Genomic DNA, 44,136 nt, shown 5'->3' on the forward strand with positions numbered 1-44,136 from the left:
AGAGAAACGCAAGCCAATCATTTAAAAACATCGCTTCAAAAAATCACTCTTTTTTTTTCATTGTTATTTGCAAACAAAATTGTTTTTTTAACAGAACAGTTTGCCAGGCAGGTACAAACCATGCTGCCATGGGTGTTTAAAACGTCAAAAATCTCAGTAATACCCAATGGTATAGATCTTGAACTATATCAACCGGCACCTCCCCCCAATAATAATTGTGTTTTTATAGGTATGCAAAGCCGCCTGATAAAAATAAAAGATCATTTAACACTGTTAAAAGCTTTTTCAATGTTGAAGAATAGGGGAGACCAATTTAATGATTTGAAATTGGTAATTGTCGGCGATGGCGATTTTAAATCCATACTTATTAATAAAGCTATTGCACTTGATATTGATAAGGATGTTAATTTTGCAGGTATGTTGCGAGAGCCGGAATTAATTGACTTTTTACATTCATTAGATCTATATATACACGCCTCATTGGGCGAAACCATGAGTACAGCAATTATGCAGGCAATGGCTTGTAAATTACCCGTGATTGCATCTGATGTTGATGGAATTAATAACATGATAACCAATAATACTACAGGCTTGCTTGTACCCGTTACGGATGCGAAGGCTCTTTGCGATGCAATGTATTTATGCATTACACAAGCCGAGGTGCGTACAAAAATTGCAAATAGCAGCTATGAATTTGCATTAAACAATTTTTCAAATACTGCAATGTTTCAAAAGTACAAGAGTGTTTTTAATTAATTAAGCCAGTTATGCTAAAATCATTTTTTAAAAAACATGTAGAGAATTTTCAAAGATTTACCGGTCTTTATGAACTTATAAAAGTGCAAGCCATCGTTCAGGAAAATGAGTATCAAAAACTAAAAAATGAATGCAGGCAAAATTTTGAGGGTAGCTTAGCTTTATTTGGTAAAAAAGTGTATTCTCAAACCGATGAGGATGGAATTATTGAAGAAATATTTAAACGGATACCTAACAATAAAACATTTATTGAAATTGGTATACAAACCGGAGTTGAATGTAATAGCCTGAATTTATTATTAAATGGTTGGAAAGGAGCATGGGTGGAAGGAAATGATAAATATTGTAATGTAATAGCAAATGATTTAGGCGGTTTATCATTTAAAGATAAGCTTACTGTTATCAATTCATTTATTGATAAAGACAATATTTCGGACGTATTTAGGCAGGCATATCAATTTTTTGCGATTAAAGAATTGGATTTATTTTCACTGGATATTGATGGCAATGATTATTATATAATGGAGGTTTTACTTCAAAATGAATTTTTACCTAAAGTAGTATGTGTTGAGTATAATGCTAAGTTTGAGCCTCCTGTCAATATAAAAATTAAGTATAATAAAGATCATATTTGGGATACAAGTGATTATATGGGCTGTTCTTTACAGGCTTATGTAGATTTATTTAAACAATATGGCTATACGTTGGTGTGCTGCAATCTTACAGGTATAAATGCATTTTTTGTAAGAAATGAGTTCGTCCATTTGTTTGAAATTTACGAAATCGCTGAAATATATCAACCATACAGATACTATTTAAGCCCTATTAAATTAGCCCAGTTTCCGACATTAAGATATTTACGAGATCAAATTAATGACTCCTTATCAAATATATGAAGGGGAAAAAACGTATATTAATTGATGCATCTTCCGTAGGTTTAAACACGGATGGGGTAACAACATATATAGTAAACTTGATAAAACACCTGCCACAAAAAAGCTTCGATGATTTTGAATATTGGATATTAATAAACCCCGGCGTTGTAAATCAGGATATTAATAAAATTAAGCAATCAGGCAGATTTAAATTTATTGAATATCGTATACCTCCAATTGGTCCCAAAAGAGATTGGGCCATGTTTCTTTTTTTCCGTAAGTACAAATCAAAATTTGATTTGGTTCACATGACCACGAATATATATCCGCTTTTTTTCAAAGGTGGCATTTGCACTATACATGATCTTATATTCAGAAGCTATTTTGATGGTTCATTTTTTTACGCAAAACTAGCGCAGTTTTATATTGATAAAGTAGTTAAACGGTGTTTAACCAAAGCAAAATATATTATAGCGGTTTCAAATTTCACAAAAAATGATATCATAAAACAATACAACCTTGATGATGACCAAAAGAAAATTGAAGTTATTCATGAAGGTTGGGAACATATAATTGCTGATGATGGCGAATCGGTTTCCCTGGAAGAAAAAATGGACTACACGTATTTTTTTTATCTGGGTACATTACGTAAGCATAAAAACATACATAACCTATTGGCTGCTTTCAATATCGCTTGTAAAAAAATTCCTGCAAATGTTAAGTTAGCTATCAGCGGCAATACCAAACACATGAATATTGAAAACTTGAAGATAGTTAATGAAATAAACAACAACGGGCAAAGGGTTATATTTACCGGTTACCTTTCAGACACAGAATTGCGTGATTATTATAAAAACGCCATCGCATTGATATACCCATCGTTGGCTGAAGGATTTGGGCTCCCGGTTTTGGAAGCTTTTTACAACAACTGCCCCTTACTGTGTTCCAATACCTCTTCATTACCCGAGATAGCCGGTGATGCTGCCCTATACTTTGAGCCGCTTGATCAGCAGGATATGGCATCGGCAATGGTTAAATTTTATGATTCACCAAAGTTAGCAGCGGGGATGAAGGAAAAAGGTAAGGAACGGTTGAAAATGTTTTCATGGATTGATGCGGCTGAGCAAACAGTGGCACTATATTATAAATACTTCAATACAAAGCCACATAGCTAATTTGTAATTGATGATTTTTCTTCTTTTTTAACAATATTTTTTTTTATCTTTTTCCTGTCGCAATAACCGTTAATTATAAATAAGGAGAATAGGAAAAAGGGCATACATGGTATTTTAAACCTTGAAAGGGTACCAAAGTTTGAGGTTGTTAACCCCACAACATAAGCGAAAATTAAGCTAAAAAGCAAAAAAGTGAATAAATTTTGATCGGTAAATATGTATCTGAATATAGCCAGCCTAGCCTTTAAAATAACATATAAAAAAAACAAAAACAGTGTCAATGACTCTAAAGCGGATAGCTTTGTTATTAATTTATCTGTTTCCCATACGTAAGGTCTGAAAAAAGTTACATTAATTGCCGGGACTATTTTTTTTACAAAGCCATTTACTGTGCCGTCTATCTCACCAAGACTATAACCTGAACCATTTTCCTCTGCAGAGATCTCGAAGGTTGCGTTACTAAAACCTGTAACTATACCTGTAAAATCTTCTAATATCATTTTAGACAGATTACCTGTTATATTTTGTTTAAGAGTATTTAAACTGAATGCGCCTACCAAAATGAGCATCGTCAAGCCTAATGTTTTTTTGAATAGCGTCTTTTTTGACCCTATTATCGCTGTAATTAACCTTAGCAATAGCGCGGGTAATAAAGCAATAAGAATGTATGGTTTGACGGCGAGTATAAGTAAACCGGCAATAATAAAAAAAATAGTGCTGCTTATTTTTTTTTCTGTTCTAATCAATCTAAAAAAGAAAAAAATGAGCCATCCTAAAGCAAACATGCAAATTGTGTCTTTAAAAAGTGCGGACCCCCATAAGGCCGTATCTGGTAAAAACAATACCGCTATTGCGCTTTGTTTTAGCAGCCGTGGATACATTTTTATAAAACATATAAATAATGCCCATATACCGGTATAGGCTATTGAAGCAATAATAATAGCGATACCTATTAACCGGGTAAAGCATAATTTGCCAATGAGCGCACCCAAAACACATACTATATAACCGGACGTATTATTATAATAATATAATTTGGATATTAAGTAACCCTCATTTAAATTATCCGGATCAGCGGTATGTGTAATTAGCCTTAGCCAGGTTAAGGGGCTTTCGCCGAACGAATCGTTTATTGTTTTTGCTGAATCATAATAACTCAACGTATCACCTGATTGAAAATAAAAAATATAAATAATGCAAATTGCAACAGCTCCAATAATTTTTACAGTTAAACCGGGTATAAAATACGGGCGTAATCTATGGCCGTCAGTATAATACTTATCTCTAAATTTAAAGGCTATTACGTAAATAATAACCAGGTAAAAAGGAATTAAAAAAAAATCGGCAATAGAAATATAAGTCACGAAATTTATTTAAATAATTATAATATTGCAGCTATAATATTGCTAAACTACACAATGTTTATATATTTCCATGAAGCGGTTTTTTTTAAGTGTTCCTTATTGTTTATCCTGTTTTTTGTATGTGTAGAATAGTAGGAATATTTTCTTCAAATACGCCCGTTTCAAAGCTATTGGATATTGGCGATGTTATGCGTGATGAATTAGCATACGGCGGGCCGGATGACAAAGGTAATTATACCGATGATGGTTTATACCTGGGCCATCGGCGACTATCAATTATCGATGTGAGCAAAGGCGGCCACCAACCGATGCAATTTAACGAATGGGTAATAACTTTTAATGGTGAAATATATAATTATAAAGAAATTGCCGCCCAACTGGAAGAACGTGGGTATACGTTTGTCTCAAATTCTGATACCGAGGTCATATTAAAAGCATTTGATTGTTGGTCCTATGCGTGCATTGAGAAGTTTAGGGGGATGTTTGCTTTTGCACTATGGAACAAGCACGCTAAAAAAATGCTTTTGTGTCGCGATAGGGTAGGTGTTAAGCCATTGTTTTGGTATAAGGATGATGATGTATTTCTGTTCTCATCCGAATTAAAGGCGATGCGTAAATATCCGTCGTTTAATACGGAGATTGACGACGAGGCCGTGTCATTGTTTTTACAAACAGGTTATATACCGCAAACCCATTGCATTTATAAATATGCCCGAAAGTTACAACCCGGTAGTTTCTTAGAGATTGATGAGACCGGTAATTTTAAAACCTGGAAATATTGGGATGTGAACGATATTACTGTCGATAACTACACAAATTTTTCAGAAGAAGAACTGATACAAAAAACTGAAGAACTGGTAACTGAAAGCTGCCGTTTACGCATGGTTGCAGATGTACCTGTAGGCGTTTTTCTAAGCGGCGGTATTGATTCATCATTAATAACTACTGTATTACAAAAAGCAAATTCCTCGCAAATTAAAACCTATACGATCGGCTTTGAAGATGCCATTTATGACGAGTCAGTTCAGGCAAAAAAAGTTGCGGACTACCTGGGTACGGATCACTATGAATATAAGTGCACAGAAGCGGATTTCTTGGATGTCATTGAGGAATTGCCCTATATGTACGATGAACCTTTTGGTGATAGTTCGGCCATACCCACTCATTTAGTTTCGAAAATGGCGAGGCAACAGGTTACTGTAGCCTTGTCAGCGGATGGAGGCGACGAAGTGTTTGGCGGCTATGATAGGTATTTACTTACCTATAAAGTTTACAGTAAACTTCGATTTTTGCCGGCATATTTGAAAAAAGGCATTGCCGCTACAATTCAAAAATTGGACGCTGAAAAAATTGCTAAACTATCAGGATCTCTTTTGTTTAACCAATTAAGAGGACTGGAGTGGCGTTTGCCGAAATTTGCCAATGTCCTGCAGGCTACCGGCCTTTTTGATTTCTATAGTAAAAGCAGCAGTAATATTCCCCTTTCCTTATTGGCCCAATTGCATAGCGCCAGTCAGGTACCATTATTTGTTGGTGGCGAGAAATATGCTGACAACGGATTTTATTCCTTATTAGGAAAAGCTGATATCGCAACCTATTTGGAAGGAGATATATTAACTAAAGTAGACAGAGCAACCATGCAAGTTGCTTTAGAAGGGCGCGAACCGCTTTTGGATCATAAGATTATAGAGTTTGGTTTATCGTTACCGGACCATTACAAGATCAGAGCTAATAAAGGCAAATGGATCCTTCGCCAGGTATTGTATAAACATTTGCCGGCTGAATTTATTGACCGGCCAAAACAAGGATTTGCAATACCCGTTAAAAAGTGGCTACACCAAAACTTAAAGAGTTATATAGACGGGATGATACATGACCAAGCGTTTCTGAAATTATTTAAATTTGATCAAATAGTGCTTCAGCAAATAGTACGATCCTTTAATGAAAAGAAAAATAACACTGTAAATCCATACTTTATATGGAGTATGTATTCGTTATACTGCTGGTATCTAACATGGATGAAAAACTCTTAAATTATACGATCAATGCCCAAAATATTGACTATCCTTAATCGCAATAATATTGGCGGTATTGCTTTTAATGTGGCATACTTAGCTAAATATATGGATCCGGCATATAAAGTAGAAATTTTAACCGGGTATAAAGAACCATACGAAGGCAGTTCAGCGTATATATTTAACGAGCTGGGATTGCATTATACTTTTGTACCTGAAATGTACCGGTCAGTTAATGTAAAAAAAGACTTTGGCGCTTACCAATTTATAAAAACTAAAATTGGCGAATATCAACCTGACATTGTTCATACGCACGCCGCCAAACCCGGGGTGTTGGGCCGTTTAGCCGCTTATTATAGCATTAATAAACCCAAAGCAATTATACACACCTATCACGGAAATGTGTTTGATGGCTATTTCCCGCCTTTAAAAACAAAACTGTTTTTGGCTATTGAACGTTATCTCGCAGGTAAAAGCGATGCAATTATTGCCATTAGCGAACAACAAAAGGACGACCTGGTAAATAAATACCGCATCGCGCCGGCCAATAAAGTTCATGTAATCAGGCTGGGTTTTGACCTGGATAAGTTTGCGCACGATAATGAGCAAAAGCGAGTAAACTTCCGGAAGTTTTATCATATATCCGAAGAGGCAATCGTAATAACAATTACGGGGCGGCTTACCGCAATAAAAAATCATTTTTTATTTATTGATGCGCTTAACATATTAAAACACCAATACCCCGCACTTGAAATCAAAGTGTTTATTGTGGGCGATGGCGAACTATTGGAGCCGATAATGGATAAGCTAAGTGCTATAGGGTTTAGTTTTTGCAGACCCGGTGAGGATAATCATAGTGCAGATATTATTTTTACATCATGGCGAAAGGATATTGATGTGATAAATGCGGGCTCGGATATAATAGCGCTAAGTTCATTAAATGAAGGTACACCTGTAAGTATAATTGAGGCGCTGGCTTCGCAGAAAGCGGTAGTATGTACTAACGTTGGCGGTGTAAAAGACGTGGTAAAAGATGGTTATAGTGGGCTTTTAACTGGGCAAACAGCTGATGAATTTGCTAATAAGTTACAGGAGCTTTGCGTAAATAAACAATTTAGAGATGTTTTGGCCGCAAATGGTAAAGCCTTTGTAATGCAAAATTATTCTTATTCCCGGTTAGTAAAAGAAACAGAGGATTTATATAAGTTTTTATTGGATTAAAACTTAAATTGGCAGTTAAAATTACTTTAAGTGAAAAATGATTAAAATTTTAGTGACTGGCGGTGCCGGAAATATTGGGGGGGCGCTTGCACGCTGCCTCGTAAAAAAAGCAAAATACCATGTGGTAGTTGCCGATAATTTAGTTACCGGCTCAATAAATAACCTGCCACAAGGATATGATAATTTTACTTTCGTTAAATGCGATGTAAATAATTATAATGACCTGTCTGCAGTGATGCTGGCATTTAAGTTTGATTATGTGTTTCATTATGCCGCTTTAGTGGGTGTAAACCGTACATTAAAAAACCCGATTGCTGTTTTAGAAGATATTGAAGGCATAAAACATATCCTCAACTTATCTAAGAATACCGGGGTTAAGCGCATATTTTATTCTTCGTCGTCTGAGGTGTATGGCGAGCCTGTTGAATTTCCTCAAAATGAACATACTACACCTTTAAATTCAAGGTTACCTTACGCTATCGTAAAAAATGTTGGAGAAGCATTTTTTAAATCATATCAAAAAGAGTACGGCCTTGACTTTACCATATTCAGGTTTTTTAATACCTATGGGCCTAACCAAAGTATCGATTTCGTGGTATCAAAGTTTGTAGAGGCGGCCTTAAATAACAGGGATATCATAATTTATGGCGATGGCAGCCAAACACGTACGTTTTGTTATATTGATGATAATATTGAAGTTACTACCCGGGTTTTTGAAGAATCTCTATATTTAAATGAAGTGATTAATATTGGCAATGCTGAAGAAACAAGTGTGCTTGACCTGGCTAAAATAATTATTAAGCTTACTGGTTCCATATCAGAAATTAAACACGTTGCGCCATTAAAAGAGGGCGACATGACACGCAGGAAACCCGATAATGGTAAAATGTTAAAGATATTAAACAGAGATTTATTAACTATTGAACAAGGGGTAGCTCATATATTACAACTAAAGTATAATTTAACTCAATAATGCATTTTTTATTACACCCTGTTGAAGCGGGAGTTGTTGCTTTTCTAAGCTGTTTATTAATAATTCCGCTAATAATAAAATTATCTTATAAGCAAGGCTGGGTGGTACTTCCAAGGGATAACCGTTGGCATAATAAACCAACGGCTTTAATGGGGGGTATAGGTATTTTTATCGCCTTTAATATTGGTTTTTTTGCTGTAAATAAACAATTTAACTGGCAGCTGTATGCCGCGTTTTGTTTAATGTTTACCATTGGTTTGGTTGACGACATTAAAGAGGTTAAGCCTGTAATAAAAATGGTTAGCCAGATCATATGTTCATTTATTTTAATATTTAGCGGTTTAAATTTCGGAGGCGGCCTGTTAGGATGGGCGGGTATACCGCTAACATTTATTTGGGTTATAGGTATTACAAATGCCATAAACCTATTAGATAATATGGACGGCCTTGCAGGTGGTATAGCTGGCATAGTGGCAATTATAACCGGTGTTTTAGCCATGCTTAAAGGCGCTGATCATTTAGCCATTACCGCATTTGCAGTAGCCGGTGCGGCTATAGGTTTTTTGTTTTATAATTTTAAACCTGCCAAAATTTTCATGGGCGACTCTGGAAGTTTATTTCTGGGCTTTGTATTAGCTTATTTAAGTATATCAATCCAGGGTAAACTCGGCTCATCATCTGCTATTTTAGTATTGCTTATACCTATAAGCTTAATGGCTATACCTATAATGGATACTACATTAGTAACTATTAAACGCCTTGGCGCAGGCCGGCGCATTGATCAAGGCGGTAAAGACCATACCTCGCACCGCCTGGTGGCACTGGGCTTAAGCGAAAAAAAAGCGGTATTAATTCTGTATTTGATTAGTGCTGTTTGGGGAGCCTTATGTATAATAATGTTTAAAACACAAATAAACAACCTGTTTTTATGTATTTTACTATTGGCCATATTTTCGGTGGTATTTTCCCTGATTCTTTCTAAAGTAAAAGTATATAACGAGTCGGAACAAAAGCTCTCCTACCTGCGGGTCAAGGGTAAGGAAATGGGCAATACACTGATGTATCATTTCTTTTTGATGCATAAAAAATTGTTAATAGGTATTTGTACGGATATCCTGATCATTTATAGCGCGTTTTTGGTAGCTACCAAAGCAATGCATATATCTACCGATAATCAGGAAGTTATACTGGCCACATTTATTTGCGTTAAAATTTCGGTATTTTATATCACCAACCTGTATTACCGCATGTGGCGGTATATGGAGATTGTAGAGGTTGCCGGGTATTTTATGACCATTTGCATGGCAACAATTATACTTGCGGTCATCTTGTTTATAAAAGGTAAAGGTGAGGTATATACCTCCTATTTTTACCTGATAGACTTTTTATTAACCTTTATAGGGATAGTATTTTCAAGATTGTTTTATCGCTGGATGAGCGAATTGATCAATCGTAACCGGTTTTCTGAAAAGAAAGTTATCATTTACGGCGCGGGCGATAGCGGGTATTTATTAATTAAGGAATTGCTACAAAATCACCGGCATGAGTTAAGACCAATAGGCTGGATAGATGACGATATTAGTAAACATAATATGTTTCTTTACGGGTATAAAATTTTTGGCGGTATAGGTCAGCTATCAGAAATATGTGCAAAAAGCAAACCCGATATGATTTTGATCTCGACAAATGCCATCAATAAAGAAAATGAAGACACCATTAAAACGGTATTAGCTGCTCAAAGTATTAGTCTTGGTCGTTTTAGCCTATCGCTCAATTATGATTTAACCTAATTTAAACCATAAGCGTATGCAATTACCTTTTCTTTACATGGGTCTTTCCCGGAGATGGGGCTGGTCCTATTGCATACGCTGTATCTCAAATAGCCTATCCTGGTTTACGCAGGCAAAGATCCTTAAGATGAGCTTGTTTCTTACCGCATTGAGGACGGCCATTTTTGGTTTGCCTTCGGTAAGGGTCTTCCGGTCATAATAGGCCCGCAGTTGATCCGGCCCTTTAGCTCTTATCGCGGTCATGGCACAGAGGTGCAGTATGCCCTTTATCCGCTTGTTGGCAATCGAGGAAACCCTTCCTTTGCCCTTAAACATGCCTGATTCTTTAACGAAAGGAGCTACACCGGCATAACAGGCAAACTTTTTCGGGTCGCTGATGTCGCGGAACTCATTGGTCGAGATAATCAGCTGGATGGCGGTGACGCGGCCTACGGCGGGTACCGATGTTATAATTTGCATCAACCGTTTTGTTCGCTCATCGCTGCTCAGCAGTACATCTATCGTCTGGTCAATGACCGATATATCCGCCGCGATCGCCTGGATGGTTTTTGCACAAAGTTGGTCGCTTTGTTTAGCCAGCCCTTTTTTGACGAATGCAGCTTGTTCCTTTAACGGTGTTCTTAAAGCCATTTGCGTGCTCAGTAACCTGTTTCTTAAGGCAAATAAACTCTTCAGTTCCACGATTACCGGTCTCTTGTCCACCCATAAACGCAAGGTATCTTTATTTTTAAACGCAAATTGCGCGATCCTGATGGCATCGATTTTATCATATTTACCCCTGATCAAACCCGTGGAGTTTTTAATGACCAACGCGTTTTCCACCACGGTGTTGGCTTTTAACTTTTTTAAACAGGCAATCAGCGGATTCGTGTATATCCCGGTATGCTCCATGCAAAATAGGGCCTTAGACAGGGCAAACTTGGGTAATGTTTTTAGCCCGGTAACAAAGGGTATAATCTCCTCCGGCTCATTGGCTGTTTCTTGATGAAAAAGTAGTTTTCCGGCCTCCACGACAGCAAAATCCAGCTTGTCTTTGGAGACATCGATGCCAATAAAGTAAGTATACCGTTTGGTTTTAACTCGTGCGCTTTCCATCGTAAAATGGCAAATGACAGGTTTAATACTTGTGTTAAGTCTTTCTTAATAGGATTTATAAATCATCCTGTCATTTACCCTTAGTGAATTAACAGCAGCGATCCCTAAATTGTTTGCTACGAAGAATGCCCTGTTATTCAAAGGAGAACCGGAGATAGTTAATGTTTTTATGATGCGCTAAATATTTTTTCTCGTAATACGTTTTGATAGACAACACTTCATCCGCATAGTCCGAATGATAAAGATCAGCGGTTTTCCGATGCAATTTCAGTTTCAGCTTATCCACCTGCTCCGCACTATACGCATAAAAGCCATCGTTATCTGTTTTGAGGTTGACCGCGCCGCCCGGTTTTAAAACGAGCTGGTACATCGTTAAAAATCGGAGCGATGTCAAACGTTTCTTCTCGCGGCCCAACTGTGGCTGCGGATCAGGGAAGGTTATCCAGATCTCGTCTACTTCACCGGGGGCAAAAAACCCGGTCAGTGTTTCGATCTGCATCCGTATAAAAGCGACGTTGGGTACCCCTTCTTCCAGGGCGGTTTTAGCACCGCGCCAAATGCGGTTGCCTTTATAATCAATACCAATAAAATTTTTATCCGGAAACATTTGCGCCACGTTAACGTTGCTAAAAGTTTCTATTTCTGCAAAGCGCCTTAACTTATCTTTCCCAAATCTTTACAAATCGTTTTTCGGTAGGCATCACCATCTATTATTTCCACCTTAACGTTAACCGCTTCTAATTTGGTTTTAACGGAGTTGGCTATGGTGGTTTTACCGGCTCCCGAAAGACCGGTGAGTTGAATAAAGATCATGATACTATGGCCTTGCTGGCCGCCCCTAAAGATCGATAATTTTTCTTTATTTCCGCTTATCACAATGGTTGAACTCATCGAACTGCGGTTTGACCAGTTCCTTGCCCCAGATCACCTTGCCGGCTTGCTGGGGGTGGGCGAGGTAATGGGCATTGCGTTCGGCGAAATGCCGGTCGATGGCGGTCATGCAGTCTTCGGTGGTGGCGTAATTGCTGTTGTGGATGACGGACCGGGCGAGGCCGCTGAAGACGGATTCGATGACGTTGAGGAACTGGGCGGAGGTGGGGAGGGGGGCGAGGTGGACGTAGGGAGCGGCTCCGGCGTTAACTTCGGCGAGGTGGGTTTTGAGCTGGATGGAATTATGCCAGATCGCGCCGTCCCAGGATAAATAAAGATTTTTTTTGTCGTGATATTGAATACGAAGAATATTAATGAGCTTGATCATTTCCTCGGTATTTTTATTGCGGCTATAGAAATGCGTCACCTGGTTCGTCGCCAGTTCCAGCGCCGCGGTCACCAACAGGACGCCTTTGTTTTTTTGGACCTGGGGCACAACCTTCCGTTCATTTTTCGGCATAAATGACCGGCCTCCCTTGAGCTTGACGCCAAAATGGCCATACTCGTCGATCGAAAAAAAGGCTTCATCCGGCGCGAGGTTAGCGAGGATGTTTTTAATATGATCCAGTTTTTCCCGAAATTTAGGGTCCGTACTCGTCAAACTCTCTCTCGATTTCTTGAACCCATAATTCCGTGCGTGGAGGTAGCTCTTCACCGTCGTCTTACCGATCGCCTCGCCATAAACGCGCCCATAAACCTCGGTCAGATCCTGTAACCGCCAGCTGGTCCTATTAATACCATAATTCTTCGGCGGCTCATGCAACAGCTTCAGCAACTTATCCTGCTTAATTTTTATGTTTTCCGCATGCGAAGGGCCAAGCGCATATTTCTTCGGCTCCATCGCGGCGATACCCCCCGCCTTATACTGGTCGAACCATAACATCACCACCTCGATCTTTTTATCCATTAACCGGGCGATATCCGGCAGCGCCATCCCCTCGAACGAGGACAACAACGCGAACGCCCGTTTAAAATGGCCCGCCAAATGCCCCCGCTTCCGCCAGCGCCTTAATACCGCCAGGTCATTCGCCGGAATAACCTTGATCCGCAAATGATGATACCTACTGATCCCCATACGGTCCCGCCATTCCGCGAAATGCGCCGTAAACAGCTTCAGCGAATAAGGCTTCTTGCACCGTGCCAGGTAAAGTTTATACAACCCCTTCGGCCGCAACCCCGTATTCCCCGTAAACGCATCCACCAGCTCCGGCAACAAGCCCTCCAGCACCCGCGCCCGGTCCGGCGCATAATCCCCCGCCTTCATCCGCGCCACCCGCAAATTAAAATCCAGCCCCTGCTCCTCCATCACCCGGAACAACCGCCGGTAATTACCCACCGTACCCCGGTGCAGTCCTAGCTCATCCGCCAACTTTCTTACCTCCATCACCCGCCCCGCCACATGATCTGTCCGGATCCGCTCCAATTTTTCCGGTGCAATAAATCTGGCCATTTTTTGCTAAAAATTTTAGTATTTATTGATTTTTTGCTATATTTGATTATGGTAATTATCGCAGCTTTTGCCGGCCTGGCCGGCGCTTTATTAACACAATTACTGACCGGCTTGTTTGGCTACCTCGGCGACCGCCGCAAAGCCAAAACCGAACGCCAGCTCCTGTTCCGCAATAAACAAATCGAAGTCGCCGAACAATTCTATTTTATGACGGGCGAGACCATGACCGTCCTGCGCAAAAGCGTCGAACACTGGAAAAACAAAAACAAACAGCGTAGCCAGGCCAGCATCTCCTTTTTTAACCGCGAGATCAAAAAACTCGACACCTACCTCGAAAAACTCCGCACCGAACACTGGAAACATAACCTCGTCGGTCTCTACTTCGACGTCAAGCTCTCCCATGACCGCCTCATCGCCGCCAACAACCGCTCCCATGCCCTTTACCTCACCCTGCTCGACACCGCCGAACAAATCCAGCAAACCGGCAACGAAGACCTCCTCAAAAAATACCATACCAGCCTCTTTGACCTCTGTAGCCAATACGACACCATATACCAGCTCCTCGAAGAAGACCTCCAGCGCGTCAAAACCGCCCTAACCACCAGCTTCAGGTGATGCTCATATATTTAAAAATTCTTTTTTATACGCGGATGGCTTTTTAAGCATGATCTCTTTAAACAGTTTGTTAAAGTTTGATAGGGTTTTAAATCCGCATTTATCGGATATGGTGGAAATAGTTTGATCGGTTTCGGTCAGTAATTTACAGGCATGCTTCACCCTTAGCTCAGTGATAAACCTGGAGAAGCCCTTATTATGGGTAACCGAAAAATACCGGCTAAACGAGGTGGGGGTCATATGTAGCAGGTCGGCTAGCTCATTGAGATGAATTTTTTTGCGGTAATTCTTTAAAGCATATTCATATACCTTGTTCATGCGCGCGGTTTCGTCCTCTTTAAACGGGTTGGCATATTCGGTAGTGGATATATAATGGTATTCCTTGGTTTTGGCCAGCAGGTTAAGTATTTCAAGCAGATGTATTAAACTCTCCAACCCGCTTAGCTGTACCAGCTCTTTCAGCATTTTAATGACCTGCTGTTTACTTTCGCCATAAAACTCTAATCCACGGGCTGATTTTTTGAACAGCTTTTTTAGCTGCATCATTTCTTCTTTTTCCATTAAATGGTCGCCCAGCAAATTCTCCTGCATATAAACCACTATGCCGTTTATTTTCAGCGGGCTTTCCTTGTCAAAATAGCGCTCATCACTGCGCCACAGGTGTGGTAAGTTTGACCCGGTTAACACCAGCTCGTTATTTCCGAATGATTTAATGCTGTCGCCTATAAAACGGGTGCCCGTGCCCCTTATCGTGACAAACAGCTGGTACTCAGCGTGCGAGTGCCAGACGGGGTCAAAATGTTTGTCTGATAACTCCTTGGCAATAAATATTTTAGAATCTTCAATAGGTGATTTATGGAGGGCCGATCTCATGAGTTATTATTGCATTATTTAGGTAAATATAGTACAAGCGATGATAAAAAACAGTCATTTATTGATAAAAAACAAAAAGCAATAGCCAACATATTTGTATAGATCAACTAAGTATAAACCTGCTTAAATTTTTTTTTCATGAAAAAGTATTTGGCTATTGCTGTAATTTGTCTGGCTGCAATAATAAATTTTAAAGGTACCCTCCTTAAAAAAGACGGACCGCACCGTTTAGAGATTTTATTTCTCGGCCATACCGCCACGCATCACCTTTCTGATAAACTGGCAGATATTCTTTCGCAGGAATATTTTAAAGATGGGATAAACATCACCTACACGACCGATGTCAATGACCTGAATGAAGCTACGCTTTCCAAATACGACGGACTGGTCGTGTATGCCAATTACGATACCATATCAAAAGCCCATGCGGAGGCTTTACTGCAATTTGTAAAGAGCGGCAAAGGGTTTATTCCGCTGCATTGCGCTTCCTTCTGTTTCCGCAATAATGATGAAGTGGTCAAATTGATAGGCGGCCAATTCAAATCGCATAATACCGGTACGTTTGATATGACCATCGTAGATAAAAAGCACCAGATCACCAAAAACCTGGCACCTTTTAGTACCTGGGACGAAACTTACGTACATACCAAGATCAATCCTGCTATACATGTACTTACCGAGCGCGTGGAAGGCGACCATCATGAACCTTATACCTGGACAAACACCTATGGTAAGGGCCGCGTATTTTATACCGCCTATGGCCACGATGAGCGCACCTGGAAAAATCCGGGTTTTTTAAAACTGGTGGAGAATGGTATTATCTGGGCCGTTGGTAAAAAAGCCGAAAAGCAATTGAACAAATTACCTAAGCCGCAGGGTACGTATACCGAAGCTGATATCCCTAACTATGAAAAACGCGATCCCGCACCGAAATTACAGGCGCCGCTTAGTCCGGCCGAATCACAGTTGTTAACCCAGGTTCCTGTTGATTTTAAATTAGAGCTTTTTGCCCAGGAGCCGGATATTGAAAAACCTATTGCCATGGCATGGGACGAAAGAGGCCGTTTATGGATAGTAGAAACTATTGATTACCCCAACACGGTATTAGAAAATAAAGAGCAGGGATCTGACCGTATTAAAATATGTGAAGACACCAACGGCGATGGCAAAGCCGATAAGTTTACCGTTTTTGCCGATAAGCTGAATTTACCGACAAGTATAGTCTTTGCCCGCGGAGGGGTGATCGTTTCGCAAGCACCTTATTTTTTATTTTTAAAAGATACCAATGGAGATGATAAGGCCGATATCAGGGAAACGATCATTAACGGTTTTGGCTTTACGGATACGCACGCTGTGGCTTCAAACCTGCATTACGGATTTGATAACAAAATATGGGGTACCGTCGGTTACTCCGGCTTTAACGGTACGGTGGCCGGACAGGAACTTCGTTTTAGCCAGGAAGTATATCGCTTTTCGCCTGATGTAAAAACCTTTGAATTAATGGGCTCAACCAGTAACAATACCTGGGGACTTGGTTTTTCAGAGAACAATGATGTATTTGTGTCTACAGCCAATAACTCGCATAGCGATTATTTAGGCATACCACGTTCGTATCTTACCGGTATTGGTTTACCTTCGTCCACATCAGTTTTAAAGCTGGATGGCCACTATAATATGCACGTAGTAACCAAAAACCTGCGCCAGGTTGATGTACATGACGGCTTTACGGCAGCAGCGGGCCACAACTTATATACCGCACGTAATTTCCCGCAACAGTATTGGAACAGGATCGGCATGGTCAATGAGCCGACCGGCCGCGTTATACACCAGGCCATACTGGAGCCCTATGGTGCGGGTTTTAAAGAGCGTGATGGCTGGAATTTATTGGCCAGCGCCGATGAGTGGATGGCCCCGGTACAGTCGGAGGTTGGGCCTGACGGTGCGGTATGGGTGGCAGATTGGTATAACTTTATTATCCAGCACAACCCTATACCAAAGGGTTTTGTTAATGGCAAAGGTAATGCTTATGTAAATCCGCTGCGCGACCGTACCCATGGCCGCATATACCGGATAGTTTATAAAAACGCTAAACCTTCGCCCATAAAAAGCCTGGATAAAAACAACCCAGATGACCTGATAAAAGGCCTGCAAAGCGATAACCTGTTTTGGCGCTTAACCGCACAGCGTTTAATTGTGGAGTCGGGTAATAAAGCTATCGCTCCAAAGCTTTATGAACTGATAAGAAACAACACCGTTGATTTAATCAACACCAATGGCCCGGCAGTAAACGCCTTGTGGACCCTTCATGGATTGGGTTTGTTAGATGGATCAAACGCAGAGGCCCTTACGGTTGCAGAAGTAGCTTTAAGGCATTCTGCCCCCGGTGTTCGTAAAGCGGCTTTGCAAGTATTGCCGCCTACTGCCCGTACCTCGGCTACCATTGAAAGAACCAGCATACTGAACGATCTGAATTTAAATACACGCTTAGCTGCTATATTAGCCATTGCTGACCTCCCACAATCAGATGCTATGGGTACTGAACTGCTGGCGGCGCAAAAAAAGCCGGAAAATATGAACGATAAATGGTTAAGCCTGGCTTTTGACGTAGCTATAAGTAAACATGTTAAAGGTGCAGCTGAGGGTATTAAAGCAAAAAACCAGGAAACTACCGAAAAAGAAGGACTGGCCCGTGCAAGGGTTGCCCAGACTATTAAAGTGACTGTTGTTAAAAACGAGATGAAATTTGATGTGAAAACAATTACTGCCCGAGCCGGAACTGTTATTGAGATTGAATTTACTAATCCCGACTTTATGCAGCATAATTTGTTGATACTTCAAAAAGGAAGTTTAGAAAAAGTTGGTGCCGCCGCCGATAAATTGGCGCAGGACCCTAAAGGTATCGAGCAAAATTATATTCCTAAAATGCCCGAGGTTTTATTCTCCACTAAATTGATCAATCCGAACGAATCTGTAAAGGTTAGGTTTAGGGTACCGGCAGAGGCAGGCGACTATCCCTTTATATGCTCTTTCCCGGGACATTGGCGCATCATGAACGGCATCATGAAAGTAACCAAATAATCATTATGGCCTCACAAGATAAATCAGCAAAGCCCGATATGAAATTGTTTTATGCGTGTTTCATCGCTATAGTAACCACAGCTTTCGGCTTTATATTACGCGCTATAATTTTGCCGCAATGGGGGCACGATTTTAATTTGACCCAAACCCAAATGGGAGAACTATCCGGGGTGGGTTTGTGGCCGTTTGCTATAAGTATTGTTTTATTTAGTTTAATTGTTGATAAAATTGGCTATAAAACAGCTATGATATTTGGTGTGATATGCCATGTCACATCGGCTATAATTACCATTTTTGCTACCGGTTACTGGATGTTGTATTTGGGTACTTTTATAGTTGCCATAGGTAATGGCACGGTCGAGGCTGTAGCCAATCCGGTGGTGGCTACCATGTTTCCTAATGATAAGGTAAAATGGTTAAGCCGGTTACATGCCGGCTGGGCTGGCGGTTTGGTATTAGGTGGTATTATGGCCCTGCTACTTGGCGAAAGTACAGGCTGGGAATATAAAATAGCGCTGATATTTATACCGGCGGTAATTTACGGGGTTATGACTTTATCTTGCAAATTTCCGCTCAATGAGCGTGTACAGGCAGGGGTATCTTACAAGGAAATGTTACAGGAAGTTGGTGGCCTCGGTGCATTGATCATTACCGCTTTAATAGTATTCCAGTTAGGTGCCGTATTTGGGTGGTCAACCATAGTAAGCGTAGTAACAACGCTCGTAATTGCCGCCGGCTTTGGTTTCTACACACGCAGTTGGGGGCAGCCGCTTTTTGTTATCTTCCTATTAATTATGATACCGCTGGCTATTACCGAATTAGGTACTGATAGCTGGATAACCGATTTGATGACACCTGAAACCCAAAAGATAGGTTTGCAGGCAGGGTGGGTATTGGTGTATACCTCATTAATTATGTTCGTGCTGCGGTTTTTTGCGGGCCCAATATCGCATATGACCTCATCGCCGGGCTTATTGGCCTTATGTTCGGGCATAGCAATAGTTGGTTTATATCTTTTGTCCGTTTCTGCCGGTGTAATGATATTGGCTGCCGCTACTATTTACGGGTTGGGTAAATCTTTCTTTTGGCCCACGATGCTGGGCATGGTATCAGAGCGCTTTCCAAAGGGCGGCGCGTTGACGCTGAATATTACAGGTGGGTTAGGTATGATAGCGGCGGGTGTTATAGGTGCAGGTATTTTAGGCTTTATACAGGATAAATCAATAGATCAGAACATAGCTAAGTATGATGCTTCAAACAATACGGCTATTCATTCAACCTACGTAACCGAGAAAAAGACCAGTGTTTTTGGCGACTACGCGGGAATTGATCAAACCAAACTTTCCGTTGCCGGGGCCGATGAGCAGCAGGTAGTTAAAACGATACAGGATGGCGCTAAAAAAGAGGCATTAAAAAATGTGCTTGTTTTTCCTATCATGATGTTGGTAAGCTTTTTATTGCTGATATTGTATTTCCGTTCAAAAGGAGGATATAAGGCAATAAAGTTAAAAAGACAAGAAGAGGATATTATAAAAATTTAACATTACCTGCATGTCATTACAAATAAAATTTGGTGTAAGCACCTGGTTATGGACCTCGCCATTTCAAACAGCCGCTATTGATGAATTATTCTCGAAAATAGCAGGCATGGGCTATGATGTGGTAGAGATAGCGGTTGAAGATCCTGACATAATAGATGGAAAGGAAGTAAAAAAAGCATTAGCTACTTACGGGCTTCAGGCCGTGGTGTGCGGAGCCTTCGGCCCAACGCGCGACCTGACAAACGCCGATCCTTCCGTTCACGCCAATTGCTTTAAATACATTGAGGCCTGTATGGATCTTTGTGTTTTATGGGATACCCGTTTTTTTGCGGGCCCCATGTATTCGGCCGTGGGTAAGGCACGCATGCTGCCTGACGAATTGCGGAAAAATGAATGGAACCTGGCTGTAAAAAACCTAAAAATTGTATGCGAAATGGCCGCCGTGCGTGGATTGGATATTGCTTTAGAACCGCTTAATCGATTTGAGTCTGACCTGGTAAATACAGCTGCTGATGTGGTACGGTTAATACAGGACATTGATCATCCATCGGCAAGAATATTGCTGGATGGTTTCCACATGAATATTGAAGAACCCAGCATTGAAGCAGCTATTAAACTGGCCGGCGATAAACTAATCCACCTGCAGGTGGCCGATAATTACCGCGGCACACCCGGTACGGGCCAAACCAACTGGAACGCCTATAAAACAGCTTTACAAGAAATCAATTACCAAGGTACTATATCCATAGAAAGCTTTACCCCGCAAAATAAAGAACTGGCGCAGGCTGTATGTATTTGGCATCCGCTGGCCGAAAGCCAGGATAAGTTTGCTATAGATGGCCTGGCATTTTTAAAACAATGGGTAGCCGAGCCTGCCATAATTCAACAATATAGTTTATAAAATTTTATGCAAAACAAAACAATCAATATCGCTATAGTCGGTTTAGGTTTCGGAGCCGAATTTATCCCTATTTACCAGCGCCACAAACAGGCAAATATGTATGCCATTTGCCAGCGCGATCAAAAAAAACTGCACGAGGTTGGTGACGCATTTGGTATCGAAAACAGATACACCAATTTTGATGAGCTATTGCTTGACCCGGAGGTTGATGCAGTACATATCAATACGCCGATTCAAAATCATGCCGAACAATCCATCAAAGCGTTGAGGGCCGGCAAGCACGTGGCCTGTACCGTGCCCATGGCAACTACTGTTGAAGAATGCCGCCAGATCGTAGAGGCGGTTCATGAAACCGGGCTGACCTACATGATGATGGAAACCGTAGTATACAGCCGCGAGTTTTTATTTGTAAAAGAATTATATGAAAAAGGCGAATTAGGTAAGCTGCAATTTTTGCGCGCATCGCATCAACAGGAAATGGCCGGGTGGCCGGGCTATTGGGAAGGCTTGCCGCCCATGCATTATGCCACCCACTGCGTTGGGCCGGTAGTTGCGCTTGCAGGAGCTGATGCTGAATATGTATCCTGCTGTGGTTCTGGCACAATTGATGAGAACCTGATCAGCAAATATGGTTCGCCTTTTGCTATTGAAAGCTGCCATATCAAGTTTAAAAACTCTGACCTGGCTGCCGAGGTAACACGCTCATTATTTAATACCGCAAGGCAATACCGCGAGAGCTTTGATGTTTACGGATCAAAAAGATCATTTGAGTGGACATTAGTGGAGCATGAACCATCAGTAATCCATACCGGCGAAACACCTGAAAAAGTGACCATACCTGATTACGCGCATTTACTGCCTGCCGAAATACAATCATTTACAACCGGAGGGGTATATGATGCGGATAGCAACCAGCACCTTTCATTTATCCAAGGATCAGGACACGGCGGTTCGCACCCGCATTTGGTGAATGAATTTATTTCAGCCCTGGCACAACATCGCCAGCCGTTCCCTAATGCCAGGCAATCGGCCAATATTACCTGTGTGGGTATATTGGCACATGAGTCGGCCATGAAGGGCGGAGAAAAATTGACATTGCCAAGTTTTACCTGGTCGGATAGCTAAAATGAATAATTATATCATCATATTTGGTTAAAGAATTGTAATTTTAAAGTGAACTTCACCTTAAGTATGACTTGCAAAAGAAAATAATAATTTAATAGATACTATGGGTGCGTTTTCTGATTTTTTAGATAAGCAGCTTGTTGACTTAATTAAGCAAGATAATTTGGAGGCGTTTAATGAGATTTATAAGCGACATTGGAAAAAACTTTATGCCGCGGCCTTTAAACGACTTAAAAATAAAGAGCTTGCCGAAGAAGTTGTGCAGGAAATATTTGCCCGTCTATGGTTCAGACGGCATTCGTTAGTCATCACTACTGAACTTGGCGGTTATCTCCATTCCTCGGCAGCCCATATTGTCATAGATTATTACCGGAAAGAATTAATCAAAGAAAAATACCAGCATTCCCTACAGCATAATTACGGGTATGACAATTCCACGGAAGAAGAAATCGTATTGAAGGACCTGCAACATACGATTGATGAGGAGGTCAAACACCTGCCTGTCAAGTGCCGGCTGGTCTATGAATTAAGCCGCGTTGAGCACAAGACAAATAAAGAAATTGCCTATAGTTTGGGCATTTCCGAAAAAACAGTTGAAAATCATTTGACCAAAGCCCTGAAACGATTGCGGCTTGGTTTAACGGAATATTATCTGCTTATTTTAGTTTTACTGCTGAAATAAATATTTTTTTTTATTAGGAGTAGGGGATAACCCGCTACCAAACGTCATCCTTTTATAAGCCAATTTTTTTAATGAGAAAACCTATTTCCACGGATATCCTGAAAAGGTATTTGGACAATACCTGTACCCCAGCGGAGAAAAAAGCCGTATGGGATTGGTATGAATCTTTTGGTAACGATCAGGATTTTGCTTCGGGCCTGGATAAACGCGATGAATTGGAACTGGAAGAAAAAATATATGCCAATATATTAAATCGCATTCAACAGGTTGAAGAAACCCAAACTGTTTTTACAGTGCTCCCAAAACGTCATTACCGGTATGCCTTGGCAGCCATTGCCGCTATGCTGGTTATTGGCCTCTTTACGGTATTATATTATGATAGCGGCCATAAACCAGTACCGCCTATCGCAAATGCACCGGCGAAACTGAAAATGCTGTACGTTAAAAACACCACCCAGAGAATTTATAGAGCTGCATTACCGGACGGCAGTATTTTATGGCTTAGCCCCGGTGCTGCCATCAGGTATCCCGAAAAGTTCGCTGAAAAATTCAGAATGATCACCTTTTCGGGTGAATCTTTTTTCGAAATTACTAAAAACCCGAAAAGACCTTTTATTATTAACAGCCATACGATCGTCACCAAGGTTTGGGGCACCAGTTTCCGCATACGGGATTTACCGGGAAATAAGCCCGCGGAAGTTTCTGTAATTACCGGAAAAGTATCGGTCAGCCGCAAAGACCCGGCAAAGGCAATAAGCGCAGTACTTGAACAGCAGGATGTTATGCTCTATCCCAATCAAAATATCAAGCTTTTTAACGGGCGTAAACCGGCCCGGATAGAAAGAATTCAGGATAAATCATCCCTGAAGATCTGGAACAGGATCAGCCTCTCTTTTGATAATGTAAGTATACGGAATATTGTTCCCTTACTTAATGATAAATTTAACGTCCATATAGTCGTAACGAATGACAAACTGAACGATTATGTATTAAATGCCGACTTCACAGAATTTAATTTACCCGAAATACTCCAGGCCCTCCAGAAAACCCTTGGCATAGATTATGCGATCGGCAAAACCAATATTGAATTAAAATAATCCAATTTAACCTAAAACACCCATTCCATGAAAAAACAGCTACAAACTTAGAAACCCAGAACATCTGAAAAAAAGAAACTTAGAAGTGTTCTCACCACTCCTAAGTTCTAACCCCGAATTACACTATTAAGTGTGAACAGGATTACTATTGTCTCATTTTTAAAGAAACTATATCAAAGATATGAAATTAAAATCATGTATTAATATTCCCTGGTATCCAATTATGAAAATAACATTTATCCAGATTTTATTGGCCACAACGATAACCGGGATGTCGTATTCCAGTCCGCTAAATGCACAGGATATTCTCCAGGAAAAGATCAGTCTTTCACTACAAAACACCACCTTACAAGATGTAATCAGGCGCTTACAGAAAGACAACAATATTAAGTTTATATATAGCAAGGATGCCATCAATTTGAATCAGGTCGTTACCGTTGACTACAAGGATAAACCCCTAAAAGAGGTATTGAACCAGGTGCTGGTTGTTAACGGCATTGACTATGAAGTTTTAAAAAACAGGATCATTTTGGGCAGAGCTGATGTGAAGGTCAAAACCGCTTCGGCACCGATCATTAACAAAGCCGATGAAATACGCGTAAAAGGTACGGTTAAAGATGCCAAGGGCCAGCCGTTGACGGGCGTTTCTATTAAAATTAAAGGAACCAATACCGGCACACAAAGTTCATTGGAAGGAGATTTTTCCTTAATGGTCCCGCCCAACGCGACCTTGGTTTTTAGTTATGTTGGTTTTGACACGCAAGAAGTACCGGTAAGCGCCAATATGGCGGTTACCCTGGTAGAGAACAATCAATCCTTAAGCGAAGTAATCGTTGTCGGTTATGGTACCCAGAAAAAAGGGGACGTGACGACCGCGATTGCTACTGTAAAAGCGGCGGATTTTACGGCCGGCCCGGTAACGGATGCCGCATCCCTGTTAAAAGGAAAAGTTGCGGGATTAAGTATTTCAAACCCGTCGGGTAACCCCAATGACCAGGCACAGATCCAGCTTAGAGGAAATAATACCATCAACGGTGGAACCGGACTGCTGGTTATTGTTGATGGTGTACCCGGCGACCTGTTAACCGTAGCGCCAGAGGATATTGCCGAAATATCTGTGTTAAAAGATGGGTCTGCAGCGGCAATTTACGGCGTGCGCGGCACCAATGGCGTTATTTTAATAACTACTAAACGTGCCAGTGGTAATATAATAAATCAGATAGATTATAATGGAAGTTTAAGTACCGGGAAATTTACCAGGATACAGCCTGAACTAACTGCTCAGGACTATCGCGATCAGATTGCTGCCGGCACCAGAGATAAGTCTTATGATCTGGGAAGTTCAACTAACTGGGCAAAAGCCATACAAGATCAGTTTCCCTTAACAAATATCCATAATCTTACATTCAGGGGTGGGAATAATCAAACCAATTATCTGGCCTCATTAAGTTATCGTTATTTAGACGGGCCTATACAAACCACCTTCCATCAACAAATAACTGGCCGTGTAGATATTAATCACAGCGTTTTGAATGGCAAGTTAAAATTCAACCTGGGTATTACCCAAACCAATTTTAATGGCCAAAACATGAGTTATTACGATTATGAGCAGGTTTTAAAAATGAATCCTACTGCCCCGGTAAAATTGGCCAATGGCTCCTATTATCAGGAACCTAACAATTTTGAATATCAAAACCCATTATCAGATCTGTATAATACTGACCGACCACAAACCTCCTATAACAGCAAATACAATGCGACCATTACGGCCCTGCCGGTAGAAGGTTTACGTATTGTGGCCACCGGGTCCTATCAAAAAAATGGCTACCTCAACCGTTCTTTTGATAATTTTCAAAATATTTCCACCATCCGAGATCACTTGAACGGGGTGGCTAACATTGATCAGGGGCAATCTATTAACCGGTATTTACTCTTTACCGGCGAATATTCAAAATCATTTGGTGACCATCGTTTTTCATTATTGGCAGGTTATGAATACTCTGACAATAATAGCTGGAGCACGAATATGAACAACCGTAATTTCCCAACGGATCAATTCGGTTACAATAATATAGGGCAAGGCGCCGCCGCAAAAGCCGGTCTCTTATCAAATCCTGAAAGCAGCGGCCAAAGCGAAAGCAATTTGATCAGTTATTTTTCGCGTTTAACCTATAACTATAAAGAAAAATACTTTCTTACGGGCAGTATGCGTCTTGATGGTTCCAGTAAACTCTATGGAGCGGCCCAGCCATTCGGTCGTTTCCCGGCAATTTCTGCTGCATGGCGCATTAATAAAGAGTCATTTATGGAAAACCAGACCCTATTTGACGACTTAAAATTACGTGCAGGATACGGTATAACCGGTAATCCTCCGAATCAAAGCTTTTTGGGCGTAGGTATCCTGGGTTACAGTAACTATGTACTTTATAATGGGCAATGGATCCAGAGCTTGGTACCTACACAAAACCCCAATCCAAATTTACGATGGGAAGAAAAACGCGAAGCTAATCTAGGTTTGGATTTTACCATGTTCAAAGGTTTAATAAACGGTACTGTTGATGTGTATGATAGAAGAGTTGTTGGGTTATTATATAACTATACTGTTCCAAGTCCGCCAAATTTATATAACTCAACCTTGCTGAATGTGGGTACCATGGATAATAAGGGTGTGGAAGTGTTAATTAATGTAAACCCCATACGCAAGAAGGATTTTAGCTGGACAACTAGCTTTACCTTCTCCACCAATGCCAATAAATTAGTTTCATTATCTAACGACTCCTACAAGGTAACGGTGCCCTATTTTACTACTGGTTCAACCGCAGACCCTATCCAAACATCTACCAATATTGTACAGGTAGGTCATCGTATAGGCGACTTTTATGGCTTTAAAGTAGTAGGTCTATCATCTGATGGTTATTGGATATACCAGGAGCCCGATGGAAGCATTGTGCCTTATTCAAAATTTAATCATGCTTTTGGCGATAAACAGGTTTTGGGTAATGGTATACCACAATATTATGCTGGGTGGAACAATACATTTCGCTATAAAAACTGGGATTTGAGTATTGTACAACGTGGCGCTTTTGATTTCCAGGTACTCAATGCTTTTCAAATGAATTATTTGCCGACCTCGGTAGGCAATTATAATCGAGCACAAACCTCCACGCAAAAAGTATTTGGTACAGCAACCCTCAACAAACTGGTACCGCTTGAATTTAACAGTTACTTTATTGAAAACGGCGCGTTCTGGAAAATTGATAACATCACCCTGGGCTATACCTTTAAAGAGTTACGCTCCAAGTATATTCATAATCCCCGGGTGTATTTTTCAACGAATAACACCTTTATCATAACCGGCTATAAAGGGATAGACCCGGAAGTGGGAACGACAGGCCTTGCCCCGGGTATGGAAAGCAGGGATACTTATCCAACAACACGCACCTTTACGCTTGGTTTTTCGGCAAGTTTTTAATAGACACATTTATTTAACTAATAATAATTATTATTAAAATGAAAAAGAAACGAATTTTTATAACCGGATTAATCATCCTTATAATTGCAGGCATATATTCCTGTACCAAGCTGGATTCCAAAAACTATGGCCAGTTGGTAGCGAGTGATTTTACGCCAGGGGCCAATGATATAGCCGCTATAGTAGGGGCGAGCTATACCAACTGGCGAAATTTGGAACTGGGACGTAGTGCCAATGCCATTTGGAGAACTAACGAGATATCTGCAGATGAAGCGGTAATCCCTGCAAGGCCAAACGGATGGGTCGACGGTGGTATTTATCGACGTGTGCACTTGCATAAATGGACAGCAGATGAATCAAATAGCAGTACGATTTGGAACGGAGCCTATGCGGGTATTACCACTTGTAACCGCGTGCTTTACCAAATTGATGCCGGTCAAATATCTGTAGGGGCAAGTAAAGATCAAATAATTGCGGAATTAAAAGTGCTCAGAGCATCTTATTATTATGCACTGATTGATTTTTTTGGTAATGTTCCTATAGTTACAAAATTTGATGTGCCAACCGGATTTGTGCCTACCCAAAGTACCCGCAAAGAGGTTTATGATTTTATTATATCCGAGATTACCACCAACTTACCACAATTAAGTGTGTTAAATGATGGAACCACCTATGGTCGTTTTAATAAATGGGCAGCAGAAGCCTTATTAGCCAAAATGTATCTTAATGCAGGTGTTTACACAGGTACTCCAGATTGGGCAAATTGTATTACAGCGTGTAATGCAGTAATAGCATCTGGATTATATTCGCTGGAATCCAATCAGGCAAATGTGTTTTTGACTAACAATTCTGGGTCTAAAGAAATTATTTTTGCGATTCCATTTGATCAAACTTACACCAATGATGGATCTACAGCATTTACCATGCACATGGAAAGTTTGCAGCCGGAGAACCAGGCGACCTATAATTTTCAAAACTCACCCTGGGGAGGTATTTGCGGCATACCGCAATTTGTAAATACTTTTGATCCGCAAGATAGCCGCTTAGCCCAAAACTGGATACAAGGACAACAATATACCTCATCAGGGGTACCGTTAAACGGCAGTTTAGGAAAATTCAATGGTAAGCCGCTAATATATGTTAATGATTTACCAGGGGTAGATTCCTCAGAAGAGGTACACGGTTTCCGGATGGGGAAATTCCAAATTTCTCCGGGAGAATTAGTGGGTATGAGCAATGATTTTCCTTTATTAAGGTATGCCGATATTCTATTGATGAAAGCAGAAGCTTCACTTAGAAACGGTGACGGTAATACAGCTGCTGCATTAGTTACGCAAGTAAGGCAAAGAGCTTTTACGGCTAACCCCGGAAAAGCAACGGTAACAGCAGCAGATCTCTTAAAACCTACCGTTTATGATTATGGATTAAGAAATCACCTGCAAACCACTCATGAAACAGTCGCTGATATTCCATATGGGCGTATGCTTGATGAGTTAGGTTGGGAATTTGAGCAAGAAGGACGCCGAAGGCAGGATATGATACGTTTTGGGGTATTTACCACTAAATCCTGGTTATCTCACTCACCAAATGGTGATTACAGAGCATTACTGCCAATCCCAACAAGCGCCTTAAACACCAACGGAAATTTAAAACAAAACCCGGGGTATTAAAACCACCTGACTATAATTAATTAGTTGGCATAGGACAATGTAAATTGTCCTATGCCTTTTTTAAAATGACTCTACTGAAAAGATAATAAGAGAAAATGAAAAGAACACTCGTTTTAACAACAATCCTTTTAATGTGCATAATTACGGCCCAGGCACAGCAGTATATACGAACTGCCCACGGATTGAGGTCCACCATAAATGGAACAGACATCAATATAGAATTTTATTCAGCAGATATAGTACGGGTATTGAAGTCTCCGGCAGGAAGGGCTTACGAAAAGAAAAGCTTTTCCGTTATAAAAAATCCGGAAAACACTATTTTAAAAATTAGTCGGAAAGGTAATATTGTGCTTATAGCAAGTAATTCAACAAATGTTACTCTTAATCTGGAAAATGAGCAGATAAAATTTGCAAATGCAAAGCACAATTCATTATTAGAGGAAAAGGAAGCCAGTGCAAAGTTTACGCCTATGATGGACTCTACAACAAGTACTTTCAGCGTAGCCCAGTCATTCCAACTAAAAGACGGCGAGGCCATATATGGTTTGGGTCAACACCAAACCGGTACCATGAACCATCGTAACCACCAGGTTACCCTTAAACAGGGGAATATGAATGTAGGGGTACCAGTTATGTATTCTGTAAAAGGCTATTCCGTTTTTTGGGATAATACCTCTACAACAACATTTAAGGACGATAATACAGGCACCTCGTTTAACTCAGAGGTTGGTGATTGCATAGACTATTACTTTATTAACGGCGCGGGAAATGCAGACAGGACGATAGCAAGATACCGGGATCTGACCGGGAAGGTACCCATGCTTCCTAAGTGGGTTTTTGGCTTTTTTCAAAGTCGTGAACGTTACAAAAGTCAATATGAATCGGTTGGTGTGTTAAAAAAATATCGCGACCTGCATGTTCCTATAGATGCTATGGTGCAGGATTGGCAATATTGGGGCGTAGACGATAACTATTGGAATTCGACAGAATTTGGGAACCCATTATTCCCAAACCCCAAAGCGATGGTAGATAGCATTCATATGTTACATGGGCACATGATCATTTCTGTATGGCCATCATTTGGCGAAAAAACCAAAATATATGCAGATATGGCTAAACACGGGTTTCTTTATAAAGATTATTTAACTTATCCGCCCAAAAGAATTGTAAGAGCTTATGATGCTTTTAACCCGAAAGCTCGTGATTTATATTGGAGTTATATTAATAAAAACCTATTGTCACTTGATTTAGATGGCTGGTGGCTGGATTCTACAGAACCCGACCATTCCCGGCCAAAAATTGGGGATGAAAACATGCTTACCTATGCCGGTAGTTACCGTAAAGTCCGTAATGCATACCCATTAATGACAACCGGAGGCGTTTATGAACATCAGCGCGCAACAACTGCTGCTAAAAGAGTAGTGATTTTGGCCCGTTCAGCTTTTGCAGGACAACAGCGCAATTCAACCGTTGTATGGTCGGGCGATGTACAGTCGCGTTGGGAGGTATTACGTAATCAAATATCAGGCGGGCTCAATTTATCATTAACCGGCATTCCTTATTGGAATAGCGACATTGGCGGATTTTTTTCAAGTAATAAATACCCGCTGGGTGTTAAGGATCAGGCATATCGCGAATTATACACCCGCTGGTTCCAATTTGGTGCCTTCTGCCCTATGTTCCGTTCTCATGGCACACAAACACCAAGAGAGATTTTTCAATTTGGCGGCAAGGGTGACTGGGCCTATGATACGCAGGAAAAGTTCATCAACCTGCGTTACCGGCTGTTGCCTTATAATTATTCTAACGCCTGGGCGATCACTGCAAACGCGTCCACCATGATGCGTGCGTTAGCCATGGATTTTCCGAATGATGAAAAGGCTTATGATATCAATAACCAATATATGTTTGGCAAAGCATTTTTGGTTTGTCCTGTTACAGATTCCCTTTATACCAGTAGGGCAAATGGCGTAGCAGTTGCTGATTTTAGCACCATTAAAAAACACGATGTATACTTACCTGCTGGAACAGCCTGGTATGATTTCTGGACGGGCGAAAAAATATCCGGCGGTCAGGAAATACAAAAGGAAGTACCTATAGACATTATGCCGCTATATGTAAAAGCCGGTTCTATTATACCTATGGGTCCTTTTATCCAGTATACTACAGAAAAAACTGACCCTATTGAGGTCAGAATTTATGCCGGAGCGAATGGTACATTTGACTTATATGAGGACGAAAATGATAATTATAATTATGAAAAAGGCAAGCATGCTATCATTCACTTTAAATGGGATGATAAACAAAAAACGTTGTCAATAAGCGACAGGGTTGGAAGTTTTGCAGGGATGCAATTAGGTCATATCTTTAACATTGTACTGGTTAAACCTGGCAACGGAACCGGTTTGGCTGCCGGCAAAACAACAAAGCAAGTCAAATATACCGGAACAAAAGCTACAGTAAAACTAATCTAATTATATTTAATGCGGTAATTCAAGTTTTTACCTTGAATTACCGCATTTTAAACGTTTATGAAGAAACCGCAATTATCTAAAGCTAAACAAAAATGGTTTAAAATATTAGCAGTAATGCTACCTGTAATTATCCTTCTGGTTACAGAGCTTATGTTGCGTGTCTTTCATTATGGGCAAGATACCCAATTATTTATCCAAGATCCTGATGCACCTAATTACTACGTAATTAATAAGTATGCGTCGCAACGTTATTTTTCGGACGAAGGGAATGCAACCCTGGGCAGTATTGATCCTTTTTTGATTATTAAACCTAAAAATACCGTCAGAATATTTGTTTTAGGCGAATCAACAACTGCAGGCTATCCTTATTATCACAACGGCTCATTTCATAAATGGTTGTTATATCGTTTAATGCATACTTATACAAATACGCATTTCGAAATTGTAAACGTATCTCTAACCGCGGTAAATTCTTACACTGTGTTGGACTTTGGCAACCAAATAGTGGATTATGAACCAGACGCCGTACTCGTATATACCGGGCATAATGAATATTACGGCGCGCTTGGCGTAGGGTCAACCAGCCATATTGCTAACAGCCGTATGTTAATAAAAGCAGTTTTGACATTGAGGAAATTACGTCTGGTGCAATTGATTGATAATATAATCGCCACATTTAAAAAAGTACTGTCCGGCAATGTGATAGATCAGCGGGAAAATCTAATGAAAAGAATGGCTGCTAATCAGGAAATCGCATTCGGTTCGGAGCAATACAATGCAGGTATAAGCCAATATCAGCAAAATATGGATGAACTTTGTCAATTACTGTGTAGCAAAAACATACCTCTTTTTTTAAGCACATTAGTCAGTAATGAAAAAGATCAAAAACCTTTTATTAGTGGTAAGCAACAGGATAATGCAGACCTGCAATTTGAACAAGCTAACAAATTATATGAAGCCCGATCTTATATTTTAGCCCGGCGACATTATATCAGGGCCAAAGAATTTGATAAGCTACGTTTTAGGGCTCCCGAAGCTATGAATGAGACCATCATCGCTTTGGCAAAAAAATATGCAAATATCCACCTGGTTCAAGCCAGAGAGATTTTTATTGAACATTCATCTAACGGCATATTGGGCCACGAAACCTTACTGGAACATGTTCATCCTAATTTGTACGGTTATGCATTGCTTTCAGAAGCTTTTTATCAGGCTATCGAAAAAGCAGGATTGCTTAAAACAAAACCGCAAAAGCAGATGTCGTTCTCTGAGCTATTAACACAAATGCCGGTTACCCAGGTAGATTCACTATATGGTGCTTATACAATTATGATGCTGGAATCTGGCTGGCCATTTAATAAACCCATACCGAAAAATTTTAAACGTGGCATGACCATTTCCGAACAACTTGCTGGTGCTTTATCCGTTAACAGGATAAGTTGGATGGATGCCATGAACCAACTTTTTCAATACAGCATGAAAAGCAATGATAAAAAAACAGCATTAAAAGCAGTGGAGGCGGTAATATTGGAAATGCCCCGAAACACCATCTATAAAACTTATGCTGGCAGGATTAGTTTTGATCTGGGCGATTATCAAAATGCGGTTTATTATTTTAAGTTGGCTTTTGATCAGGAGCAAATCTTCGAGAACGCGCAAAATCTTTTTTTGGTATTATTAAAAACAGATCAGCCTGAAAAAGCGCTCGTTTATATCCAAACAGCTTCCAGGCTGCATCCGCAGGATACGAAACTACCTATACTTTTATCAAAAGTTAATGAAATCATTGATTTGAAAGCTAAATTAAATACTTCTCCAAAAGATAATGTGTTACATGAACAATTATCTCAGGATTATCATTTGGTTGGAGCGGATGAAGCGGCGGCTAAATATAAATAGTAATATGAGTAATAAACAAATTAACCGGAAATTTGGATTGATTTTAGGCGGAGTATTACTGGCTATTTTTGTTTTTCAGTTGATATTTAACCATAAGCCTTTGTTATATTTAGGTATAACCGCTCTGCTATTTTTATTTTTAGCGGTTATTATACCTGGTTTTTTAAACCCATTAAGAATAGTTTGGGACAAGGTGGGCACAACCTTGGGTAATATTAATACTATAATCATATTATTTATTGTTTTTTTTATCATGATAGTACCATTAGGATGGTTGTTAAAACTGTTTAAAAAAAATCTATTAGAATTAAAACAAACTCAAGACCAAATTTCCTATTGGCAAATTGCTGAACCAGAAAAAGAAGGGACATTTAAACAACAATTTTAATTATAAGCGAATATGGAATTGATTATAGAGTTTTTTCATTTTCTCGGTGCCCGGAAGAAAATTTGGCTGATACCATTGGTCATCTTTTTGGTGCTTCTTGGAATATTTTTGGTTGTTGCACAGTCGTCTGCGCTGGCACCGTTTATTTATTCCTTATTTTGACACGATGTATATTTTGGGAATTTCGGCTTATTTCCATGATAGTGCAGCATGCCTGTTAAAGGACGGCATTATAATAGCAGCTGTGCAGGAAGAACGTTTTACGCGAAAAAAAAATGACGACCAATTCCCGTTAAATTCAATTCGTTATTGCCTGGATACGGCTCATATTAGTTTAAAGGATTTAGATTATGTGGTTTTTTACGAAAAGCCTTTTTTAAAATTCGAAAGATTACTTGAAACTTATTTGACTTTTGCGCCCGCCGGCTTTTTATCTTTTATAAAGGCAATGCCGATATGGCTTAAAGAAAAAATATTTATAAAAAAAAACATACTCAAAGCATTGTCCGAAATAGACAATAGCTGTGATGAAAAAAAAATAAACTTACGGTTTGTTCCGCATCACTTATCGCATGCTGCTTCTGCATTTTATCCCTCGCCTTTTAGTAAAGCGGTTATTTTAACCGTTGACGGGGTCGGTGAGTGGGCAACCTCATCAATATCCATCGGCGAAAATGACCTAATTAATTTAAAAAGGGAAATCAGGTTCCCGCATTCCATTGGCTTACTGTATTCAGCCTTTACTTATTACTTAGGTTTTAAAGTAAATGTTGATGAATATAAAGTAATGGGTCTGGCGCCGTATGGCAAACCGATATATGAAAGTGTTATCCTTCAGAATTTGATCGACTTAAAGCAAGACGGATCATTTCGCCTGAATATGAAGTATTTTAATTATTGTGCCGGCCTTACAATGATTTCTGAAGCATTTGACAATCTATTTGGTAAACCAGCCCGTAAAGCAATAGAAGAGATCAAGCAATTTCATATGGATATTGCCTGCTCGATACAAACAGTAACCGAAAAAATTATGCTTTTAATCACCAGTTCAATTTACGACGAATTTAAAATTGACAGTTTGTGTATGGCTGGTGGTGTTGCTTTGAATTGTGTAGCCAATGGTAAAATACTTAAAAATTCGGGATTTAAAAATATTTGGATACAGCCAGCCTCCGGTGATGCTGGTGGTGCTTTAGGTGCAGCTTATACAATTTACTATCATTATGCTAAAAACAACCGAGCTCAAGCGGATAGCCACGATAAAATGCAAGGCGCACTATTAGGGCCATCATATGATGAGCAAACCGTAAGAGCGGCGCTAATAAGTGCAGATATGCACTTTGAAGAAATAGTTGGTGATGAATATTACAACAGGATAGCCCTTTACCTGGCCGATGGAAAAGTGATTGGTTATTTTAAAGGCAGGATGGAATTCGGACCGCGAGCACTTGGCGCCCGGAGTATAATTGCCGACCCTCGTCATCCTGATATGCAGACTATTCTAAATAAAAAAATAAAATTCAGGGAATCCTTCAGACCATTTGCGCCCGCTATATTGAAAGAATATATGACAGATTTCTTTGATCTGAAGACGGAGAGTCCATATATGTTATTAGTTGCAGACGTAAATGACAATAAAAGACTTTGTCTTACCGAGGATGATAAACATAAAACTGGCTTTGAACAATTAGCCCTTAAGCGTTCTGTTATTCCCGCTGTAACCCACATTAATTATTCGGCAAGGATACAAACTGTTGATAAAGCGATGCATCCGGACTTTTATAAGTTAATAAGCGCTTTTAATAAGCTTACAGGTTGCCCTTTGGTTGTAAATACCTCGTTTAATAGAATGGATGAGCCCATCGTAAATACCCCAATCGAAGCTATTGATTGTTTTAAGCACTCAGAAATGGATGTTTTGGTTATTGAGAATTTTATAATTGAAAAGAATAAAATTGGCTTATTATAAGCCAATTTTATTTAATATAGTTAAATACATATATAGATTAATCGTACTCTTATACACTTAGTTTACCCGGTCTTTTATAACAAATTAATATGGCATCAATGAAAAGGTATTTTAAATTTGTTTGCATATTTTTAATAATAATAACTCGCTATAGCTCAAATGCACAACAAATAGTTATTGATAATATACCAGCACAATTAGACATTAGACCTGCTGGTCAGGGTAGCATCCGTATTACTTTAAAGCCGCTTAACTATAAAGGCAATTTTGCTTCAACACCGGCGGTATTGGATAAGGATTATGGTAAACCTATCATTAGCCTGACAAATATTAGTAAGACTGTAAAAAAATCAGTAGGAGACTTGAATGTAGAAGTAACACCTACGCCCGTCATGGTTACCATTTCCAATAAAAAAGGGCAGCTTCTCCAGCGTATCCGCATCAACGATAATGGGAGCGTGTCTTTCCAATTAGATAAAGGACCTGTCCTGGGTTTAGGCGAAGGCGGGCAGGCACCCGAAAAAGGCATTGACTGGCGCACCTTACCGGTTCAATATGACCGAAAGGGCCGCTATTATAAAATGCAACCCAGGTGGCAAAGCGATGCCTATGGGTCACGCAATCCCGTGCCTTTATTGATTGATCCGGGGAATTGGGCAATTTTCGTAGTTTCCCCTTGGGCCGAAGTGGACCTCACCGCGAAAGATCAAGGCTTGTTTATCCCCTGGAAGCCGGGCGGGGAGCAAAATTCGCCTCAAACCATGGCCAACCAGGCCTTAAATTTAGGCAAAGGATTACCGCCAATCGATCAAATGGTGCCGGGTTTGTTTGACTTGTTTGTGCTGGATGCCCATGACCCGGCTGTCCTGATGAAAAACTTTTCGATGATCACCGGACCTGCCGCTATGCCACCAAAATGGGCATTAGGCTATATGCAATCGCACCGGACGCTGGAAACGGAAAAAGAAATGATCGGTATCGTAGATACGTTCAGAACCAAAAAAATCCCCCTGGACGCGGTGATCTATCTGGGTACCGGCTTTGTACCCCGCGGATGGAATAAAAAGCAACCTTCATTTGAATTTAATCCGGAAGTATTTAAGCGTGATCCAAAATATTTTATGTCGGATATGCATGCGCTGCAGGTGAAAGTGGTCTTGCATATGGTACCCTGGGACCGGGACAAACTGCCCGGATTGCATGGCAATATCCCTGCTAAAGCCGGCGAAAAATTGGACGCTTCGCATATACAAAGTTATTGGAATCAGCACATACCCCTCGTCAATACCGGTGTAGATGCGTTCTGGCCGGATGAAGGCGATTGGTTTAATCTTGATGAACGTATTAAACGTCATCAATTGTACTACCAGGGTCAGTTATCGGCCAAGCCCAATCTCAGGCCCTGGAGCCTGCAGCGTAACGGCTATCCCGGCGTCGCGCAATGGGGAGGATGGGTGTGGTCGGGGGATACAGAATCATCATGGAAGACCTTGGAAACGCAAATAGCTGTAGGTCTGAATTACGCGGTCAGTATAGGCCCCTATTGGGGAACAGATATCGGCGGCTTTTTTCCGAATAAAGAATTAACCGGCGAATTGTATGCCCGGTGGTTTCAATTTGGTGCATTTAATGCCCTTTTCCGTAGCCATGGCGTAACCTGGCATACCCGGCTGCCATGGGGTTGGGGCGCGGGTACACTTGGCCCGCCCGAAGGAAAAAACCATCCTCTACTGACAGAATTAAATAACCCGGCCATTGAACCAATCGTTAAAAAATATGATGAATTGCGTTACCAGCTTTTGCCTTATACCTATACTTTAGCCTGGCAGGCACGCGAAAAGGGTTTGCCTTTAATGCGGCCGATGTGGCTGCATTACCCGGATGATGAGCGGTGCAAAACCATTCATGACCAATATTTATGGGGTCGGGACCTGCTGATCGCGCCCGTGTATAAAAAAGGGGCAACTTCAAGAACAGTCTACCTGCCAAAAGGTGACTGGTATGACTGGTGGGAAAATAAAAAAATGGAAGGCAACAAGCGCATTAAGCGCCTGGTTGACCTGTCCATATTGCCCATTTACGTACGCGCGGGAGCTATCATTCCGGTCGACCCTGTTCGCCAGTATACCGCTGAAAAAGTGGCCGGTCCTACCACCCTTAAAATTTTTACAGGTGCTGATGGAAGCTTCATTCTTTATGAAGATGACGGGAGCAGTCAGGACTACTTAAAAGGCAAGAGTCCTCAAATAAAAATAGTTTGGAATGACAAAGAAAAAATATTAACGCTTGCACCCGACAAAACCAAAACCCCCAGAACATTTAAAGTACAACTCATTCCCGGTAAACAAATTAAACTAGTTCATTATACCGGTCAAACTAAAAAAATTCAATTCTGAAACCCAACCACCAACGCCTCCCATTCCGCCTCCAGCGAAACCTCCGGCCGAACCTTCCCCGCCCGGCGATACCAGTAATCCGCGTTGCCCACATCGCCCTCTTTCCGGTGCAAATACGCATGCACCCACGCCGACCCTGCATCATCCAAATGATCCACCTCCGCATGCGCCCGCTGCCAGTCGCCCTGCCCATCATACCACAAACTCCTTAACTGCACCGACAGCCCGTCCGGCCGCGCCAGTTGCTTAAAATCGTCTAAAGTCATTACGTAAATATAGCGAATTAAAATTCCGGCTGGAAGCTGATTTTGATGCCATAGGTCCGGGCATCGGGGTGGTCGAGGTAGGTGAGGCGCCGGATCAGGTCGACGCGCAAGCATTTGAAGATATTGCCGATACCGGCACCAACTTCCGCATACGGCGTATTGCCCAGCGCGTAAACATTTGGCGGTAAGCGGTAGGGGCCTGGGTTACGCAGCCCGCCATATAAAATTTTGGCGGAAAGGAATTCGCGCCATTTCAGGTGCTTGATCAGCGGGACCTTGTTAAGCAAAAAACCATTGAACGTGTGCGTAGCATTGATACCCAAATAATGGTCGCTCACAAATTCCAGGTAGTTCATCGCGTTATAGGCGTCCCGCTTATAGGCCAGCGACTGGTTGGCCGGGCTGATATTCAACAACGGAAACGGTACCTGGCCCAGCACGTAGCCGCCGAGCAGCGTCACGTCGGAAAATCCGGCCTGTGACATATAAAAACGTTTATAAACGTTGATGCCCAGGTCGGTATAACGATAACCGCTGATACTTTGATTAATGAGCAGGTCATAGACCGGGTAGGGGTTATGAATACTATGCCGCGTGCGGCTCCCCTGGATCAGTTCCTCATGCGGCGCATAGCGCAAATGTACATTCAATTCGTTGGTCGTCAAACGAGGGACGACGGTACCATCATTCCATTGATAAACCAACGCTTTAGCCGGCGATTGCTGCCAGTTTTTATAACCGAGCGCATACGAAAAATGATTTTCAAAATCTTTCACGTACTGGAGTTCGGTGATGCGACTGTACAGCCAGTAATCCGTTTTTCCCGTCTGAAAAGACGACAGCGCGGTCGACCTATTGGTCACCGAAAACGTATGCCCCGGCACGTCGACATCATATAAATAACTCGCCTTCAAATAATCATTCGGGAAACGATAAGGGGCAACTTTATTTAATGAAATATAGGCGATCGCATTGCCTTTGATTTTCTTATCACGCGTACCATAAGCGACAAAGCCCTCCGCATAAAACGTCCTGTCCAGTTTCGGCGTCGTCCGGAAACCAACTTCAGGTTTTAAACCTTCCTGGCTATTGAACGATAAAAAATGCGCGACCGGCCCCACCTGTACCGGCCCTGTATCCGCATACCCCGCCGTCAGCGTCGTCAGCCACCACATCGTCCGCTTATACGACGGCAACTGCTCCAGCTTATATAATTTCGCATACACCGGTAAATTGTCCAACTTGCCCCTGGGCCGGGTACGATACTGCACCAGCCGTTCGCCATAAATACCCCAGCCCTTACTCGTCAGCCCGAAATCCGCCTTCACCTTACTCTGGCTTAACCGCCCGCCATCAAAATCCAGATTGATCACGAAACTCCGCACAAAACTCACATTGATCTGCCTGTTTAGTCTTAACTCACAACTCGTTACCGCATAATTGCTCAGGGAGACCGACAGCTTCCCTTCAAACAATAGATCACCCTTTGTCCGGGGAATAAACGCCAGATTAACCTGATTATTGACGGTATCGGTAATAAAAAACTTATAATAATTCGGAGCGTGATCCGCGATCGGGCTCAAAAACTGGTTCGCTAAAATAAAAACATTATTCTCATAAATATCCGGCTGGTGCCCATATAACTGGTTCACATACAGCTTCACGCCCGCGGTATCGATAAACTGCAAAATATTCACCCCCTTATAATCCGTCTGCACCCCTTTATACGACAATTTCTCCTCCACCAGCACCGGCAAAAAAGTCTGCCCCTGCACCGTATCCAGCATAAACTGATAGGGCCTAAAAAACTTACTTTCCATGACCGAGGGCGGCAAATTAAACAAAGACAAGCTCATTCGCTCATACTGCTCCACATCCCCGGACGCCAAGCCCCGATTCTCCGCCTTATGATCGATCACTTTTTGGATCAACTCCACCGCCGGGTTCCCCTTATTCCGGTACCGTGTCCTCACCGACGCAATCGTTACTCCCTGCAATTCAGCCACGTTCTTCTCCAGCAATACCTGCAGCTTTGCCCCGCTGACCGCCCGCGTCTGTGGCGAATACCCCACCAATGAAAACCTCAACTGGCTAAAATTACCGGCCAGGTGGAACCTGCCCAGTGAATCCGTCATCGTACCGCCACCCGCAAAACTCACCGACACCGACCCCAAAGGCTCCCCGCTAGCTGCATCCACGACCTGCCCCGTCACCACCGTCTGTCCGGCAGCGCCCAGGCTCAACAGGACTAACCCGATCAAAAAACAAAATCGCATGCTGAATAAACCTGCCCAGCGTCAATATGTTTGTTTGAAGTAAAAGCGCTTTGGATAGCGTCGGTACGCTCCCTGCTGATCCCGTGTGTCCAGATAATTCCCGCCCCGCACTTTTTCCGGGCCGTAACGCTCAATATAACGCTTGGTGACGCGGTGTTCCACAAATTCCGGCACATCGTAATAAACATCCACCAAATTCAGTGGCGTGTGTTTTTGGGTCCACAGCGCCCCTTTATGCGCGAAATGTTGGGTAAGCCGTCGGGGCAAGTTTTGCGTAAAGCCAACATAATAACAATCGTTTTCCAGTTTCAGCACATACACCGTTCCAATCGTATGTTTAACGGTTCGCCGGGTGCTGCGCCGAAAATCCCATTTGATGATATTTTCCATATGCTTAATGAAATGAACCGCCCCGCCGGTCTGGCGGCAATGCAAACATTCATACGTTTTTAAACTCGGAATAACGACCATGCATGGCTGCGGATGCAAACAAAATGGACAACGGCCAACAAAATCCTCGCCCAAAGGCTTGAGGTAAACATATTCACCGATAATTTCGCCCATATGCATATCAGATCATTTTAAACCGTTCCGGCCCAACGGCCATTAATCCGTCGCAAATTAGTCCTAATGCCTCGCAGGCATTGCGGAGTTGGCTGAGGTAACGGCTTTCCGTATTACTAAAAGCAGGCCAGCCGTTTCGGGCGAGCAGGATGCGCCCCGCACCCGCTTCTATCGCCAGTTCGGTGATCCAAGTAATATCGGGCAGGACGCTGCCCGCTTCCGAAAAGGCCAGCAGTTCCCGCCCGGCAGTTAGCAACAGCAGGATATATTGTAATTGTGTCGCCTGTGCCAGTAAGGGCCGTAAATATTCATAACATGCCCGGTCATCCTTTAGCCGCAGCGATTTTGTCCTTCGGCAAAATTCCGTGACTGCCAACAGAATAGTAGCCTTAGCCGGGCCAATCCCCTTAAACGCACACAACGCTTGCATATCCATTTGCGCGATAACACTCAACTCATATTGGCCCAAGGCTGTGCAAATCTCGTTCAACGGATATTTTGGCGTACCCGAACCCAGCAGAATCGCCAATAGCTCTTCATCACTCAATGCCTGCACACCCAGCGCCTGCACTTTCTCTCTCGGCCGCTCCGTAAGCGGCAGCAGCTTAATTTTTTCCATTTTCACCGTGTGTATAACGTGTCAATACCATCGACAAGGCCTCCACCAGGAAACCAAAATCCTCCTCAAACAAGATCACCGACGAACGCTCATAAAAAACCTTATCCTTATAATCCGCCCGCGTGATCTGCAAATACCGCTTATCATTCTTCGCCTTCATCAGGTCCACAAAAAAATGCCGTCCTTCTACGCCGAAACTCTCCGAGTCAAGCCGTCCTTTTATTAAGTTTTTCATAATACAAAATTCTGCGAACCAAATCATTATCCCGTTGTTTTATCCGGGTATAGCCGTTTCTAAACGTTTAGCTCATGGAAGAAAAACTTTGCCTGAATTGCGGACAACCGGTTGGTTCGGGCCGTAAAGACAAGAAATATTGCAGCGATGCCTGCAAGACCGATTACAATAATAACAAAGATGAAAGCGCCTCGCCGGAAATGAGCCTGGCCGCCTATATCAAACGGGTACAACAAATCCTGGTCAAGAACCGGCAAATCCTGGATCAATGCTTGGGCAACAAAGACACCCATGCTATGGACAAACAAGACCTGGACGGCCGCGGTTTTACCTTCAAGTATTTCACCAGCCGCACCCGTACCAAAACAACCGGCGAGATATATTGCTTCTGTTTTGAACTCGGCTACAAAGAAATGGAAGACGAGACCGTCCTGATCGTCCGCCGTCAAAGAGAGATCGTTGTTTAAGCGCGGTAGCCGATAGCTTCCGCTAAATGCACCAGGCCAATGTTTTTAGCACCAGCCAGGTCAGCTACCGTTCGCGCCATCTTTAAAATACGTTCATAAGACCTCGCCGACAATTTATGCTGTACCATCGCCTGGTTTAGTACGTCCAGCTCCAGCTTACCCAAAGCGCAATAAGTACGCAGCTGCTCATTGCGCATCAAAGCATTACAAACACCAGCCCGCGCTAACTGCATATCCCGCGCGGCAATTACCCGTTTACGCACCATTGCGCTACTTTCCGCAGGCTTTGCCGTGAGGTCAGCCGGTGGCACCCCAATATGCAAATCAATCCGATCCAGCAACGGCCCCGAAATTTTCGACCGGTACAACCGGATCGCCTGCGGTGTGCAACTACACTTACGATTTGGATGACCATGAAAACCGCAAGGGCAAGGATTCATCGCTGCTAACAAAACAAAATTTGCCGGAAAATTCACCACGTAACTTGCCCGCGAGATCGTCACCTGCCGTTCCTCCAACGGCTGCCTTAACACTTCCAGCACCTTCCGTTTAAACTCCGGCAACTCATCCATAAACAAAACCCCATTATGTGCCAAGGAAATCTCGCCCGGCATCGCCACCGGCCCGCCACCCACCAAAGCAATATCACTCACTGTATGATGCGGTGCCCGAAACGGCCGTTCCGTCACCAAACCGGTACCATCCAATTGCCCTGCCACCGAATAAATCCGTGTCGTTTCCAAGGATTCCTGCAAACCCAGCAGTGGCAAAATACCAGGCAACCTCGTCGCCAGCATCGTTTTACCGGTACCCGGCGGCCCGATCAACAAACCATTATGCCCGCCCGCCGCTATCACTTCCAAAGCCCGTTTCACTTTCTCCTGCCCTCGTACCTCCGAAAAATCAGCGCTATATAACTGCTCCGCTTTTTTAATATCGTTAGCTTTAACAATTGCCGGCTTCACACAACCTGGTTCATGCAAAAAATCCACCACCTCACTTAATGTTTCAAAACCAAAAACCGCCAGGTCAGCAACCATGGCGGCTTCATTGGCATTCTCTTTCGGCAGTATTAAGTTCTTAATGCCCGCCTTACGGGCTTCTACCGCCACCGACAAAGCCCCCTTGACAGGCCTCAACTTCCCCGTCAGCGACAATTCGCCGGTAAACAAAGAATCATTCATCAGCGCCGAATCTAACTGACCCGAAGCCGCCAACACACTCAACGCAATCGGCAAATCAAAAACAGCGCCTTCCTTACGAATGCCCGCCGGAGCCAGGCTGATCAAAATCTTCTGCCTCGGCATATCAAACCCGCAGGAAGTAACCGCGCTCTCCACCCTGAACAAACTCTCCTTCACCGCCTCACCCGCCAAACCCACAATAAAATAACTTACACCGGCACACACGCGCGTCTCTACGGTAATCAACACGGCGTCGATCCCTGCCAACGCCGCGCTGTTCACACTTACCGTCATTCTTTTTTACCCAATAACATCAGCTCATTCACCACCACCTCTGTCACATAATGCTTCTCCCCATCCTTATCCGTATAAAACCGGTTCGCCAATCTTCCCTCAATTGCGATCTGGCTACCCTTATTCAGGTATTTCTCTGCAATGTCCGCCTGCTGGTTCCACAACACCAACTGGTGCCAATGCGTTTCCTCAACAGTTTCACCCTTACCATTCTTCCGGTAATAATGCGTCGCCAAACTGATCTTTGCCACTTTTTTCTCATTTTCTAACTCCTTCATTTCCGGTGCCGCGCCCAACCTCCCGGTCAACCGCACACTGTTACTCAAATTGTTCATGATCTAAAAAATTTATTGACACAAAGTTGGGGGCCTAACCTCAAATTTTCCTTCAAATACCCGTGTATAGCC

36 protein-coding genes are annotated in these 44,136 nt (G+C 41.9%); 23 read left to right on the forward strand and 13 right to left on the reverse strand.

Translation table 11 applies throughout. The annotated features are described in order from the left end of the window. From ABI367_RS06950 to ABI367_RS06960, 3 genes are all read left to right on the forward strand, one after another. Positions 1 to 756, forward strand: a 756-nt coding sequence (locus ABI367_RS06950) for a glycosyltransferase family 4 protein (protein ID WP_462228375.1), incomplete at its 5' end; no start/stop codon positions are given. An 11-nt stretch (positions 757 to 767) separates the two neighbouring features. Continuing rightward, entirely contained in the window at positions 768 to 1,652 is an 885-nt protein-coding gene (locus ABI367_RS06955) for a hypothetical protein (protein ID WP_462228376.1), read from the forward strand. Further along, positions 1,649 to 2,806: a glycosyltransferase family 4 protein gene (locus ABI367_RS06960; RefSeq protein WP_462228377.1), complete on the forward strand. Its 1,158-nt coding sequence runs from the start codon at positions 1,649 to 1,651 to the stop codon at positions 2,804 to 2,806. Before ABI367_RS06955 ends, ABI367_RS06960 begins: the two co-directional genes overlap by 4 nt. On the opposite strand, the gene ABI367_RS06965 is transcribed toward ABI367_RS06960, so the two are convergent. Further along, entirely contained in the window at positions 2,803 to 4,170 is a 1,368-nt protein-coding gene (locus tag ABI367_RS06965; RefSeq protein WP_462228378.1) for a hypothetical protein, read from the reverse strand. The genes ABI367_RS06960 and ABI367_RS06965 overlap by 4 nt on opposite strands. Before the next feature lie 119 nt (positions 4,171 to 4,289). Here ABI367_RS06965 and asnB point away from each other — a divergent pair, with 119 nt between their 5' ends. Genes asnB through ABI367_RS06985 form a run of 4 tightly spaced genes read left to right on the forward strand, consistent with a single transcriptional unit; the run spans position 4,290 to position 10,169 of the window. Further along, positions 4,290 to 6,203: an asparagine synthase (glutamine-hydrolyzing) gene (gene asnB / locus ABI367_RS06970; RefSeq protein ID WP_462228379.1), complete on the forward strand. Its 1,914-nt coding sequence runs from the start codon at positions 4,290 to 4,292 to the stop codon at positions 6,201 to 6,203. A gap of 12 nt (positions 6,204 to 6,215) precedes the next feature. Beyond that, complete coding sequence (locus ABI367_RS06975; protein ID WP_462228380.1) at positions 6,216 to 7,406, forward strand: glycosyltransferase; 1,191 nt, start codon at positions 6,216 to 6,218, stop codon at positions 7,404 to 7,406. Between the two features lie 37 nt (positions 7,407 to 7,443). Then, complete coding sequence (locus ABI367_RS06980; protein ID WP_462228381.1) at positions 7,444 to 8,379, forward strand: NAD-dependent epimerase/dehydratase family protein; 936 nt, start codon at positions 7,444 to 7,446, stop codon at positions 8,377 to 8,379. Further along, positions 8,379 to 10,169, forward strand: a complete 1,791-nt coding sequence (locus ABI367_RS06985) for a hypothetical protein (protein WP_462228382.1) — start codon at positions 8,379 to 8,381, stop codon at positions 10,167 to 10,169. The genes ABI367_RS06980 and ABI367_RS06985 overlap by 1 nt, the downstream gene beginning before the upstream one ends. 66 nt (positions 10,170 to 10,235) lie before the next feature. Here the strand turns inward: ABI367_RS06985 and ABI367_RS06990 are convergent, their stop codons facing one another. The 4 genes from ABI367_RS06990 to ABI367_RS07005 all read right to left on the reverse strand — a co-directional run bounded on the left by ABI367_RS06990 (position 10,236) and on the right by ABI367_RS07005 (position 13,644). Beyond that, the gene (locus ABI367_RS06990) at positions 10,236 to 11,264 is read right to left on the reverse strand and encodes an IS110 family RNA-guided transposase (RefSeq protein WP_462228383.1); all 1,029 of its coding nucleotides are present in this window, start codon (positions 11,262 to 11,264) and stop codon (positions 10,236 to 10,238) included. Positions 11,265 to 11,397: 133 nt separating this feature from the next. Continuing rightward, positions 11,398 to 11,904, reverse strand: a complete 507-nt coding sequence (gene trmB / locus ABI367_RS06995) for a tRNA (guanosine(46)-N7)-methyltransferase TrmB (protein WP_462228408.1) — start codon at positions 11,902 to 11,904, stop codon at positions 11,398 to 11,400. A 14-nt stretch (positions 11,905 to 11,918) separates the two neighbouring features. Then, positions 11,919 to 12,155, reverse strand: a complete 237-nt coding sequence (locus tag ABI367_RS07000; protein WP_462228384.1) for an adenylyl-sulfate kinase — start codon at positions 12,153 to 12,155, stop codon at positions 11,919 to 11,921. Next, the gene (locus tag ABI367_RS07005; RefSeq protein ID WP_462228385.1) at positions 12,124 to 13,644 is read right to left on the reverse strand and encodes an IS630 family transposase; all 1,521 of its coding nucleotides are present in this window, start codon (positions 13,642 to 13,644) and stop codon (positions 12,124 to 12,126) included. The genes ABI367_RS07000 and ABI367_RS07005 overlap by 32 nt, the downstream gene beginning before the upstream one ends. Positions 13,645 to 13,692: 48 nt before the next feature. Between ABI367_RS07005 and ABI367_RS07010 the strand changes: the two genes are divergently transcribed. Then, positions 13,693 to 14,259 carry a hypothetical protein gene (locus tag ABI367_RS07010; protein WP_462228386.1) on the forward strand — a complete coding sequence of 189 codons (567 nt, stop codon included), beginning with the start codon at positions 13,693 to 13,695 and terminating at the stop codon, positions 14,257 to 14,259. A gap of 3 nt (positions 14,260 to 14,262) precedes the next feature. Here the strand turns inward: ABI367_RS07010 and ABI367_RS07015 are convergent, their stop codons facing one another. Beyond that, positions 14,263 to 15,132 (reverse strand): AraC family transcriptional regulator, encoded by an 870-nt coding sequence (locus ABI367_RS07015; RefSeq protein ID WP_462228387.1) that lies wholly within the window; start codon positions 15,130 to 15,132, stop codon positions 14,263 to 14,265. Between the two features lie 138 nt (positions 15,133 to 15,270). Here ABI367_RS07015 and ABI367_RS07020 point away from each other — a divergent pair, with 138 nt between their 5' ends. From ABI367_RS07020 to ABI367_RS07085, 14 genes are all read left to right on the forward strand, one after another. Continuing rightward, positions 15,271 to 18,210, forward strand: coding sequence for a PVC-type heme-binding CxxCH protein (locus ABI367_RS07020; RefSeq protein ID WP_462228388.1), 2,940 nt, complete (start codon positions 15,271 to 15,273; stop codon positions 18,208 to 18,210). 5 nt (positions 18,211 to 18,215) lie between these two features. Continuing rightward, positions 18,216 to 19,751: an MFS transporter gene (locus tag ABI367_RS07025; protein WP_462228389.1), complete on the forward strand. Its 1,536-nt coding sequence runs from the start codon at positions 18,216 to 18,218 to the stop codon at positions 19,749 to 19,751. Positions 19,752 to 19,761: 10 nt separating this feature from the next. Further along, positions 19,762 to 20,652 (forward strand): sugar phosphate isomerase/epimerase family protein, encoded by an 891-nt coding sequence (locus ABI367_RS07030; protein WP_462228390.1) that lies wholly within the window; start codon positions 19,762 to 19,764, stop codon positions 20,650 to 20,652. 6 nt (positions 20,653 to 20,658) lie between these two features. Then, a complete protein-coding gene (locus ABI367_RS07035; protein WP_462228391.1) occupies positions 20,659 to 21,777 on the forward strand; it encodes a Gfo/Idh/MocA family protein in 1,119 nt (372 codons plus the stop codon). Positions 21,778 to 21,880: 103 nt separating this feature from the next. Further along, positions 21,881 to 22,459, forward strand: a complete 579-nt coding sequence (locus ABI367_RS07040) for an RNA polymerase sigma-70 factor (protein WP_462228392.1) — start codon at positions 21,881 to 21,883, stop codon at positions 22,457 to 22,459. A 71-nt stretch (positions 22,460 to 22,530) separates the two neighbouring features. Continuing rightward, positions 22,531 to 23,556 (forward strand): FecR family protein, encoded by a 1,026-nt coding sequence (locus ABI367_RS07045; RefSeq protein ID WP_462228393.1) that lies wholly within the window; start codon positions 22,531 to 22,533, stop codon positions 23,554 to 23,556. 223 nt (positions 23,557 to 23,779) lie between these two features. Then, positions 23,780 to 27,028, forward strand: coding sequence for a SusC/RagA family TonB-linked outer membrane protein (locus ABI367_RS07050; protein ID WP_462258056.1), 3,249 nt, complete (start codon positions 23,780 to 23,782; stop codon positions 27,026 to 27,028). A gap of 38 nt (positions 27,029 to 27,066) precedes the next feature. Beyond that, positions 27,067 to 28,698, forward strand: coding sequence for a RagB/SusD family nutrient uptake outer membrane protein (locus ABI367_RS07055; RefSeq protein ID WP_462228395.1), 1,632 nt, complete (start codon positions 27,067 to 27,069; stop codon positions 28,696 to 28,698). A 95-nt stretch (positions 28,699 to 28,793) separates the two neighbouring features. Next, a complete protein-coding gene (locus ABI367_RS07060) occupies positions 28,794 to 31,172 on the forward strand; it encodes a glycoside hydrolase family 31 protein (protein ID WP_462228396.1) in 2,379 nt (792 codons plus the stop codon). A 57-nt stretch (positions 31,173 to 31,229) separates the two neighbouring features. Then, the gene (locus ABI367_RS07065) at positions 31,230 to 33,071 is read left to right on the forward strand and encodes a hypothetical protein (protein ID WP_462228397.1); all 1,842 of its coding nucleotides are present in this window, start codon (positions 31,230 to 31,232) and stop codon (positions 33,069 to 33,071) included. 100 nt (positions 33,072 to 33,171) lie between these two features. Beyond that, positions 33,172 to 33,459, forward strand: coding sequence for a hypothetical protein (locus ABI367_RS07070; RefSeq protein ID WP_462258057.1), 288 nt, complete (start codon positions 33,172 to 33,174; stop codon positions 33,457 to 33,459). A 12-nt stretch (positions 33,460 to 33,471) separates the two neighbouring features. Next, positions 33,472 to 33,621 (forward strand): DUF5989 family protein, encoded by a 150-nt coding sequence (locus ABI367_RS07075; RefSeq protein WP_462228399.1) that lies wholly within the window; start codon positions 33,472 to 33,474, stop codon positions 33,619 to 33,621. A gap of 4 nt (positions 33,622 to 33,625) precedes the next feature. Next, on the forward strand, positions 33,626 to 35,428 hold the full coding sequence (locus tag ABI367_RS07080) for a carbamoyltransferase family protein (RefSeq protein ID WP_462258058.1): 1,803 nt from the start codon (positions 33,626 to 33,628) through the stop codon (positions 35,426 to 35,428). An 89-nt stretch (positions 35,429 to 35,517) separates the two neighbouring features. Beyond that, entirely contained in the window at positions 35,518 to 37,824 is a 2,307-nt protein-coding gene (locus tag ABI367_RS07085) for a glycoside hydrolase family 31 protein (protein WP_462258059.1), read from the forward strand. Here the strand turns inward: ABI367_RS07085 and ABI367_RS07090 are convergent. The 5 genes from ABI367_RS07090 to ABI367_RS07110 are packed head-to-tail and all read right to left on the reverse strand — an operon-like array spanning position 37,815 to position 41,811. After that, on the reverse strand, positions 37,815 to 38,090 hold the full coding sequence (locus ABI367_RS07090) for a cupin domain-containing protein (RefSeq protein ID WP_462228402.1): 276 nt from the start codon (positions 38,088 to 38,090) through the stop codon (positions 37,815 to 37,817). The two genes, ABI367_RS07085 and ABI367_RS07090, sit on opposite strands and share 10 nt — an antisense overlap. Positions 38,091 to 38,107: 17 nt before the next feature. Then, positions 38,108 to 40,333 carry a DUF5686 family protein gene (locus ABI367_RS07095; RefSeq protein ID WP_462228403.1) on the reverse strand — a complete coding sequence of 742 codons (2,226 nt, stop codon included), beginning with the start codon at positions 40,331 to 40,333 and terminating at the stop codon, positions 38,108 to 38,110. 54 nt (positions 40,334 to 40,387) lie between these two features. Next, positions 40,388 to 40,930, reverse strand: coding sequence for a CHC2 zinc finger domain-containing protein (locus ABI367_RS07100; RefSeq protein ID WP_462228404.1), 543 nt, complete (start codon positions 40,928 to 40,930; stop codon positions 40,388 to 40,390). Between the two features lie 7 nt (positions 40,931 to 40,937). Continuing rightward, positions 40,938 to 41,549, reverse strand: coding sequence for a UPF0758 domain-containing protein (locus tag ABI367_RS07105; RefSeq protein WP_462228409.1), 612 nt, complete (start codon positions 41,547 to 41,549; stop codon positions 40,938 to 40,940). Next, entirely contained in the window at positions 41,536 to 41,811 is a 276-nt protein-coding gene (locus tag ABI367_RS07110; RefSeq protein WP_462228405.1) for a hypothetical protein, read from the reverse strand. Before ABI367_RS07110 ends, ABI367_RS07105 begins: the two co-directional genes overlap by 14 nt. A 47-nt stretch (positions 41,812 to 41,858) precedes the next feature. Here ABI367_RS07110 and ABI367_RS07115 point away from each other — a divergent pair, with 47 nt between their 5' ends. After that, a complete protein-coding gene (locus ABI367_RS07115) occupies positions 41,859 to 42,251 on the forward strand; it encodes a hypothetical protein (RefSeq protein ID WP_462228406.1) in 393 nt (130 codons plus the stop codon). Here ABI367_RS07115 and ABI367_RS07120 read toward each other — a convergent pair. After that, positions 42,248 to 43,729 (reverse strand): YifB family Mg chelatase-like AAA ATPase, encoded by a 1,482-nt coding sequence (locus tag ABI367_RS07120; protein ID WP_462228407.1) that lies wholly within the window; start codon positions 43,727 to 43,729, stop codon positions 42,248 to 42,250. The genes ABI367_RS07115 and ABI367_RS07120 overlap by 4 nt on opposite strands. Next, positions 43,726 to 44,064, reverse strand: a complete 339-nt coding sequence (locus ABI367_RS07125; protein ID WP_462258060.1) for a single-stranded DNA-binding protein — start codon at positions 44,062 to 44,064, stop codon at positions 43,726 to 43,728. The genes ABI367_RS07120 and ABI367_RS07125 overlap by 4 nt, the downstream gene beginning before the upstream one ends. Positions 44,065 to 44,136 lie beyond the last annotated feature (72 nt).

Origin of the sequence: Mucilaginibacter sp., assembly GCF_039935595.1 — a bacterium.
Taxonomy (GTDB): Bacteria; Bacteroidota; Bacteroidia; order Sphingobacteriales; family Sphingobacteriaceae; genus Mucilaginibacter.

What these genes read in the sequence shown, in the direction of transcription:
- ABI367_RS06955 (WP_462228376.1), top strand. Translation starts at nt 768, where the DNA reads ATGCTAAAATCATTTTTTAAAAAACATGTAGAGAATTTTCAAAGATTT.
- ABI367_RS06960 (WP_462228377.1), top strand. Translation starts at nt 1,649, where the DNA reads ATGAAGGGGAAAAAACGTATATTAATTGATGCATCTTCCGTAGGTTTA.
- asnB (WP_462228379.1), top strand. Translation starts at nt 4,290, where the DNA reads ATGTGTAGAATAGTAGGAATATTTTCTTCAAATACGCCCGTTTCAAAG.
- ABI367_RS06975 (WP_462228380.1), top strand. Translation starts at nt 6,216, where the DNA reads ATGCCCAAAATATTGACTATCCTTAATCGCAATAATATTGGCGGTATT.
- ABI367_RS06980 (WP_462228381.1), top strand. Translation starts at nt 7,444, where the DNA reads ATGATTAAAATTTTAGTGACTGGCGGTGCCGGAAATATTGGGGGGGCG.
- ABI367_RS06985 (WP_462228382.1), top strand. Translation starts at nt 8,379, where the DNA reads ATGCATTTTTTATTACACCCTGTTGAAGCGGGAGTTGTTGCTTTTCTA.
- ABI367_RS06990 (WP_462228383.1), bottom strand. Translation starts at nt 11,264, where the DNA reads ATGGAAAGCGCACGAGTTAAAACCAAACGGTATACTTACTTTATTGGC.
- ABI367_RS07000 (WP_462228384.1), bottom strand. Translation starts at nt 12,155, where the DNA reads ATGAGTTCAACCATTGTGATAAGCGGAAATAAAGAAAAATTATCGATC.
- ABI367_RS07005 (WP_462228385.1), bottom strand. Translation starts at nt 13,644, where the DNA reads ATGGCCAGATTTATTGCACCGGAAAAATTGGAGCGGATCCGGACAGAT.
- ABI367_RS07010 (WP_462228386.1), top strand. Translation starts at nt 13,693, where the DNA reads ATGGTAATTATCGCAGCTTTTGCCGGCCTGGCCGGCGCTTTATTAACA.
- ABI367_RS07015 (WP_462228387.1), bottom strand. Translation starts at nt 15,132, where the DNA reads ATGAGATCGGCCCTCCATAAATCACCTATTGAAGATTCTAAAATATTT.
- ABI367_RS07020 (WP_462228388.1), top strand. Translation starts at nt 15,271, where the DNA reads ATGAAAAAGTATTTGGCTATTGCTGTAATTTGTCTGGCTGCAATAATA.
- ABI367_RS07025 (WP_462228389.1), top strand. Translation starts at nt 18,216, where the DNA reads ATGGCCTCACAAGATAAATCAGCAAAGCCCGATATGAAATTGTTTTAT.
- ABI367_RS07030 (WP_462228390.1), top strand. Translation starts at nt 19,762, where the DNA reads ATGTCATTACAAATAAAATTTGGTGTAAGCACCTGGTTATGGACCTCG.
- ABI367_RS07035 (WP_462228391.1), top strand. Translation starts at nt 20,659, where the DNA reads ATGCAAAACAAAACAATCAATATCGCTATAGTCGGTTTAGGTTTCGGA.
- ABI367_RS07040 (WP_462228392.1), top strand. Translation starts at nt 21,881, where the DNA reads ATGGGTGCGTTTTCTGATTTTTTAGATAAGCAGCTTGTTGACTTAATT.
- ABI367_RS07045 (WP_462228393.1), top strand. Translation starts at nt 22,531, where the DNA reads ATGAGAAAACCTATTTCCACGGATATCCTGAAAAGGTATTTGGACAAT.
- ABI367_RS07050 (WP_462258056.1), top strand. Translation starts at nt 23,780, where the DNA reads ATGAAAATAACATTTATCCAGATTTTATTGGCCACAACGATAACCGGG.
- ABI367_RS07055 (WP_462228395.1), top strand. Translation starts at nt 27,067, where the DNA reads ATGAAAAAGAAACGAATTTTTATAACCGGATTAATCATCCTTATAATT.
- ABI367_RS07060 (WP_462228396.1), top strand. Translation starts at nt 28,794, where the DNA reads ATGAAAAGAACACTCGTTTTAACAACAATCCTTTTAATGTGCATAATT.
- ABI367_RS07065 (WP_462228397.1), top strand. Translation starts at nt 31,230, where the DNA reads ATGAAGAAACCGCAATTATCTAAAGCTAAACAAAAATGGTTTAAAATA.
- ABI367_RS07075 (WP_462228399.1), top strand. Translation starts at nt 33,472, where the DNA reads ATGGAATTGATTATAGAGTTTTTTCATTTTCTCGGTGCCCGGAAGAAA.
- ABI367_RS07080 (WP_462258058.1), top strand. Translation starts at nt 33,626, where the DNA reads ATGTATATTTTGGGAATTTCGGCTTATTTCCATGATAGTGCAGCATGC.
- ABI367_RS07085 (WP_462258059.1), top strand. Translation starts at nt 35,518, where the DNA reads ATGGCATCAATGAAAAGGTATTTTAAATTTGTTTGCATATTTTTAATA.
- ABI367_RS07090 (WP_462228402.1), bottom strand. Translation starts at nt 38,090, where the DNA reads ATGACTTTAGACGATTTTAAGCAACTGGCGCGGCCGGACGGGCTGTCG.
- ABI367_RS07100 (WP_462228404.1), bottom strand. Translation starts at nt 40,930, where the DNA reads ATGGGCGAAATTATCGGTGAATATGTTTACCTCAAGCCTTTGGGCGAG.
- ABI367_RS07105 (WP_462228409.1), bottom strand. Translation starts at nt 41,549, where the DNA reads ATGGAAAAAATTAAGCTGCTGCCGCTTACGGAGCGGCCGAGAGAGAAA.
- ABI367_RS07110 (WP_462228405.1), bottom strand. Translation starts at nt 41,811, where the DNA reads ATGATTTGGTTCGCAGAATTTTGTATTATGAAAAACTTAATAAAAGGA.
- ABI367_RS07115 (WP_462228406.1), top strand. Translation starts at nt 41,859, where the DNA reads ATGGAAGAAAAACTTTGCCTGAATTGCGGACAACCGGTTGGTTCGGGC.
- ABI367_RS07120 (WP_462228407.1), bottom strand. Translation starts at nt 43,729, where the DNA reads ATGACGGTAAGTGTGAACAGCGCGGCGTTGGCAGGGATCGACGCCGTG.
- ABI367_RS07125 (WP_462258060.1), bottom strand. Translation starts at nt 44,064, where the DNA reads ATGAACAATTTGAGTAACAGTGTGCGGTTGACCGGGAGGTTGGGCGCG.